The organism is Streptomyces sp. NRRL F-525, from assembly GCF_000716605.1.
Classification (GTDB): Bacteria; Actinomycetota; Actinomycetes; order Streptomycetales; family Streptomycetaceae; genus Streptomyces.
In genome coordinates this window covers 396,561-454,231 of record NZ_JNXE01000002.1, presented here as the reverse complement: position 1 = coordinate 454,231, position 57,671 = coordinate 396,561, and the positions used below count along the sequence as shown (strand labels likewise).

The 57,671-nt window shown below is 70.6% G+C and carries 49 protein-coding genes and 1 riboswitch (2 of these 50 cut by a window edge); of the genes, 33 read left to right on the top strand and 16 right to left on the bottom strand.

Annotated elements, in window-relative coordinates; genetic code table 11:
* Positions 1-701, bottom strand: partial view of a glycoside hydrolase family 43 protein gene (locus OO69_RS05080; protein WP_033279164.1) — the 5' portion only. 328 nt of this gene lie to the left of the window's left edge; 701 of the gene's 1,029 nt are visible here — the first part of the coding sequence; it begins with the start codon at positions 699-701; its stop codon lies beyond the left edge, outside the window.
* Between the two features lie 142 nt (positions 702-843).
* Here OO69_RS05080 and OO69_RS05075 point away from each other — a divergent pair, with 142 nt between their 5' ends.
* The 18 genes from OO69_RS05075 to OO69_RS05000 all read left to right on the top strand — a co-directional run bounded on the left by OO69_RS05075 (position 844) and on the right by OO69_RS05000 (position 22,896).
* A complete protein-coding gene (locus OO69_RS05075) occupies positions 844-2,661 on the top strand; it encodes an ABC transporter ATP-binding protein (protein ID WP_199810881.1) in 1,818 nt (605 codons plus the stop codon).
* A gap of 243 nt (positions 2,662-2,904) precedes the next feature.
* Positions 2,905-4,254: an extracellular solute-binding protein gene (locus OO69_RS05070; RefSeq protein ID WP_033279162.1), complete on the top strand. Its 1,350-nt coding sequence runs from the start codon at positions 2,905-2,907 to the stop codon at positions 4,252-4,254.
* Positions 4,251-5,249, top strand: coding sequence for a carbohydrate ABC transporter permease (locus tag OO69_RS05065; RefSeq protein WP_033279161.1), 999 nt, complete (start codon positions 4,251-4,253; stop codon positions 5,247-5,249). The genes OO69_RS05070 and OO69_RS05065 overlap by 4 nt, the downstream gene beginning before the upstream one ends.
* Positions 5,246-6,103, top strand: a complete 858-nt coding sequence (locus tag OO69_RS05060) for a carbohydrate ABC transporter permease (RefSeq protein WP_033279160.1) — start codon at positions 5,246-5,248, stop codon at positions 6,101-6,103. The genes OO69_RS05065 and OO69_RS05060 overlap by 4 nt, the downstream gene beginning before the upstream one ends.
* A 34-nt stretch (positions 6,104-6,137) precedes the next feature.
* Positions 6,138-7,667, top strand: coding sequence for a glycosyl hydrolase family 28 protein (locus OO69_RS05055; protein ID WP_033279159.1), 1,530 nt, complete (start codon positions 6,138-6,140; stop codon positions 7,665-7,667).
* Positions 7,668-7,864: 197 nt separating this feature from the next.
* On the top strand, positions 7,865-11,113 hold the full coding sequence (locus tag OO69_RS05050; RefSeq protein ID WP_420707851.1) for an alginate lyase family protein: 3,249 nt from the start codon (positions 7,865-7,867) through the stop codon (positions 11,111-11,113).
* 27 nt (positions 11,114-11,140) lie between these two features.
* Complete coding sequence (locus tag OO69_RS05045; RefSeq protein ID WP_033279157.1) at positions 11,141-12,391, top strand: alginate lyase family protein; 1,251 nt, start codon at positions 11,141-11,143, stop codon at positions 12,389-12,391.
* Between the two features lie 118 nt (positions 12,392-12,509).
* Positions 12,510-12,620, top strand: a complete 111-nt coding sequence (locus OO69_RS53690; RefSeq protein WP_318020330.1) for a putative leader peptide — start codon at positions 12,510-12,512, stop codon at positions 12,618-12,620.
* A 68-nt stretch (positions 12,621-12,688) separates the two neighbouring features.
* Positions 12,689-13,573 (top strand): glutathione S-transferase C-terminal domain-containing protein, encoded by an 885-nt coding sequence (locus OO69_RS05040; protein ID WP_033279156.1) that lies wholly within the window; start codon positions 12,689-12,691, stop codon positions 13,571-13,573.
* 77 nt (positions 13,574-13,650) lie between these two features.
* Positions 13,651-13,760: riboswitch (SAM riboswitch) on the top strand.
* A 334-nt stretch (positions 13,761-14,094) separates the two neighbouring features.
* Positions 14,095-15,075 carry an amino acid ABC transporter permease gene (locus OO69_RS05035; protein WP_033279155.1) on the top strand — a complete coding sequence of 327 codons (981 nt, stop codon included), beginning with the start codon at positions 14,095-14,097 and terminating at the stop codon, positions 15,073-15,075.
* Positions 15,072-15,869, top strand: a complete 798-nt coding sequence (locus tag OO69_RS05030; RefSeq protein ID WP_199810880.1) for an amino acid ABC transporter ATP-binding protein — start codon at positions 15,072-15,074, stop codon at positions 15,867-15,869. The genes OO69_RS05035 and OO69_RS05030 overlap by 4 nt, the downstream gene beginning before the upstream one ends.
* A gap of 78 nt (positions 15,870-15,947) precedes the next feature.
* Entirely contained in the window at positions 15,948-16,976 is a 1,029-nt protein-coding gene (locus tag OO69_RS05025; protein ID WP_033279154.1) for an ABC transporter substrate-binding protein, read from the top strand.
* A 79-nt stretch (positions 16,977-17,055) separates the two neighbouring features.
* Positions 17,056-17,799 (top strand): GNAT family N-acetyltransferase, encoded by a 744-nt coding sequence (locus OO69_RS05020; protein ID WP_033279153.1) that lies wholly within the window; start codon positions 17,056-17,058, stop codon positions 17,797-17,799.
* Positions 17,800-17,816: 17 nt separating this feature from the next.
* Positions 17,817-17,936 carry a putative leader peptide gene (locus tag OO69_RS53825; RefSeq protein ID WP_366433536.1) on the top strand — a complete coding sequence of 40 codons (120 nt, stop codon included), beginning with the start codon at positions 17,817-17,819 and terminating at the stop codon, positions 17,934-17,936.
* A 115-nt stretch (positions 17,937-18,051) separates the two neighbouring features.
* The gene (locus OO69_RS05015; RefSeq protein ID WP_033279152.1) at positions 18,052-19,272 is read left to right on the top strand and encodes an LLM class flavin-dependent oxidoreductase; all 1,221 of its coding nucleotides are present in this window, start codon (positions 18,052-18,054) and stop codon (positions 19,270-19,272) included.
* Between the two features lie 19 nt (positions 19,273-19,291).
* Complete coding sequence (locus OO69_RS05010) at positions 19,292-20,665, top strand: NtaA/DmoA family FMN-dependent monooxygenase (protein WP_033279151.1); 1,374 nt, start codon at positions 19,292-19,294, stop codon at positions 20,663-20,665.
* Complete coding sequence (locus OO69_RS05005) at positions 20,662-21,741, top strand: LLM class flavin-dependent oxidoreductase (protein WP_033279150.1); 1,080 nt, start codon at positions 20,662-20,664, stop codon at positions 21,739-21,741. Before OO69_RS05010 ends, OO69_RS05005 begins: the two co-directional genes overlap by 4 nt.
* 15 nt (positions 21,742-21,756) lie before the next feature.
* Positions 21,757-22,896, top strand: coding sequence for an MsnO8 family LLM class oxidoreductase (locus tag OO69_RS05000; RefSeq protein WP_033279149.1), 1,140 nt, complete (start codon positions 21,757-21,759; stop codon positions 22,894-22,896).
* Here OO69_RS05000 and OO69_RS04995 read toward each other — a convergent pair.
* Positions 22,875-23,249, bottom strand: a complete 375-nt coding sequence (locus OO69_RS04995) for a hypothetical protein (RefSeq protein ID WP_033279148.1) — start codon at positions 23,247-23,249, stop codon at positions 22,875-22,877. The genes OO69_RS05000 and OO69_RS04995 overlap by 22 nt on opposite strands.
* 49 nt (positions 23,250-23,298) lie before the next feature.
* Between OO69_RS04995 and OO69_RS04990 the strand changes: the two genes are divergently transcribed.
* Entirely contained in the window at positions 23,299-23,772 is a 474-nt protein-coding gene (locus OO69_RS04990; protein WP_033279147.1) for a GNAT family N-acetyltransferase, read from the top strand.
* Here the strand turns inward: OO69_RS04990 and OO69_RS04985 are convergent.
* The 6 genes from OO69_RS04985 to OO69_RS04960 form a co-directional block, all read right to left on the bottom strand.
* Entirely contained in the window at positions 23,734-24,237 is a 504-nt protein-coding gene (locus tag OO69_RS04985) for an AAA family ATPase (protein ID WP_033279146.1), read from the bottom strand. The two genes, OO69_RS04990 and OO69_RS04985, sit on opposite strands and share 39 nt — an antisense overlap.
* Positions 24,231-25,310 (bottom strand): phosphotransferase enzyme family protein, encoded by a 1,080-nt coding sequence (locus tag OO69_RS04980; RefSeq protein WP_033279145.1) that lies wholly within the window; start codon positions 25,308-25,310, stop codon positions 24,231-24,233. Before OO69_RS04980 ends, OO69_RS04985 begins: the two co-directional genes overlap by 7 nt.
* The gene (locus OO69_RS04975; RefSeq protein ID WP_033279144.1) at positions 25,307-26,068 is read right to left on the bottom strand and encodes an ABC transporter ATP-binding protein; all 762 of its coding nucleotides are present in this window, start codon (positions 26,066-26,068) and stop codon (positions 25,307-25,309) included. Before OO69_RS04975 ends, OO69_RS04980 begins: the two co-directional genes overlap by 4 nt.
* Entirely contained in the window at positions 26,065-26,838 is a 774-nt protein-coding gene (locus OO69_RS04970) for an ABC transporter permease (RefSeq protein ID WP_033279143.1), read from the bottom strand. Before OO69_RS04970 ends, OO69_RS04975 begins: the two co-directional genes overlap by 4 nt.
* The gene (locus tag OO69_RS04965; RefSeq protein WP_033279142.1) at positions 26,835-27,863 is read right to left on the bottom strand and encodes an ABC transporter substrate-binding protein; all 1,029 of its coding nucleotides are present in this window, start codon (positions 27,861-27,863) and stop codon (positions 26,835-26,837) included. Before OO69_RS04965 ends, OO69_RS04970 begins: the two co-directional genes overlap by 4 nt.
* 129 nt (positions 27,864-27,992) lie before the next feature.
* Positions 27,993-28,913 carry an ABC transporter substrate-binding protein gene (locus OO69_RS04960; RefSeq protein WP_033279141.1) on the bottom strand — a complete coding sequence of 307 codons (921 nt, stop codon included), beginning with the start codon at positions 28,911-28,913 and terminating at the stop codon, positions 27,993-27,995.
* A 386-nt stretch (positions 28,914-29,299) separates the two neighbouring features.
* Between OO69_RS04960 and OO69_RS04955 the strand changes: the two genes are divergently transcribed.
* Positions 29,300-30,184: a sulfurtransferase gene (locus tag OO69_RS04955; protein WP_033279140.1), complete on the top strand. Its 885-nt coding sequence runs from the start codon at positions 29,300-29,302 to the stop codon at positions 30,182-30,184.
* A 147-nt stretch (positions 30,185-30,331) separates the two neighbouring features.
* Here the strand turns inward: OO69_RS04955 and OO69_RS04950 are convergent, their stop codons facing one another.
* The gene (locus OO69_RS04950; protein ID WP_033279139.1) at positions 30,332-31,429 is read right to left on the bottom strand and encodes a M12 family metallopeptidase; all 1,098 of its coding nucleotides are present in this window, start codon (positions 31,427-31,429) and stop codon (positions 30,332-30,334) included.
* 94 nt (positions 31,430-31,523) lie between these two features.
* On the opposite strand from OO69_RS04950, the gene OO69_RS04945 reads away from it, so the two are divergent.
* Positions 31,524-33,422, top strand: coding sequence for a LuxR C-terminal-related transcriptional regulator (locus OO69_RS04945; protein WP_033279138.1), 1,899 nt, complete (start codon positions 31,524-31,526; stop codon positions 33,420-33,422).
* A gap of 94 nt (positions 33,423-33,516) precedes the next feature.
* Here OO69_RS04945 and OO69_RS04940 read toward each other — a convergent pair whose 3' ends face one another.
* Positions 33,517-36,129 carry a CHAT domain-containing protein gene (locus OO69_RS04940; protein ID WP_420707848.1) on the bottom strand — a complete coding sequence of 871 codons (2,613 nt, stop codon included), beginning with the start codon at positions 36,127-36,129 and terminating at the stop codon, positions 33,517-33,519.
* A gap of 101 nt (positions 36,130-36,230) precedes the next feature.
* Between OO69_RS04940 and OO69_RS04935 the strand changes: the two genes are divergently transcribed.
* Genes OO69_RS04935 through OO69_RS04925 form a run of 3 tightly spaced genes read left to right on the top strand, consistent with a single transcriptional unit; the run spans position 36,231 to position 38,850 of the window.
* Complete coding sequence (locus tag OO69_RS04935; protein WP_033279136.1) at positions 36,231-37,667, top strand: S8/S53 family peptidase; 1,437 nt, start codon at positions 36,231-36,233, stop codon at positions 37,665-37,667.
* Positions 37,664-38,302, top strand: coding sequence for an RNA polymerase sigma factor (locus OO69_RS04930; RefSeq protein ID WP_078652289.1), 639 nt, complete (start codon positions 37,664-37,666; stop codon positions 38,300-38,302). Before OO69_RS04935 ends, OO69_RS04930 begins: the two co-directional genes overlap by 4 nt.
* Positions 38,303-38,307: 5 nt before the next feature.
* A complete protein-coding gene (locus OO69_RS04925) occupies positions 38,308-38,850 on the top strand; it encodes a hypothetical protein (protein ID WP_199810879.1) in 543 nt (180 codons plus the stop codon).
* Positions 38,851-38,914: 64 nt separating this feature from the next.
* Here OO69_RS04925 and OO69_RS04920 read toward each other — a convergent pair whose 3' ends face one another.
* Together OO69_RS04920 and OO69_RS04915 are read right to left on the bottom strand one after the other, a co-directional pair.
* A complete protein-coding gene (locus OO69_RS04920) occupies positions 38,915-40,138 on the bottom strand; it encodes a cytochrome P450 (RefSeq protein ID WP_033279135.1) in 1,224 nt (407 codons plus the stop codon).
* A 64-nt stretch (positions 40,139-40,202) separates the two neighbouring features.
* Positions 40,203-41,015, bottom strand: coding sequence for an N-formylglutamate amidohydrolase (locus OO69_RS04915; RefSeq protein WP_033279134.1), 813 nt, complete (start codon positions 41,013-41,015; stop codon positions 40,203-40,205).
* A gap of 84 nt (positions 41,016-41,099) precedes the next feature.
* On the opposite strand from OO69_RS04915, the gene OO69_RS04910 reads away from it, so the two are divergent.
* The gene (locus tag OO69_RS04910) at positions 41,100-41,441 is read left to right on the top strand and encodes a DUF5713 family protein (protein WP_033279133.1); all 342 of its coding nucleotides are present in this window, start codon (positions 41,100-41,102) and stop codon (positions 41,439-41,441) included.
* A 174-nt stretch (positions 41,442-41,615) separates the two neighbouring features.
* Here the strand turns inward: OO69_RS04910 and OO69_RS04905 are convergent, their stop codons facing one another.
* Positions 41,616-43,835 (bottom strand): NADP-dependent isocitrate dehydrogenase, encoded by a 2,220-nt coding sequence (locus OO69_RS04905; RefSeq protein ID WP_033279132.1) that lies wholly within the window; start codon positions 43,833-43,835, stop codon positions 41,616-41,618.
* Between the two features lie 210 nt (positions 43,836-44,045).
* Between OO69_RS04905 and OO69_RS04900 the strand changes: the two genes are divergently transcribed.
* Entirely contained in the window at positions 44,046-45,617 is a 1,572-nt protein-coding gene (locus tag OO69_RS04900) for a M1 family metallopeptidase (RefSeq protein ID WP_033279131.1), read from the top strand.
* Between the two features lie 18 nt (positions 45,618-45,635).
* Here the strand turns inward: OO69_RS04900 and OO69_RS04895 are convergent, their stop codons facing one another.
* From OO69_RS04895 to OO69_RS04885, 3 genes are all read right to left on the bottom strand, one after another.
* Positions 45,636-46,748 (bottom strand): mechanosensitive ion channel family protein, encoded by a 1,113-nt coding sequence (locus OO69_RS04895; RefSeq protein WP_033279130.1) that lies wholly within the window; start codon positions 46,746-46,748, stop codon positions 45,636-45,638.
* 208 nt (positions 46,749-46,956) lie between these two features.
* Positions 46,957-48,477, bottom strand: a complete 1,521-nt coding sequence (locus OO69_RS04890) for an amino acid permease (protein ID WP_033279129.1) — start codon at positions 48,475-48,477, stop codon at positions 46,957-46,959.
* Positions 48,478-48,511: 34 nt separating this feature from the next.
* A complete protein-coding gene (locus OO69_RS04885) occupies positions 48,512-49,510 on the bottom strand; it encodes a hypothetical protein (RefSeq protein ID WP_033279128.1) in 999 nt (332 codons plus the stop codon).
* 253 nt (positions 49,511-49,763) lie between these two features.
* Between OO69_RS04885 and OO69_RS04880 the strand changes: the two genes are divergently transcribed.
* The 7 genes from OO69_RS04880 to OO69_RS04850 form a co-directional block, all read left to right on the top strand.
* The gene (locus OO69_RS04880) at positions 49,764-51,203 is read left to right on the top strand and encodes an FGGY family carbohydrate kinase (protein WP_033279127.1); all 1,440 of its coding nucleotides are present in this window, start codon (positions 49,764-49,766) and stop codon (positions 51,201-51,203) included.
* A complete protein-coding gene (locus OO69_RS04875) occupies positions 51,200-52,603 on the top strand; it encodes an FAD-dependent oxidoreductase (protein WP_033279126.1) in 1,404 nt (467 codons plus the stop codon). Before OO69_RS04880 ends, OO69_RS04875 begins: the two co-directional genes overlap by 4 nt.
* A 28-nt stretch (positions 52,604-52,631) precedes the next feature.
* Positions 52,632-53,861: an NAD(P)/FAD-dependent oxidoreductase gene (locus OO69_RS04870; RefSeq protein ID WP_033279125.1), complete on the top strand. Its 1,230-nt coding sequence runs from the start codon at positions 52,632-52,634 to the stop codon at positions 53,859-53,861.
* A 91-nt stretch (positions 53,862-53,952) separates the two neighbouring features.
* Positions 53,953-55,122 (top strand): low temperature requirement protein A, encoded by a 1,170-nt coding sequence (locus OO69_RS04865; protein WP_033279124.1) that lies wholly within the window; start codon positions 53,953-53,955, stop codon positions 55,120-55,122.
* Positions 55,123-55,243: 121 nt separating this feature from the next.
* On the top strand, positions 55,244-56,443 hold the full coding sequence (locus OO69_RS04860; RefSeq protein WP_033279123.1) for an MFS transporter: 1,200 nt from the start codon (positions 55,244-55,246) through the stop codon (positions 56,441-56,443).
* Between the two features lie 13 nt (positions 56,444-56,456).
* Complete coding sequence (locus OO69_RS04855) at positions 56,457-56,831, top strand: ester cyclase (protein WP_019060084.1); 375 nt, start codon at positions 56,457-56,459, stop codon at positions 56,829-56,831.
* Between the two features lie 93 nt (positions 56,832-56,924).
* Positions 56,925-57,671, top strand: the 5' end (the start) of a protein-coding gene (locus OO69_RS04850) for an FAD-binding oxidoreductase (protein ID WP_033279122.1). Its footprint extends 885 nt past the window's final position; the window shows 747 of its 1,632 coding nt (coding positions 1-747); its start codon is at positions 56,925-56,927; its stop codon lies off the right edge, out of view.

Below are 57,671 nucleotides of genomic sequence, written 5' to 3'. Positions count from 1 at the left end.
AACTGTGGTCCGTCCGTGACGTACGGCGGGAGCTGGTGCGGCACGCCGGCCGGGATCTCCTCGCCGATCCAGGGCGCGTCCGAGGCCTTGAAGAGGAAGACCGGGTCGCCGATCGTGCCGGTCAGGTCCGGGGCGAGCCGGATCGCCTCCATCGTGCCGTCGACGGTCTGCAGCCACTCGTGCGCGTAGACCATCCACGGCTGCCCGGACGGGTCGACGTACAGCGTGCCGTCGAGGGTCATGAGGTGCTCGGGCGGGGTGGGGCGTGCGGGGTCGACCGGGGTGAAGGGGCCGAGCAGGGATTCGGACACGGCCGTGATCGTGCCCCGCCGGTGGTTCGCGAGCTGAAACGGTGTGCCCCAGCGGCCAGTTGGGGGCACCGGCAGTGGACTGCCCTCGTCGTGCAGTGTGGTGAACAGGTAGTACCTGCCTTGCCACGCTTGCACCTCCGGCGCCCAACCACCGTCGCCCGCCCAGAGGTTGCTCTGCTCCGCCGCCAGGAACACCACCACGGGACGCGTCCAGTCACGCAGGTCATGGCTCCGGTAGGCCATCGTGCCGACGCCCTCCACGCCCGACACGGAGGGGTCGTTGGACGTGTAGAGGTAATACGTGCGGGTCGCCTCGTCGGCCACGACGAACGGATCGTGCAACGGCATGTCGGCAAGCCGCATCGGCCCGCTCACTGGATCAGTCGCCATGGTGTCACCGTAGATCCCGCAAACCCCGTGCGCATCACAGCTGTTGAGGGAAAAACGCTTGGACTGCGCGCGTGCCGTCGCGGGACACTTCCCTTCCTGGCCAGTCCGTTTGCCGGGCGCCGGACGACACCATGGGGTGGGGATGGGATCGCCTGAATCGCGCGACATCGGGCCGCGCAAAGGCTCGGTGTTACTCGCACTTCGTTACTACGGACGGGAGTTGGCCCGGCTCCGCCGCTGGACCGCGCCCGCCACACTGCTGCCCGCCGTGGGCAACATCGGCATCAACTACATCGCGCCGCTGATCGTCGCCAAGCTCGTCGGCCGGATCGCCGGAGACGCGGACATCAGCGTCCGCACGACACTGCCGTACGTCCTCGGGTTCGCCGGAGTGCTGCTGCTCGCCGAGGTGTTCTGGCGGCTGGGACTGCACTGTCTGAACCGGCTGGACGCGCTCGGCATCGAGCACCTGTATGTGATCGGCATGGACGAACTCTTCGCCAAGGACGCCGCGTTCTTCCACGACAACTTCGCCGGGTCGCTCACCAAGCGGGTGTTGAGCTTCGCCTCCCGCTTCGAGGAGTTCGTCGACACGATGACGTTCCAGGTGGTGGGCAGCCTGGTCCCGCTGCTGTTCGGCTCGGTCGTGCTGTGGCGCTACGAACCGCTGCTCGTCGTAGGCCTGTTGGCGATGATCGCGCTCACCGGTCTGGTCGTCGCGCCGCTCATCCGGCGCCGCCAGGCACTCGTCGACCTGCGCGAGGAGGCCATCGCCCGGGTGTCCGGCCATGTCGCCGACAGCCTGATGAACATGGACACGGTCCGCGCGTTCGCCGCCGAGGAACGCGAGGCCGCCGAACACCGGTCCCGCGTCGCCCAGTCGAGGCGCCTGACCCTTCGTTCCTGGGACTACGGCAACCTGCGCATCGACACCCTGGTCGCACCGCTCTCCGTGCTCACCAACGCGCTGGGCCTGCTCCTCGCGGTGGCCCTCGGCGGCGGCGAACACGGCGTCGAGGCCGTCGTCGTCGCGTTCACGTACTACACGAACGCGACCCGGATCATGTTCGAGTTCAACCAGATCTACCGGCGCCTGGAAAGCTCGATGACCGAAGCCGCCCAGTTCACCGAGCTGTTGATGGCTCCGCCGACGGTGGTCGACCCGGCCTCGCCCGAGCCGCTGCGGTCCCGGGCCACCGACGTCCGCTTCGAGAACGTGACCTTCGCCCACGCGGGCGCCGACACCCTCTTCGACGGACTCGACCTGACCGTGCCCAGCGGCACGAAGATCGGCCTCGTCGGCCGGTCCGGCGGCGGCAAGACCACCCTCAGCCGACTGCTGCTGCGGATGACGGACATCGACGCCGGCCGCATCCTGATCGGCGGCCAGGACATCAGTAAGCTCCGCCAGGCCGACCTGCGCAGCCTCATCGCCTACGTCCCGCAGGACCCGGCGATGTTCCACCGCACCCTGCGCGAGAACCTCACCTTCGCCCGGCCCGACGCCACCGACGCCGAGGTCCGCCGGGCCGCCGAGGCCGCGCACGTCACGGAGTTCGCCGACGCGCTGCCGGACGGCTTCGAGACGATGGTGGGGGAGCGCGGCATCAAGCTCTCCGGCGGACAGCGCCAACGCGTCGCCCTCGCCCGGGCGATCCTGCGCGACGCCCCGATCCTGCTCCTCGACGAGGCGACCAGCGCGCTCGACTCCGAGAGCGAGATCCTCGTACAGGAAGCACTGTGGCGGCTCATGGAGGGCCGGACCGCACTCGTCGTCGCCCACCGGCTGAGCACCGTCGCCGGCATGGACCGGCTCGTCGTTCTCGACCGCGGCCGGATCGTCGAACAAGGCACGCACCAGGAACTGTTGGCGACCGAGGGCGCCTACGCGAAGCTCTGGCAGCACCAGTCGGGCGGCTTCCTCGACGAAACCCCCGAGCAGGCCGCCGACCTGCACTGACGGCCCGAACGGCGGCCGGAGCCCCGGGAGTTCGGCCATCGGATTCCCGGGGCTCCGGCCATGCCCGGCGGACAACCGGTTTCTAACCGACCACGTTCCAGCGCCGTCTCGCCGAGGTTACCCAGTCTTTTCGAAAGTTCGCCTAAGGTCTTGACGCCGTTTCCGAGCCGGAAGAAGCTCTGCCCCAACGCGTGACAACCGGTTTCTATTGGCGGACCGGTTTCTATGGGAGGTGGTGCGGTCATGCACCCACGTGCTGGTGCGCCCCTGAGCCGCCGACGATTTCTCGCCCTTTCGGGCGCGGGTGCGGCAGTCGGCGCGGCATCACTCGGTGGCTGCGCGCTGCAGGTGTCGACCGGGGTGAGCGGAGCGGGCGAGACCGTCACGCTGATGGTCAAGGACGGCGACGTCACCACCGACCAAGTCACCCAGGCCTACAAGGACATCGGCATCAAGATCCACCTGGTGCGCTACGACCTCACCAAGCTGATCGCGATGATGACCACCGGCGCCCCGCCGGACCTGGTGCGTGGCGTCGGCGCCGTGGACGCCCCGTACTTCGTGGCCCGGGACGTCGTCGAGAACCTCGACCCGTACTTCGCCGCGAGCGGCGTCCTCAAGGCCGACGACCTCGATCCGGTCAACGACCTGTGGCGCTACGACGGCCACACCCAGGGCAACGGTCCGCGCTACGGCATGGCGAAGGACTTCTCCCAGGACTCCATGTACTGGTACAACACTGCGCACTTCGACACGGCGGGCGTCGCCTACCCGCCGGAGACCCAACCGGTCACCTACGAACAGTGGTTGGAGGATGCCAGGCGGCTCACCCAGCGCAAGAACGGGCAGACGACCGTCTTCGGCGGCAGCTACAACGGCCTCAACGCCCCAGGTCTGCTGGCCGGGTTGACGGCCGCAGCCGGCGGCAGCCTGTTCAGCGACGACTTCGCCCGCGTCGACTTCACCACCCCCGAAGCCCGCAAGGCACTGGCCTGGTACATCGACTACTGCCGGGCCAAGGTCGGCCCGAGCCTGATCCAGCCCGACCCCAACGGCTGGGACGGGCCCACCTATCAGGCAGGCCGGATGGCCATGACGGGCAGCGGCTACTGGCTCGGCGGCATGATCGACACCGACAAGAAACTGGCCCGGGTGTCCCGCCTCGCCCCCGCCCCGGTCTTCGCGGGCGGCCCGCGCCTGAGCCCCTGCCAGGGCGGCACCGGCCTGTGGATGCCGAAGAAGGCCCCCAACAAGGACGCCGCCTGGCGGGTCTTCGAGTGGTTCTTCGGCGAGGCACCGGCCAAGGCGCGCGCGTCGAGCGGCTGGGGCATCCCGAGCCTGAAGTCCCTGCGCCACCTGATGCCTGCTCAGGAGTCGTACCAGAAGCGGGCGTTGCGGGTGCAGGAGGCCGAGCTGAAGCACTTCTCGGTGACCGCCTTCACGCCCTACGCCTCGGCCGACGCGCTCGCCGCCCTCTTCAACCAGGCCGCCCCTGCCGCGATGTCGGGCGGGATCTCCGTCGACAGCCTCGCGGGCCGCCTGAACTCGTCCATGAACGAGCAGCTCAAGCGCGGTAAGGAGCAAGTGGGATGACGGTCGATCAGATCACCACGGTCGCGGGCCGCCCCGGCTCGGCCGCGAGCGGTGAACGGGCGCGACCGGTACGGCAGTTGCGGGCCACCGCGACCGGGCGCCGACACCGCGCGTTCTACATGTTCACCTCGCCCTGGATCATCGGCTTCCTGCTGCTGACCGTCCTCCCCATGGCCTACGCGCTGTGGCTGAGCTTCACCACGTTCGACGGCATCTCCCCGCACTGGCGCTACGTCGGGCTCGGCAACTACCGCGAGCTGTTCTCCGACTCGGTGACCTGGCACGCGCTGGGCCGCACGGGCCTGTTCGCGGTGACCTCCGTGCCGTTGTCGATCGCGGCCGGGCTCGGGCTCGCGGTGCTGGTCAACAGGCCGCTGAAAGCACGTGGGTTGTTCCGCACCCTGCTCTATCTGCCGGCTGTGGTGCCGCCGGTCGGCGCGGGCATCGCCTTCAAGCAGCTCTTCGACCAGAACTCCGGTGCCGCCAACGGGGTGTTGAACATCTTCGGCATCAACGCCCTTGGCTGGCTGGCCGATCCCTACGCCCGCTACGTGCTGCTGATGAGCGTGCTGTGGGGCGCCGGAAACATCATGATCATCTCGCTGGCCGGGCTCCAGGACGTACCCCGCGAACTCCACGAGGCGGCCCGCATCGACGGCGCGAGCGCCTGGCGGACCTTCCGCAGCATCACCGTGCCGCTGCTCTCGCCGGTGCTGCTCTTCCAGACCGTGACCGGCGTGATCGCCTCCGTGCAGACCATCATGCCGCTGCTGCTGGCACCCGACGGCACCACGGGCGGCGTCACCGCGATCCCGCAGTCCAACTACCTCTACATGATGCACGTGTTCGCGGAGTACTTCGCGCTCGGCCGTTACGGCTACGCCTCCGCACTGCTGTGGGTGCTCTTCGTCCTGATCCTCGCCGTGACCGGACTCATCTTCAGGTTCACGTCCGGCGTGGTCTTCTACAACGTCGACCCGGAGGCCAACAAGTGAGCGCCGTCAGCCCGTTGGTGAAGAACCCGGTCCGGGTGCGGGCGGGCCGCCTGGTCCTCTACACGGCCCTCGTCGCCGTCACGGGCCTGTTCCTCGGCCCCTTCGGCTGGCTCGTCCTGGCCGGCCTCAAGACCCCGGCCGAACTCGCCGCCTCGCCCGTGCACTGGCTGCCCCAGCACATCCAGTGGCACAACTTCGCCGACGCCTACCAACTCATCGACTTCCTCGGCTACGCCCGCAACTCCCTGATTATCGCGACCATTTACGCCACCCTCGTCACCCTCAGCTCCGCCTGGGTCGGCTTCGGCTTCGCCCGCCTCTCCGCACCCGGCAAGAAGACCCTCTTCGGCATCCTGCTCGGCTCGATGATGCTGCCCCAGATGATCACCCTGCTGCCGACCTACCTGATCTTCGCCAAGCTCGGCATGGTCGACACCTACTGGCCGTGGGTGCTGTGGGGGCTGGCCGCCGCGCCGTATCTCGTCTTCCTCTTCCGGCAGTTCTTCGCGGGCCTGCCAAGGGAGTTGGAGGAGGCCGCGATCGTCGACGGCTGCGGCTACGCCACCATCTTCTGGCGCATCTTCCTTCCGCAGTCCTGGCCGGTCCTGAGCGCGAGCTTCGTGATCGCCTTCACCTGGACCTGGGGCGACTACATCGCCCCGCAGCTCCTGCTGTCCACCGACCGCACCACCCTCGCGGTCGCCGTCATGTCCACCTACGTCACGTCGGCCGGCACCCCGGTGGCCGACCTCCAGGCCGCCGCCTCCGTGATGTACGTCGTCCCCATCCTGCTGGTCTTCCTCGTCGCCCAGCGGGGGTTCGTCGCCGGGATGTCCACCACCGGGCTCAAGTAAGCCCCCTGCCAACCCTGTTGCAAGGAGTCGCACCATGAACACACCCCTGTCCCGCCGTACGGCCCTCCAGGCGGCCGGTGCTACGGCGCTGGCCGCTGGGCTGACTGGTCTGACCGCCACGGCAGCCCACGCCGGTGGCGGCCACAACTCCCGCCCCAAGCTGGTCACTTACCCCCGGCCGACGACCATGCCGACCAACACCAGCTTCCAGGTGCGGGTCCGCAGCACCCCGCAGGGCACCTGGCAGACCCTCGACATCTACCGGCCGCAGTTCGAGGAGATCAACGCGTCCACCGGGTCGGGCAAGGTCTACAACTCGTCGATGGCGTACTTCGACTTCAACGGCTCGGTGGAGATCGAGGTGACGTACCTCAAGGGCGGCACGACCAAGGCCCGGGTGAGACCCGACTCGTACGGCATCACGCCCGAACTCCTCGGCGACACCCTGCGGTTCACCCTCGACGAGCCCAAGGACGTCGTCGTCCAGATCAACGACGAGATCTTCGACGCCCTCCACCTGATCACCAACCGCGTCGAGCACCACACCCCGTCGCCCGACGACCCGAACGTCCTCTACTTCGGCCCCGGCGTCCACACCGTCACCGGAAACATCCTCACCGTCCCGAGCGGCAAGACCGTCTACCTCGCGGGCGGCGCTGTCCTGACCGCGCAGGTCTACTTCAAGAACGTGGAGAAGTCCCGCCTCATCGGGCGCGGGGTGCTCTACAACAACCCTGGCGGCGCGATCCTCAGCGAGGGCAGCAAGAACATCCGGATCGAGGACGTCATCATCCTCAACCCGGCTGGTTACGCGGGCACGTTCGGCGAGAGCGAGAACGTCCACGTCACCAAGGCGCGGGCGTTCAGCTCGAAGGGCAACGGCGACGGCTTCGACGTCTTCTCCTCGACGGGGATCACCTTCGACGGCTGCTTCATGCGCAACTCCGATGACTGCATCGCCATTTACTGCCACCGCTGGGACTACTACGGCGACACCCGTGACATCACCGTCAAGAACTGCACCCTGTGGGCCGATGTCGCCCACCCGATCAACGTCGGCACACACGGCAACTCCGACGCTCCCGAGACGATCGAGAACCTCGTCATCAAGAACATCGACGTCCTCGACCACCGCGAACCCCAGATGAACTACCAGGGCTGCATCGCCCTCAACCCCGGCGACTCCAACCTGATCAAGAACGTGCGCATCGAGGACGTCCGGGTCGAGGACTTCCGCTGGGGCCAGGTCATTTACATGAAGGTCATGTTCAACCCGAAGTACAACACCTCGGTCGGCCGCGGCATCGAGGACGTGTACGTCAAGAACCTCAGCTACACGGGTACGCACGCCAACCCGTCGCTCTTCCTCGGCTATGACGCCGAACACGCCATCAACAACGTCACGTTCGAGAACCTGGTGATCAACGGGGTCGTCGTCGCCGACTCGATGAAGAAGCCGAGCTGGTACTACACCACCGACGCGATCCAGTGGTTCTACAACGAGCACGTCACCAACCTGAAGTTCCTGACCACGGCCGAAGCAGAGGCGGCTGCCGCGTCATGACGAACCCCGCACCTAGCTCCGCTGGAAGAGCGGGGAGCCGTCGTGGGGCGGCTGCGGCGCCGTCGGGGCTGGGCGCGCAGTTCCCCGCGCCCCTTAACGGCGCTGTCGAACCGCAGGTGACTTCATCGGGTCCGCTTAGCCGTCGGGGCTTCCTCGGCGGCGTTGCGTCCCTGCTGCTGGTCTCGGGCGCGAGCGGACTGCTCGTGCCTGGCACCGTCCGGGCCGCCGAGAATCACACCCCAGCCTTCACTCACCCCGGCCTGCTGCACACCGCCGACGACCTCGCCCGCATGAAAGCAGCGGTCGCCGCCAAGCAATCCCCGGTCTACGACGGCTACTTGGCGCTCGCGGCGAACGCCCGCTCCTCCTCGTCGTACGCCGTGCAGAACACGGGCCAGATCACCACCTGGGGCCGCGGCCCCGCCAACTACCAGAACCAGGCCGTCGCCGACTCGGCCGCCGCCTACCAGAACGCCCTCATCTGGTCCGTCACCGGAGACACCGCACACGCCGACAAGGCCCGCGACATCCTCAACGCCTGGTCGACTTCCCTCACCGCCATCACCGGAGCCGACGGCCCCCTCGGCGCGGGCCTTCAGGCCTTCAAGTTCGCCAACGCCGCCGAACTCCTCCGCCACACCGGCTACGACGGCTGGGCCGCCGCCGACATCGCCCGCTGCGAGGAGTCCTTCCTCCGCGTCTGGTACCCGGCGCTGTCCGGCTACATGTTCTACGCCAACGGCAACTGGGACCTGACGTCCCTTCAATCCCTGCTGGCCATAGGCGTGTTCTGCGAAGAACCCACCCTCTTCTACGACGCGCTCCGCTTCGCCGCGGCCGGCGCCGGCAACGGCAGCGTCCTCCACCGCATCGTCACCGACGCCGGCCAGGGTCAGGAGTCCGGCCGCGACCAGGGCCACGAGCAGCTCGCCGTCGGCCTGTTGGCGGACGCGGCACAGGTCGCCTGGAACCAGGGCGTCGACCTCTGGGGCTTCGACGACAACCGCATCCTCGCCAACGTCGAGTACGCCGCCCGCTACAACCTCGGCGGCGACGTCCCCTTCACCCCTGACCTCGACCGCACCGGCAAGTACATCAAGACGGCGGTCTCGGCCACGTCACGCGGCACCCTGCCGCCCATCTACGAGATGGCGTACGCCCATTACGCCGGTGTGCGCGGCCTGGACACCCCGTACACGAAGAACGCCGTCTTCCGCGGCACCGGCGGAACCCGCGTCATCGAGGGCAGCAACGACGACCTCCCGAGTTGGGGCACCTTCGCCTACGCCGGTGCTGCGACCTCCTCGCCCACCGTGCCGACACCACCGGCCGGAGTCACGGCGATCGGCAACGACCGGTCCGTGACGGTGAGTTGGCTGCCCTCGACCTGGGCCGACACCTACACGGTCCTACGGGCCACCGACGTGGACGGCCGCTACGAGAAGATCGCGTCCGGCGTCGCCCGGCCGACGTACACCGACCGGAACGTGCACGCGGGGCGGACGTACTACTACACCGTCGCCGCCACCAACGCCCATGGCGGGAGCAGCAGTTCGACATGGGCGGCCGCCTCCGCCGGTCTTCCCTCGCCCTGGTCGACCCGGGACGTGGGTAGCGTGAAGGTCCCCGGTTCCGCCGCCTTCGACGGCGAGCGCTTCGTCCTGGAGGCCAGCGGGAACTCCGACACCTACCGTCTCGTCCATCTCCCGCTGCGCGGCGACGGTACGGTCACCGCGCGGATCGTGTGGCCGCTCAGCTCGCAGTACTCCAAGATCGGCGTCACCGTCCGGGCCTCCCTCGACCCGGACGCGGCGCACGCCTCGATGCTGATCCAGGGGCTGCCGCTGCACACGTGGAGCGGGGTGTGGACGGTACGTCCGTCGGCCGATGCGCAGATCTCCGCGACCGGCAGCACCCCTGTACCGCCCTCCCAGCAGCAGGCGATCACGGTGAACGCCGCCTTCCCGATCTCCAGCCTCGGCACGCTGCCCGAGTCGGCGACCCCGCTGGAGGCGCCGTATGTCGAGGGCGCGGGCGACGGTTACCGGCTCCGGGCGCCCTACTGGGTACGCGTGACCCGCAAGGGCGTGCGCTGCACCGGCGCCATCTCCCCGGACGGTGTCCACTGGACCGAAGTCGGCTCCACCGAGGTCGAGTTGGGGCGCACCGCATACGCCGGACTCGCCCTCACCTCCTGCCTCGGCGTCGAGGAGGACTACGCCGAGACCGGCACCGGCGCTTTCGACAACGTCACCGTGACATCGTCGTCCGGCACGGTCTGGCGCGTACCCCGCCCGGCCCGCTCCGCCACCGACCTAAGGGCCCAAACCGGCACCGACGCCGTCGAGTTGGCCTGGACCGACCCGGACCTCTCCGCCGAGTACACCGTGCTGCGGGCCACCCGCACGGGCGGACCGTACAAGACTCTCGCCACCCGCGTGGGCCCCGTCGGCTTCGGTACCCGCATCCGGTACACCGATGCTACGGGGACGCCGGGAACGACGTACCACTACACGGTCGCGAAGACCAACGCCGGTGGACGCGGGCCGCGTTCGACACCGGCGCAAGCCGCGACGCCGACCCCGGCGCAACCCCAACTCACCTCAGCCACTAGCGCGTTCACTAACCATGGCGCTACCTTCCAGCATCTGCTGCGAGCCTCACACGAGCCCATACGGTTCACCGCAGTCGGCCTGCCCGCCGGTCTCCGCATCGATCGCCACACCGGCCTGATCTCCGGAATCCCCACGGAGACCGGCGAGTTCACGGTCGCGACGACCGCGGGCAACGCCTCCGGAACCGCGACCGGCACCCTCGCCCTCACGGTCGGTACCGCGCCGCCCGCGCCGTGGACGTACGGCGATCTCGGAGACACCGTGCTCGACGACCGCGCCTTCGGGACGCTGGGCGTGGTGGCGATCACGACGCCGGGCAGTACGTCGTACGACGGCGGGACCTTCACCGTGCGGGGCGCGGGTGTCGATCTCAACGCCAACGGCCAAGGGATGACAGGGCAGTTCGTACGGCGGCCCGTCAGCGGTGACTGCGAGGTCGTCGCCCGGATCGTCACCCGCAGCGGGGTGATCACGGACCGGGTCGGGCTGCTCATGGCGAAGTCGCTGTCGCCGTTCGACCAGGCCGCCGGGGCGATCGTCACCGGCGGGACCAGTGCCCAGCTCATGCTCCGGAAGACCGTGGCCGGTGCCTCCGCCTTCACCGGCGGAGCCGCTGTCACCCTCCCGACCCTGCTGCGGCTGAAGCGCGTCGGGACCGCCTTCAGCGCGGCGCTGTCCACCGATGACGGTGTCACCTGGACCCCCCTCGCCGACGGAGAGATCCCCGGCTTCGGTGACGCCCCTTACCACGTCGGGCTGGTGGTCTGCTCGCGCAGCCAACTGGTCCGCTGCACCGCCGAGTTCGACGAGGTGAGCATCACGCCCACCTGATCCTTCATGGATTGGAGATGCACCGCAATGAGCCGCACGTCCCCCCACGAGCACCTCCGCAGAACCGAGTTGAGCCGCCGCGGTCTGTTGAAGACCGCCGGCGGGCTCACCGCAGCCGTCGCCCTGGGCGGCGCCACGGTGGCCACGGCCGCACACGCGGCACCGGCCACGTTCACCCACCCCGGCATGCTGCACAACGCCGGCGACATCAACCGCGCCAAGGTCAGGGTCGCGGCGGGAACCGACCCCTGGCTGTCCGGCTGGAACAGGCTGACCGCCAACTCCCACTCCCAGTCGACCTGGACGAACCGGGCGACGGCGACGATCATCCGAGGCGGCACGGGACAGAACTACAGCCTCCTCTACAACGACATCGCCGCCGCCTACCAGAACGCCCTGCGCTGGAAGGTCGGCGGCACCGAGGCCAACGCGGTCTGCGCCGCGAACATCCTCAACGCCTGGTCCACGACGCTCACTTCGATCGGCGGCGACGCCGACCGGTTCCTCGCGGCCGGCCTCTACGGCTGGCAGTTCGCCAACGCGTGCGAACTGATGCGGGACTACTCGGGGTTCGACCTCGCCGCCGCGCAGGAGCTGATGGCGAACGTCTTCTACCCGATGAACAACAGCTTCCTGACCAACCACAACGACGCCTGCATCACCAACTACTGGGCCAACTGGGACCTCTGCAACATGGCGTCCGTGCTGGCCATCGGGATCCTGAACGAGGACTCCGCCAAGTACGACCAGGCCGTCACGTACTTCAAGTCCGGTGCGGGCAACGGGTCGATCGCGCACGCGGTGCCGTATCTGTATACCGACGCGGACGGCTACGCGCTGGGCCAGTGGCAGGAGTCGGGCCGCGACCAGGGCCACACCGCCCTGGGCATGGGCCAGATGGGCGCGGTCTGCGAGATGGCCTGGAACCAGGGCGACGACCTCTACTCGTACGACAGCCGCCGCTTCATGAAGGCCGCCCAGTACGTCGCGAAGTACAACAGCGGCGGTGACGTGCCCTTCACCACCTACACCTGGGGCACCGGGCAGAGCTGCGCCCAGTCGTCCCAGACGGTGATCTCCTCCGCCTCGCGCGGCCAGATCCGGCCGGTGTGGGCGATGCTCCACTTCCACTACAACCGGCGGATCGGCCTCGACGACAAGTACATCTCGGCCATGTACTACGACCTCGTCGCACCCGAGGGCGGGGGAGGTGACTACGGCTCCGACAGCGGCGGCTACGACCAGCTCGGGTTCGGCACGCTGATGTACGCGAAGTAGCGGCGCCGGGGTGTCCACGGGGCGGGCGGTAGGTGCCCGGTCCGTGGACGCCCTCTTGACCGCGGGTCGCGGCGGATCGACACTCCAGTAGGGAATCCTAGTGAACAGGTAGGGAAACATGGGGCTTGAGCCGGTCACCACTCGTCGCGTGGACCGTTCGCCCCTTCTGACCTCCCGCCGTCACATCGACCTGCTGCGGGTCTGCAGCGCACTGAACCCCCTGCGCTGAACCCCCGCCCTCCGCACGACGACGCTTCCGCCGCGCGTACGTCCACGCGCCCGTACCCGGGGAGTCCCATGTCCAGCACGCCTCTCGCCGCCATCCCCTCGCCCCGGTCCGCCCCCACGTTCCGGGGCCGGATCGGACGCGACGCGCGCAGCGGGCACTACGCCGTGCCGCGCCGCTACCGCGTCCATCTGTCCACCGCCTGCGCCGACGGCCTGCGCATCGCCGTCACCCACAGCCTGCTCGGCCTCGACGAGAGCTGTCCGGCCGTGTTCCTGTCCGCCGTACCCGACTGTCCGAGTGGTGGACACTCCGCGCTGCGCCCGCTCTACGAGGCGAGCGCGCACCACTACTCGGGACCGGCCGCCGCGCCGGTGCTCAGCGACGACTGGTCCGGCCGGATCGTCAGCACGCATGCCCCCGACATCATGCGCGACCTCGCCCGGCACTTCGGCGAGGGCGGACCCCAGCTGTACCCGTGCGGTGCCGAGTCGGAGATCGAGGCCGTCGAGCGGCTGTGCGCGGACGGCATCGAGGACGCCGCGCAGCGCGCCGGCGCGGCCGGTGTCGAGCAGGCGGAGCGCGACGAGGCGGTCGCCCGGCTGCTGGAGACTCTGGGTTCGCTGGACCGGTGGCTGGACGGCCGCGAGCACATGATCCGTGACGAACTCACCGCCGCCGACGTCGAGTTGTGGGTCTCGCTGGTCCAACTCGACACCGTGCACCGCAACCACCTGGACGCCGCCGCGGTCCAGCGCATCGCCGACCACCCCCACCTGTGGGCCTACGCCCGCCGTCTCGCCGCCCACCCGGCCTTCGGCACCCACCTCGACCTCGACGGCATCGCCCGCCGCCACCACGCCCGCTGCCGGGGCCTGGAGGCCGCCGGCGCGGCTGTCCAGATCCTGGACTGGGCGGCCCACGCGGCGGACGAAACGGGAGCTTGCCGCAGCTGAGCGCGGTCTGGGCCGTCCAGTTGATGGACGGCCATTGACATACGTTCGGACAATTGTCTTAACTTGCGAACCAGAAAGGTCATGAGTGTCAGCGACAAGCCCTGGCTTGCTGACCGGCAACCCTCGCACGCGGTGGGGTGCCCCAGGTGACGACCGGACCGGATGACCTTTTCGGTAAGCGCGAGGCCCCGCGGGGCCGGAACAGTGACGGGTGACGCCATGTACGCAGCTCTCAGGACGGCCACATGCCGCCCGCAGGGCTGCGTACGGTCGTACGCCAACCTGTTCGTCGCCGACCGCGCTGTCGATCTGCTCCGGGTCAGCAGCGCACTGTGTACCGCACCGGGCCGCGCCCGCTGTCGGGCCTGACGACCACTCGGCCCACGCACCTCTGACGCACACCCGCCTCCGCCGGTGTGCCTGCCCCCTCCCCGCCCCCGGTCCCGTGCACCCGCGCGTGCCGCTCGCCGTCGCGCGTCCACCGCCACGGACCGGGGTCTGTGAACCCGCCGGAGCCCTCCATGACTGAACCCCCGGGCACCACCGTGTCCCTGGCCGACGCCCCGTCCGCCGACGCCCCGTCAAAACCCCTGACAGCACAGCGAGTTCAGCCGCTGCGCCGGCCCGGCCGGTGGATCGTCACCCTGGTCGTGCTGGTGCTGGTCGCCCAGTTCGTCCACGGCCTGGCGACCAACCCCTTCTACCAATGGGGCCGCTTCGGTTACTGGTTCCTGCGCCCGACGATCCTCGACGGACTCGTCATCACCCTCGAAGTCGCCGCACTGAGCGCGGTGTTGGGCCTCGTCGGCGGCATCCTGCTCGCCCTGGCCCGGCTCTCGAAGAGCCCCGTGCTGCGCGCGACGAGCTGGACCTACGTGTGGGCCCTGCGCTCGATCCCGCTCATCGTCGTCCTGATCTTCCTCTACAACTTCAGCGCCCTGTACCAGACCCTCAGCATCGGCGTCCCCTTCGGCCCCGCCTTCTTCTCCTTCGACGAGTCGAAACTGGCCACCGACATGGCCGTCGCCGTCGTCGGCCTCAGCCTCAACGAGGCGGCCTACGCGGCGGAGGTGGTCCGCGGCGGCATCCTCTCCGTCGACCAGGGCCAGCACGAGGCGGCCTCCGCCCTCGGCCTCCCCAAGGGCTACCAGTTCCGCAGAATCGTCTTCCCACAGGCGCTGCGCTCCATCACCCCGAACTACGTCAACCAGCTGATCGGCCTGATCAAGAGCACCTCGCTGGTCTTCTACGTCTCCCTGCTCGACCTGTTCGGCACCGCCCAGTCCATGGGCTCCACCTACCCCGGCGACATCGTGCCGCTGCTCCTCGTGGTCACCGTCTGGTACCTGATCCTGACCAGCGTCGTGTCCGTCATCCAGTTCTACGTCGAGCGGCACTACGCCCGGGGCGCCACCCGCTCCCTGCCGCCGACCCCGATCCAGAAACTCCGCACCGGTGTCACCGACCTGCGGGCCCGCATCCGCAGGGAGGCCGCCGTATGACCACGAACACCGTCGAACCGCTGGCGGACATCACACCCGCCGCCGTAGAGGTGCACGACGTGCACAAGTGGTACGGCGCCCACCGGGTCCTGGACGGCGTCGACTTGACCGTACGACCCGGCGAGGTCACCGTGATCCTCGGCCCCTCCGGCTCCGGGAAGTCCACGCTGCTGCGGGTCATCAACCACCTGGAGAAGCCAGAGATCGGCTACGTCAGCGTCAACGGCGAGCTGATCGGAGTGCGGCAACAGGGCGGCAGGCTCAAGGAGTTGAGCGAGCGGGCCATCCTCGCGCAGCGCAGCCGGATCGGGTTCGTCTTCCAGAACTTCAACCTCTTCCCGCACCTGACCGTGCTGGACAACGTGGCCGCGGCACCGGTCGCCACCGGCAGGCTCGGCAAGCCCGAAGCCCTGGAACTGGCCCGGGAGTTGCTCGGCCGCGTCGGTCTCGCCGAGAAGACCGGCGCCTACCCGAGGCAGCTCTCCGGCGGTCAGCAGCAGCGCGTGGCCATCGCACGCGCCCTCGCCCTGCGTCCCGGCGTCATCCTCTTCGACGAGCCGACCTCCGCCCTCGACCCCGAACTTGTCGGTGAAGTCCTCGCCGTCATCAAGGACTTGGCGACCAGCGGCACCACCCTCGTCATCGTCACCCACGAGATCGGCTTCGCCCGCGAGGTCGCCGACCGGGTCGTCTTCATCGACGGCGGAAAGATCGTCGAGCAGGGCCCGCCCCACGAGGTCCTCGACAAGCCACAGCACGAACGGACCAGGGACTTCCTCAGCAAGGTCCTCTGAGTCCCACCCGCACTTTCCCCTTCAGCAGCCCAGCACTTCCACCTTCAGCAGCCCTCACCACCGAGCCTAGGAACAGCCATGCCCACTCCCAGCCTTCGCGGCAGAATCACTCGCGGACTCACCGCGGGAACCGTCCTCGCCTCCCTCGCCGGCGGGCTCGCGGCCTGCGGCGGCGACAGTGACGCGGCCACCACCTCCGGCAGCGCCGCCTCCGGCACGGTCACCGTGGGCGCACTCTCCAACGGCGCCGCCAAGGAGGCGACGCTCAAGGTCGCCGAAGTGAAGTCGATCAGCGCCGAGTTGCCCAAGTCCATAGCCAAGAGCGGGAAGTTGGAGATCGGCGTCGGCTTCCTGCCCGCCGGATCCCCGCCCCTCGGATACGTCGGCTCGGACCAGAAGACCCTCACCGGTTCCGAGGCCGACATCAGCCGCCTGGTCGCCGCCGTCCTCGGTCTCAAGCCGGAGCTGAAGAACTCCACTTGGGAGAACCTCTTCATCGGCCTGGACAGCGGCAAGGTCGACGTCGCCTTCTCCAACGTCACCGACACCGAGGAGCGCAAGGCGAAGTACGAGTTCGCCTCCTACCGCGAGGACAACCTCGGCTTCGCCGTGAAGTCGACCAACTCCTGGAACTTCGACGGCAATTACGAGAACCTCGCCGGCAAGACCGTCGCCGTGGGTGCCGGCACCAACCAGGAGCGCATCCTCCTGGAGTGGAAGAAGAAGCTGGCCGCCGAAGGCAAGAAGGCGCTCACCGTCAAGTACTTCCAGGACAACAACAGCACCTACCTCGCGCTGGCCTCCGGGAAGATCGACGCCTACCTCGCCCCGAACCCGTCCGTCGCCTACCAGGTCTCCTCGACCAAGGGCACGGCGAAGGCGGTCCGCAGCGGTGGCACCTACTCCGGCGCCGGATCCTCCCTCCAGGGCCTGATCGCGGCCACGGCGAAGAAGAACAGCGGCCTCGCCAAGCCCCTCGCCGACGCCATCAACTACCTGATCAAGAACGGGCAGTACGCCAAGTGGCTGGCCGCCTGGAACCTCTCCGACGAGGCCGTCGCCAAGTCCGAGGTCAACCCGCCCGGACTGCCGCTCAGCGACTCCTGACCCACCCTCTCCGCAAGGGGACCCCGCCGCGTCGCAGCGGGGTCCCCGCCCGTGCGACCAGTACCGGAGCCGTCACCCGATGTCTTCCACCGCCAGTATCGAAACCACCACCTCCACGTCCCACGTTCTGGACAACCCCGCCTGGGCCGCGCTCACCGGCCCGCACGCCCACTTCGCCGAGCGCGTCGGCCGCGCCGCCCGCTATCCCGTCGACGTGGCCGGCTTCCACGCCATCACCGACAACGACGACCCGCGCGCCTGGGCCGACCTGGCCACCCTCGTCGGCCCCGGCGGCACCGCCGCGGTGCGCGGCGTGAGCGAGACCCCGGCCGGCTGGGAGATCGTCCGCTCCGGACAGGGCGTCCAACTCGTGGACACCGGGCTGCGTGCCGAGCCCGACCCCGAGGCCGTACGCCTCGGCCCCGACGACGTCCCCGAGATCCTCGACCTGGTCGCCCGCACCGAACCCGGCCCCTACCTGCCCCGCACCGTCGAACTGGGCACTTATCTCGGCATCCGGCACGAGGGACGCCTCATCGCGCTGGCCGGCGAGCGCCTCCACCCGCCCGGCTGGACCGAGATCAGCGCCGTGTGCACCGACCCCGACCACCGCGGCCGGGGCCTCGCCACCCGCCTGGTCCGCGCGGTCGCCGCCGGCATCAAGGAACGCGGCGAGCACCCCTTCCTGCACGCGGCGGCCGGCAACACCAACGCGATCCGGCTGTACGAGTCGATCGGCTTCACCCTGCGCGCCCGCACGGCCTTCTCGCTGGTCCGGCGCACCGGCCCGATTGCCGCCGCCGATCCGGAAGAAACGGCATAGCCGTGCCGTTGCCCCTTATGAAGCCGGATTCCGTGGAGGTGGAGCACATGTGTGGCGCATCCATGATCCATGTGCGTCTCACCACCCGGCCCCACATTGACCTGCTGCGCACAGCAGGCGCGCTCTGTTGCTCCTGACCCTCCCCCAGCCTTCGGCCGGGGGGACCCCCATCCTCCCTGCGGTCGCCCCAGCCGCCGTACCCGCATCTGACCGGATCGGCGATCTCGTACGGATCTCCAGGAAGGCACCACCGTGTCCCCAACCAGCTCCACCCCCCTCCACCTCGCCGTCGCCCTCGACGGCACCGGCTGGCACCCGGCCTCCTGGCGTGAGCCGGTGGCCCGGCCCCGGGACCTGTTCACCGCCGGCTACTGGGCCGACCTGGTCGCCGAGGCCGAGCGCGGCCTGCTCGACTTCGTGACCTTCGAGGACGGCCTCGGCCTCCAGTCCTCGCACTACGGCGAACTGGACGGCCGCACCGACCAGGTCCGCGGCCGCCTCGACGCCGTGCTCATCGCGGCCCGCATCGCACCGCTCACCAGCCACATAGGCCTGGTCCCGACGGTGGTGTCCACGCACACGGAGCCGTTCCACATATCCAAGGCGATCGCCACCCTCGACTACGTCAGCACCGGCCGTGCGGGCCTGCGCGTACAGCTCTCCGCCCGCCCGCACGAGGCCGACCACTTCGGCCGCCGCACCTTCCCGCCGATCAGCCTGGAGAGCCTGCGCACCGAGGCCGGACAGGAGCGCCTCGCCGAGCACTTCGACGAGGCCGCCGACTACGTCGAGGTCGTGCGCCGCCTCTGGGACAGCTGGGAGGACGACGCCGAGATCCGCGACATCGCCACCGGCCGCTTCGTGGACCGGGACAAGCTGCACTACGTCGACTTCGAGGGCCGGCACTTCAGCGTCAAGGGCCCCTCCATCACCCCCCGGCCGCCGCAGGGCCAGCCGATCGTCAGCTCCCTGGCCCACCAGACCATCCCGTACCGGCTGGTCGCCCGTGCCACCGACGTCGGCTACGTCACCCCGCACGACACCGACGACGCCCGGGCGATCGTCGCCGAGATCCGCGCCGAACAGCAGACCGCCGGACGCGCCGACGAACTCCTGCACATCTTCGGCGACTTGGTGGTCTTCCTCGACGACGACGAGGCCACAGCGGTGTCCCGCCGCGAACGCCTCGACGCCCTCGCGGGGGAGCCGTACACCAGCGACGCCCGCATCTTCACCGGCACACCGGCCCAACTCGCCGACCTGCTCCAGGAGTTGCAGGAGGCAGGCTTGACCGGCTTCCGGCTGCGGCCCGCCGTCGCGGGGCACGACCTCCCGGCGATCACCCAGAAGCTGGTCCCCGAACTCCAGCGCCGGGGCGCCTTCCGTCAGGCCTACGAGGCCGACACCCTGCGCGGACTGCTGGGGCTCGCCCGCCCCGCCAACCGCTACACCGCTGCCGCAGCCACCGCCTGAGCCGGAGGGACCGTACGACATGAGCAAGCCCCTGAAGCAGATCCACCTGGCCGCCCACTTCCCCGGTGTCAACAACACCACCGTGTGGAGCGACCCGGCGGCCGGCAGCCACATCGAGTTCAGCTCCTTCGCGCACTTCGCCCGCACCGCCGAGCGCGCCAAGTTCGACTTCCTCTTCCTTGCCGAGGGGCTGCGGCTGCGCGAACAGGGCGGCAAGATCTACGACTTGGACGTCGTCGGCCGCCCCGACACCTTCACGATCCTCGCCGCGCTCGCCGCCGTCACCGAACACCTCGGCCTGACCGGCACCATCAACTCCACCTTCAACGAGCCCTATGAAGTGGCCCGCCAGTTCGCCAGCCTCGACCACCTCTCCGACGGCCGGGCGGCCTGGAACGTCGTCACCTCCTGGGACGCGTTCACCGGCGAGAACTTCCGGCGCGGCGGCTTCCTGCCGCAGGACGAGCGCTACTCCCGCGCCAAGGAGTTCCTCGCCACCACCCAGGAACTCTTCGACTCCTGGCACGGCGACGAGATCGTCGCCGACCAGGCGACCGGCACCTTCCTGAGCGACGCCAAGGCCGGAGCCTTCGTCCACCAGGGCCAACACTTCGACATCCAGGGCCAGTTCAACGTCCCGCGCTCCCCGCAGGGCCGCCCGGTGATCTTCCAGGCGGGCGACTCCGACGAGGGCCGCGAGTTCGCCGCGGCCGGCGCCGACGCCATCTTCAGCCGCTACAGCACCCTCACCGAGGGGCAGGCCTTCTACACCGACGTCAAGTCCCGCCTCGCCAAGTACGGCCGCAGGTCCGACCAGTTGCTGATCCTCCCGGCTGCGACCTTTGTGCTCGGCGACACAGACGCCGAGGCCGAGGACCTGGCCAAGCAGGTGCGCCGCCAGCAGGTCAGCGGCGCCACGGCGATTAAGCACCTGGAGTTCGTCTGGAACCGGGACCTGTCGTCCTACGACCCGGACGGCCCGCTGCCCGAGATCGACCCGGACGTCAGCGACAACCACATCTCCAAGGGGCGCGCCCAAGTCCGCATGTACCGCGACCCGTTGGCGACCGCCCGTGAATGGCGTGAGCGGGCGGAGGCGAACGGCTGGTCCATCCGCGACCTGGTCATCGAGACCGGCAACCGGCAGGCCTTCATCGGCTCCCCGTCCACGGTCGCGAAGACCATCAACGACTTTGTGCAGGCCGACGCCAGCGACGGCTTCATCCTCGTCCCGCACATCACCCCGACCGGCCTCGACCCCTTCGCCGACAAGGTCGTCCCGCTCCTCCAGGAACAGGGCGTCTTCCGCACCGAGTACGAGGGCCCGACCCTGCGCGACCACCTCGGCCTGGCCCACCCCGACGACGTGCGCGAGGAACGGGCGGCATCGTGAAGTTCCTCGCGATCACCCTCATCGTCCACCGCCCGGACCCGGCGACCGGCGTACAGAAGTCGACGCACGAACGCTTCCGCGAAGTGCTCGACAACGCCCTGCTGGCCGAGGAGTTGGGCTTCGACGGCTTCGGCGTGGGGGAGCGCCACGAGCGCCCCTTCATCTCCTCCTCGCCGACGGTGGTCCTCAGCCACATCGCAGCCCTCACCCGCTGCATCCGCCTCTTCACGGCGGTCACCACGCTGAGCCTCCTCGACCCGGTCCGCGCTTACGAGGACTACGCGACCCTGGACCATCTCTCCGGCGGACGCCTGGACTTGATCATCGGCAAGGGCAACGGCTCGGCCCAGCGTGAGCTGTTCCACGTCACGCCCGAGGACCAGTGGGAGCGCAACGCCGAGAGCTACGAGGTCTTCCGGCAGCTCTGGCGCCAGGACAAGGTGACGGCGAAGACGCGCTTCCGCCCGGAACTGAAGGACGCGGAGGTGTGGCCGAAGCCGTACCAGCAACCTGTCCGGGTCTGGCACGGCAGCGCGACGAGCAAGGAGAGCGTCGACCTGGCGGCCCGCTACGGCGACCCGCTGTTCTCCGCGAACGTCACCAACCCCATAGAGCCCTATGCCGAGTTGATCCGCTACTACCGCGAACGCTGGGAGCACTACGGCCACGACCCCGCCGACATCGCGGTGGGCGCGGGCACGGCCGGCCTCTACGTCACCCCCACGACCCAGGAGGCGCTGGCCGTCTACCGGCCGATCTTCGAGAGCAACCTCGCCTTCCAGAAGCAGGTGGGCCTGCCCATCGTCTTCGAGACCCTGGAGGACTACGTCGAGCGCAGCTCCGCACTGATCGGCAGCCCGCAGCAGGTCATCGACAAGGTGCACCGCTACCACGAGCAGTTCGGCCACACGGTGCTTCATCTCCACGCGGATGCGGGCGGGTTGACAGACAGTCAGCATCGCGACTCGCTGGAGCTGTTCCAGTCGGCGGTGACTCCCGTGCTGCGCAAGGACATCCCGGACCCGCCGTTCGCCTGGGGACCGGTCCTGCCCGAGCCCGTCCGCGCCGATCACTGAGGAGTGAGCGAGCCCATGTCCTCCGGCATCCCCCTCGGCGTCCTCGACCTGGTCCCGATCTCCTCCGGCTCCACCGCGCCCGAGGCCCTGCGCAACTCCATCGAACTCGCGCGCAGGGCCGAGGAGTTCGGTTACGCCCGCTACTGGTTCGCCGAGCACCACCTCAACCCCGGCGTAGCGGGAACGTCCCCCGCAGTGGTCCTGGCGCTGACCGCCGCCGCGACCTCCACGATCAGGCTCGGCTCCGGCGCCGTCCAACTCGGCCACCGTACCGCGCTGTCCACGGTCGAGGAGTTCGGCCTGATCGACGCGCTGCACCCGGGCCGCTTCGACCTGGGCCTGGGCCGTTCCGGCGGTCGCCCGTCACCGCCACTCCCGTCGGCGACCCCGATCATCGACGGCCGGGCGCCCAACGGCCTGCGTATCCCGCCCCGTTTCTCCTTCGAACGCCTCCTCGGCTCACCCCGAATCGCCCTCCAACGCAAACTGCTCCTCCTGCCCGACGCCAAGTCCCAGGACTACGCCGAGCAGATCGACGACGTCCTCGCCCTGCTCGCCGGCACCTACCGCTCCCCGGAGGGCGTCGAGGCGCACGTCGTACCGGGCGAGGGCGCCGACGTCGAGGTGTGGATCCTGGGCAGCAGCGGCGGTACGAGCGCCGAGGTCGCGGGCCGCAACGGCCTCCGCTTCGCGGCGAATTACCACGTCAGCCCCGCCACCGTCCTTGAGGCGGCGGACAGTTACCGCGCCGCGTTCCAGCCCTCCGACTTCCTCGACAAGCCGTACGTCACCGTCTCCGCCGACGTCGTAGTCGCCGAGGACGACGCGACAGCACGCGAACTCGCCACCGGCTACGGCCTGTGGGTCCGCTCCATCCGTACGGCGGAGGGCGCCATCCAGTTCCCGACCCCCGACGAGGCACGCGCCCACGTCTGGACCGACGAGGACCGCGAACTGGTCCAGGACCGCGTCGACACCCAGTTCGTCGGCTCACCCGGCCGGGTCGCCGACCAACTGGAACAACTCCAAGAAGCCACCGGCGCCGACGAGTTGCTCATCACGACCATCACCCACGACCACACGGACCGGGTCCGCTCGTACGAACTCCTCGCCCAGGAATGGAGCCGCCGGGGTCACTCCTCCCAGTCGAGCTGATGCTCCGGGGTCCCCACCGACCGCCCGTACGCGACGGCTTCGGCGCGGGCCGCTTCGTCACCGCGCCGATACCGGAACACGTGACCGGCAAAGACGACCACCCTCTCGTCCCCGACCGTGAAGTCCGCATACCAGCCGTTGTCCCGCTCCAACGCGTCGGCGAGCGCCTCCGCGATCCGAACGGCGGCACCATCGTCGTCGGTCTCCCAGTGGACGAACGTCCAGGCGTCGGGCTGCCCGGCCGTCGCGCTCGCCGAGTTGTCGACCCGCTCGACCTTCCGGATGCGCAGTCCGTGCGGCGCGAACACGGCACCGGGGCGCAGGCTTTCACCGAGAACATAACCCGTGATCATGACCCGTCTCCTTCTCGACTCCGTACGGCTCTCTGCCATGATCGATGCCATGGACGTCCGTATCGAACCCGCCGATGTCACCGACCTCCACCAGGTCCTGGAGGACCACGCGTGCTACTGGGGAGAGCGTGACCTCCGCGCGCTCCATCTCACCGCGCTGGTGCAGGAGTTCGGGTCCACCTGTCTGGTCGCCCGCGCCGACGACGGCATCCGGGGCTACCTCTTCGGGTTCGTCACACCCGATCACACCGGGTACGTCCACCTGGTGGCGACCCGGGACGACGCACGCGGTACCGGTCTCGGCCGAAGCCTCTACGCGGCCTTCATCGAGGCCGCCGCACGGCAGGGCGCGGTGCGCCTCAAGGCGATCACCTCGGTCACCAACGAGGGTTCGATCGCCTTCCATCAGACCCTCGGCTTCGAGGCGCGCACCGTGGAGGACTACGACGGCCCGGGCAGCCCTCGCGTCGTCTTCACCCGCGAACTACCGTCCGGCCAGGGCCTTGAGAAGCGAAGCCAGTGAGTCTTCCGGCCCCTGTCCCACGGTGTCGACCACGATGCGGTCGCGGTTCCACGGCTCGTACTCCCGGCCGACAACCTGCTCCCAGTCGGGCAACGGCAGATCCGGGATGTCGACCGACCGCGAGGCCACGCGCCGCCGGTGCTCGTCCGGGTCGGAGCAGACGATCTCCACCTCCACGGCGGGTACACCCGCCCGCACAGCCGTGTCGCGCCAGGCGTCCCGTGTGATGGTCAGCGGGTTGACGGACTCGGCGAGAACGGTCAGCCCCTGCCGCAGATGTTCCTCGGCCAGGGCGTAACCCACGAGGTAGCCCACCGGGCCCACCGGATGATGGGTCACCCCGGAGCGGACGATGGCCTGCTCGATGGTGTCGACCCGGAGGTGGACGGCACCGATGCGGGCCGCAAGGAGACGCGCCAGCGTGGTCTTGCCGGTGGCAGGGAGGCCGCTGATGGTGATCAGCATGCCGGTACCCGCCGCCGCAGCAGATCGAGCAGACGCCGCCCGCTCTCCCCGGCGAACCACTCCGCGTGCCCGACGTAGTACTCATACGCCAGCCGCGTGTTCTCCGCCGACCGCGTCACGCCGTGGAAGTAGCCCAGCTCCGAGAGTGCGAACTCGGCGTGGACCAAGGGGAGTAGGGCTGGGAGCGCCTTCGACTCGGCCGGGCTGAGCGGGCGTACCGACTGATAGCCGTCCAGAAGCGCGAGCGCGTCCGCCTCGCGGACCGGGAAGCCGGGCTGGAGCCATTGGACCGTGTTGCGTTCGATGGCCGTGGCCAGGTCGTGGACGGCCGTCGTGCGGTCGCTCATGCCGAAGTCGAGGGCCGTCGCGACCGAACCGTCTTCGTTCCAGAGGAGGTTGGAGGCATGCCAGTCGTTGTGAGTCCAGAGGGGGGTGAGGTTCGGGAGGTGTGGGGCCAGTTCCTCGTGCAGCGGGAGCAGGGCGCGTCGGGTGTCCTCCCGCCAGGGGAAGTCCGCCAGCCCCTTTGCCAGTTGGGGACGTTCCTCGACGTAGCGTTCCAGCTCCGTCTGTGGATCGGCCGAGGCGAACACCGTGAACGACGCGACCAGCGGCTGCACTTGACGGCGCGGCGCGTCGAAGCCCTCCGCTGCCAGGTGCAGACGGGCCAGTGCCTCGCCGGCCGCCCTCGCGTGGGAGGGGGAGCGGAACGGGGACCAGGACAGGGCGTCGCGGTAGAGGTCGGTGCCGACTCCGGCCGAGTGCACCTCGTACGTCCACTCGCCGCGCGTCGCCAGGTCCAGCACCTCGACGACCGGGGCGCCGTTCAGCCGCAGGTGTCGTAGGAAGGCGTGTTCCTCGGCCAGGCCCTCTGCCGTGCGGACGGAGGTGTGGTGGCGTTTCACGAAGAGGCGGCGGTTGGACCGTTCCACGACGGCCGCCGCCGACAGGGGGCGCGGGCTGCGCCACACCACCCGGGCCGGGCCCACGATGTCGGTCACCTCGGTGTCCGTCAGGGGTGGCCAGTCGGGTTCGACCGGGTCGGTGCCCAGGCCGTGGGCGAGGAGTGAACTCATGCTGTGCGCACCGCCGTTGTGCCGCGCAGGGCGTCCAGGACGCGGCGTTCGGTCGACGCGAAGTCCGGGTTGGTGAAGTCGTCGGCGCCGCGTGGGCGGGCCAGGGGGACCTCGACGCGGTCGACGATGGTGGCCGGGCGCGGGGACAGGACGTGGACCGTGTCCGCGAGCAGGACGGCCTCGCGGATGTCATGGGTGACCAGGACGACCGTCCAGCGGTGGTGTTGCCACATGCCGGCCAGCCACAGTTGCATCTCCGTCCGGGTGAGGGAGTCGAGGGCGCCGAAGGGTTCGTCGAGCAGGAGGACCGGGCGTTCCAGGACGACCGTGCGCAGCAGGGCCGCTCGTTGTCGCATGCCGCCGCTGAGTTGGGACGGGTACGCCTTCTGGAAGCCGTCGAGGCCGAAGTCCGGGAACAGGGCGTCGGCCCGGCGCCGGGCCTCCTTCTTCCCAACTCCCTGTGCCTCAAGGCCCAGTGCCGTGTTGTCGAGCACGGTTCGCCAGGGGAAGAGCAAGTCCTTCTGCGGCATGTACGCCACCTTGCCGGACTCCACTCCGGCCGGTTCGCCCTCGACCAGGACCCGGCCCGACGTGGGGCGGTCCAGGCCGGAGACCAGGTTGAACAGGGTGCTCTTGCCGCTGCCGCTCGGGCCGATGACGGCGGCGAACTCGCCTGGTTCCACGGCGAGTTCGAGGTCCCGGAGGACTTCCAGCGGGCCGAAGGACTTGCCGACGCCCTCGATACGCAGACTGCTCATGACGCCTTGTCCTCCTTCAACGCCCGCTCCCACGGCAGGACCAGCCGTTGCAGCAAGTAGGTCGCCCCGAACAGGGCGATGCTCAGCGCGGCCGTCACCGCGACCGCCGCGAACACCAAGTCGGTGCGGAACGCGCTTTTTTGGGCCTGCATATAGATACCGAGGCCCGCCTCCGCGCCCGCGTACTCGGCGAAGACGGCGCCGACGACGGCGTAGGTGATGCTCACGCGGAGCCCGGCGAAGAAGTACGGCATCGCGCTCGGCACCCGGACGAGGCGGAACGTCCGCCACCTGCCCGCGCCCAGCGAGCGCAGCAGCCGCATCGCCTCGCGGTCGGTCGCCGCGAAGCCCGCCGCGAGGTTCGCGGCGAGCGGGAAGAACGTCGTCAGGGTCACCACCAGCATCTTCGGCAGCAGCCCGAAGCCGAACCAGATGATCAACAGCGGTGCCACGGCGACGATCGGGATCGTCTGCGAGGCGACGAGCAGCGGGTACAGGCCCCGGCGGGCCGCTGAGGAGAAGTCGAGGAGGACGGCGACCAGCCAGGCCGCCGCGAACGACAGCGCGAAGCCGAGCAATGTCTCCTGGAGGGTGGGGAGCGTCTGGTCCCACAGGTCCTGGCGGTTCAGCCAGCCCTGTTCCACGACCCGCGCGGGGGAGGGGAGCGTCGTGGGATCGACTCCGGCGGCGGTGACGTAGAGCTGCCAGCCGCCGAGGACCACGGTCAGGACGAGGAGCGGCGGCCACAACGACCGCAGGAGCGGCCTCACTTGGCGTCCGGGAGATACGCGTTGGTGAAGAACGTCGACGCCTTCGGAGTCGACGTCAGCTTCTTGCCGTTGGCGTCGACCAGCAGGCCCGCCTTGTACTCGAAGTCCGCGAAGGCCTGCCAGCGCGCGGCGCTCTGCGTGCCGATCGAACCGTCCGTGCCCTTGTAGTACTCCTTGGCCAGCAGCGCCTCGCTCTCCTTCACCAGCTTGGTGTTGGTGAGGACGCTCTTGTTCGCCGAGATCAGCAAGTCGGCTGCCTGGGACGGGTGTTCGGCCGCGTAGCGGTAGCCCTTGTCGACCGCGGCCAGGAACTTCTTCGCGAACTCCGGGTTCTTCTTCAGGAACTGGTCCGAGGACGCGACGAGGGTCGAGTAGATCGCCGGGAAGCCGTAGTCGGAGAGCTGGAAGTTCTTCAGCGGCTTGCCGCTCAGCTTCGCCTCCAGCCCTTCCCAGGTCGGCATCGGCATAGCGAAGTCCGCCTGGCCCGCGTAAAGCGCCGCGTACGCCGAGGTGTTGAGGGTGACCTGCTTGAAGTCGCCCTTGCCGCCCGCGTTCTGGATCACCTTCTGGAGCAGCGGCTTCTCGTACGGGGCGCCGAAACCGGCGTACGTCTTGCCGTCCAGGTCCTTCGGCGTGGCGATGTCGTCCCGGTCGGCGCGCACCGCGATCGTGACGTCCGTCTTCTGCGTCACCGCGTAGACGGAGGTGATGTCCTGGCCCGCCGCACGCGCGGTGGTGATGCCCTCCTGGTACGAAATGCCGAAGTCCGCCTTGTGGTTGGCGATCAGTGTCTCGGGCGCGGTCGAACCGTACGGCACGATCTTGACGTTGATCCCGGCGGCCTTGAACCAGCCCTTGGCCTGGGCGACGTAGATGCCGGTGTGGTTGGTGTTGGGCGTCCAGTCCAGCGCGAGGGTGACGGTCGTGGTGCCGTCCTTCGCGGCAGCCGTGGAGTCGGCGGAGCAGCCGGTGACGGCGAGGAGAGCGGTCGCGGCTATGGCGGACAGGGCGGTACGGCGATGCATGTCGGGTCCTTCGAGGGGTGGGAGGGCTGGCGGGTCGGTCCGGTCACGGCCGACACAGCGCGCTGCCCACCCGCATGAAGTCGACGGCGAGACGCCGGGTCAGCGTCCGCGCCTGACAGGCCAGGGCTCTCATGTGGCCACGTCCAGAAGGCCGTTGGTGAAGGACTTCGCCCAGTCCCGGTCGTCCGGGATCGCGCCGTTCTCGGCGAGCCAGTGCGCGTACGGGCCCATCCGGCCCTCGTCGATCACACCCCAACGGCCGTCCGTGTCCGTCCAGGTGGGCGCGATGAGCGCGAGGGAGCGGGCGATCAGCGGGCGCGGGAAGTACGGGATGACCCGTTCCAGCAACTCCAGGGTGGCGTCCGGCTCTTGGGCGGCGGCCGCGTAGCCGCGTGCCGTGACGGCGAGGAAGTCCCGTACAAGAGAAGGTTGTTGGGTGAGCAGGTCCTCGTTCGTGCCGAGCAGGTAGCTGTGGTAGCGGGGGGCGCCGATCTCGTCGACCGGCCAGGTCAGGCGCTGCTCCTCGGGGAGATCGCCACGCAGCGCGTCCCAGGACCAGTAGTTGCCGAAGGTCGCGTCCGCCTCACCCGCCGCGATGTCGTCCACGGTCAGCTCGCGGCTGCCCGCGTCCACGCCGATCACGGCGTCCGGGTCACCGCCGTCCGCCGCCACCAGATGGCGCACCATGGCGCGGCCGCGCGGGGTCGGGTTGTAGGCGATACGGCGGCCGGCCAGGTCACGGGGGCGGGTGATCCCGGTCGACGTGGTGGTCTGGATCGCCTCCAGGCCCCGGTGGTTGATCGCAGACACGGCGATCAGCGGCTGGCCGTGCTCCGCGCGCCGGGCCAGCAGCCGGTTCGGCGGGAAGATCCCGAAGTCCACCTCGCCCCGGGCCAGGTACTCCAGCGTGTCCCCGCGTCCCGGATCCTGGACCACCAGCTCGACATCCAGACCGGCCTCCTCGTACCAGCGGCGGGCACGGGCGACGTACAGACCGGCTGAATTCGGCCACGGATGGAAATAGTCCAGCATGACCCGTATGTGCGGCATGGGGGTGCTCCGGGAGGTGCGCAGGCGTGACGGCGCCTGAAGGGAGAGGGGAGGGGGTGCGCGGAGGCGGTGGATCAGTGCGTGCGACAACAACAGGAGCGGCGCGCACGGGTGTTGACCACCGGATGCTGAGGCACGACTGCTGAAGACACGTGAACTCCTACGCGGGCGCTGAGGCGCGAGTGGTGCGGTCGGCGTCCCCATGGGGGCCGGACTCTCGACGAGCCGGTCCCAGACGCCCTCTCAGCCCAACCGGGTAGGGGCTCCCGCGTAGATGGCCGAACGATAACCGCACTACCCGGATTCTGTGCAAGCGGGGTCCGATATACGAGACGGTCATGCCCGAGGGGTGAGACGCCCAGCTCGCGGGCGTACGATCGGCCGGCATGACCACCTCCCTGCTGCCCGGCCCGCTGGTCGACGACACCTGGCTCGCCGCGCATTTCGACGATCCCCGGCTGGTCGTCCTCGACGCCACCGCGCTCCTGCCCTCACCCCGCGAGGACGGCGACTACCGCTCCGCGAGCGGGCGCGGGACCTGGGCCGAACGGCACGTCCCCGGTTCGCGACACGCCGACCTGACCGGCGACCTCTCCGACCACGACGCGCCGTACCACTTCGCCGTGCCGTCCCCCGAGGCCCTCGCCGCCGCACTGGCCCGGCTGGGCGTGGGGGAGGGCAGCGAGGTCGTCTCGTACGACAGTGGGGGCGGGATCTGGGCCGCGCGGCTGTGGTGGATGCTGCGGGCCATCGGCGTACCGGCGGCGGTGCTGGACGGCGGTCTCGAAGTGTGGGAGGCGGCCGGGCGCCCGCTCGCCTCCGGTGACGGCACCGACCCGGCACCGGCCGTCCGGCCCGTGACACCCGTCGTACGTCCGGATCTGTGGGCCGGTGTCGAGGACGTGGCCGCCATCAGCCGCGGCGAGCGCCCCGGCACCCTCGTGTGCGCCCTGCCCACCGGCGGCTACGACGGCTCGGCCCCGACGCGCTACAGCCGCCGCGGCCACATCCCCGCGAGCCGCAGCCTCCCGGGCCGGGGTCTCCTCGACGAGTCCGGACACGTGCTGCCGGCCGAGGACCTCGCGGCGCGGGTCGGCGCGGTCCTCGACGCCGACGACTCACCGGTCGTCCTGTACTGCGGCGGCGGGATCTCGGCGGCGGGCGCCGCGCTCGCGCTCACGCTGCTCGGGCGTACGGACGTGTCGGTGTACGACGGTTCGTTGGAGGAGTGGTCCAAGGACCCTGCACGGCCGATGGAGTTGGGCGAGTAGCGTCCAACTGCCCTGCTCGCTATGCGGGTTGGACATGGCGGCGTGGCCGAGGAAACGTCTCCCTCCCCCGAAGGCGACGTTTCCTCGGCCGCTTCCCCCGGCGCCGGACAGTGGTCCGTCCGTCCGCGTGCGGCTGTACCCGTGCTGTTACCAGCACATCAGCGCGGTGTCCCCCGACCCCCACGTGGAGTACAGGCGCACACGGACGAAGTAGCGGCGGCCCTTGACGAGCCGAACCTTGAGTGTTGCGTTGTGCGGCGTGCCCCCGTCGTCCTGACCGGCGAGGAAGCGCGGTTCGCCGTCCCGTTCCTCGAAGACCACGACGACCGTGTCGCTGTCCCCGAAGGCACCGACGGCGTACTCGCGCGTCTGCGTCGGCTCGACCGCGAAGTCGGCCTGCTCGCCCGGTCCCAGACGCAGCGGCGCCGACCGGAACGGCACAAGCTCGGCCGGCCGGGGAGGGCCGGCGGGCGGGTACCAGCGCAGGACGAACTCCTTGTCGGAGGGGGAGAGGCTGCCGTGCGGGTGCAGACCCGCGCGGTACTCCTCCGGCTCCAGGATCAGTCCCGACGCGAACGGGAACTCCATGACCGACTGCGGGTCCCAGACGGAGCCGTTGACCTCGTCCGGGCCGAGCTTGCGCAGGATGTTGACGCGCGTCCTGTCCCGGCTCCAGAAGTTCGGAGGGCCCGCCAGTTCGGCGTAGACGGCCTCGTCGTCCCAGTGGATACCGGCGAACGGGCTCTGGTGCTCGTGCAGCAGCCCCAGGGCGTGCCCGATCTCGTGCAGGGCCGTACCGCGCCGTCCCGGTGCGGTCAGGTCCCAGCCGAAGTTCATGGTGCGGTCGGACAGTCCGACCGTGAGCGCGTCGCGGCCGATCGTCGACCAGGAGCCGTCACCGGGCTGGAACCCGATGCGCAGCTCCGCCTCCGAACGGTCGCCGACCTCGGCGAAGTCGACCCCGATACCCAGGCCTTGCCACTCACGGAAGCACTCGCGTACGACGTCCTGCTGCTCCTTGGCGCCGCCCCACGGCACCCGCCGCATCTCGCCCGTCCCGGGGACCGGGATGACGGAGGTGTCGGTGGCGGCCGCGTTGTCGGCGTCGAAGAAGTAGTAGTGCAGGACCGTGCCGTTGACCCACATGCGGCTTCCGCCGATGAGCGCACCGCGTCGCTCGGCGGTCAGTCCCGGTGCGAACTCCGGGGCCGACTGCTGCGCGAGGGAGCAGTAGCGGGTGGTCATGCGACCAGATTGCCGGTGACCGTTCCCGGGCGCCTGAGTCGAGGGCTACTCAAGTCACCCTGTATCAAGGGTGAGTAGGCGGGCTCCTATCTGTGTGACGACTTTCGAACAGGACGCGAAGACCCTGGAACTGCCCTGGCCGTTCACCGGCCGGGAGGACGAACTGGATCTGATCCGCGGTTCGTTGACGGCCGGGCGGCACGGCATCGTGGTGACCGGTCCGGCCGGCCGGGGCAAGACCCGGCTGGTGATCGAGGCCGTCCGGGGCAGCGACTGCGCCAAGGTCACCGGGACGCCCGAGACCAGCCGGATCCCCTTCGCCGCGTTCGCGCACCTGCTCCCCGAGAGCGTCTCCCTGCACCGCGCGGTCCAACTCCTGTCCGGCGTACGGCTGTTGCTGGTCGACGACGCCCATCTGCTCGACGACTCCTCGGCCGCGCTCGTCCACCAGCTCGCCGTCCACAGCCGGACCCGGCTGGTGGTCGTGGTGGCCGACGGCCACCCGGTACCCGGTGCGGTCTCCCGCCTCTGGACGGGCGAGCTGCTGCCGCGCCTCCCGCTGGAGCCGCTGCCCCGCGAGGAGACGGCCCAGTTGCTGGCGCTGGGCGCCGGTGGCCCGCTGGAACCCCTCACCGTGAACCGCCTGTACGGCCTCTGCCAAGGTGATCTGCGGCTGCTGCGCGACCTGTTCGGCGCCGTGCGCGAACGCGGGCTGCTGACCCGGGCGGCCGACTCCGGCGAGTGGGCGTGGCGCGGCCCGGTGCCGGTCACCGCGACGGTCCGCGAACGCAGCGCCCAAGTCCTCGCCCGTACCGGCCCCGAGGAGCGCGAGAGCCTCGAACGCCTCGCCTTCGCCGAGCCGTTGGCGTCCTCGCTGGACGACTTCGACCTCGATGTCCTCGAACGCCTGGAGACCGAGGGCCTGATCCACGTCGACGACCGGGGCGCCGTCCGCCTCGCCCACCCCCTGCACGGCCCCGCGCTGCGCGCCGCCGCCGGCCGGCTCCGGGCCCGCCGCCTGGCCCGCACCCCGGACCAGTGCGCCCCGGCCCTCGCGGCCGAGCGGGCCGCGCTGACCGGCCGCATCGACCGCACCGACGTACGCCCGCTGCCGACGCCCGTCGGGGAGTGGCTGGTCGCGGAGGGCGTACCGGTACCGGCCGGGTACGCCGCCGTGCGTGCACGGTTCGCGCGGCTGCGGGGCGAGCTGCGGGAGGCGGCGGCCTGGGCGCGCGAAGGTCTGCTGGAGGAGCCGGGCAGCCGCGCCTGCGCGGCCGAACTCGCCCTGGCCGCCGCCCAGTCGGGCGACGTACCGGCCACCGACGAGGCCCTCGCCCACCGCCCCGCGTCCGGCGACGCGGGCAGCTGGCTGGCGGCGGCCCGCGGTGACGTGGAGGCGGCCCGCGAGATCGCCGACGACAGGTGGAGAGAGGGCGAGGAGCCGTGCGGCCGCACCGCCGAGGACGACAGGCCCGCCGCGTACGTCCTCTACGACGCCGTCCGCCTCGGCGCCCCCGAACGCGTAGCCGTCCGCCTCGCCGAACTGCCCGGCGACGGCCCGGCCGTCCTCGCGAGGCACGCGGAGGCGCTGGTCGACGGCGACGGCCCCGCGCTGGACAAGGTGGCCGGGGAACTGGAGCAACGAGGCTTCCTGCTCTTCGCCGCCGAGGCCCACGCCCAGGCGGTTCGCGCCCACCGCGACCCCCGCGCCGCCCGCATGTCCCGCACCCGAGCGGTAGCCCTGGCCCGCCGCTGCCAGGGAGCCCGCACCCCGGCCCTGTCGGGCCTCGTCCTGGGCGAACTCACCGCCCGCCAACGCCAGATCGTCACCCTCGCCGCCGCGGGCCTCAGCAACCGCCAGATCGCCGACCGCCTCACCCTCTCGATCCGCACGGTCGGCAACCACCTCTACAGCGCCTACGCCCGCCTCGGCGCGAGCGACCGCGGCGCCCTGCCGTGGCTGGTGGAACTGCCTGCGGCGCAGTCGGCGTAGCGGATGGGGCGGCCGATGCCGTGATCCGCCCGTCCGGCGGGTCAGGCCGCCCTGAACGTCCACCTGGGGTCCTTGGCCACCGGGGCAGGCCCCCTCACCCCGCCCCGAACGCCGAAAACGCCCACCCCGTCGCCTGATGCACCGCATCACCCGGCAACGCCGCCCGCGCATCGCGCAGCGCCTCCGCCAACGACAGGCCGGCGCGCAGGCCCTTGTGCAGGGCGAGCATCAGGGGGACCACTGCCGCGTCGTTGACCGGGGCGCTGCTCGCGATAACGCCCGCCGTGCCCAGGGGGAGCAACGCCGTTACCAGGCCCAGGAGTTCGTCCGCGCCGACCGAGGCCAGGCGGGCCGTGTCGCAGCTGGAGAGGATGATGCGGTACGGGCTGCGGGCGAGGCGTTCGAAGTCGTGGACGATGAGCGGGCCGTCGGCCATGCGGAGGGACGAGAACAGGGGACTGTCCGCGCGGAACGCGCCGTGGGCCGCGATGTGGGCCAGGGTCGCGCCGTCCAACTCGGCCAGGACTCGGGGGACTTCGGCGTCGTCGTGTTCCAGGACCGTAGGCCTGACGTAGCGGTCGGCCAGGTCCGGGACCTCGGCGCCGCCGGTCGCGAGGCCCGGGCCGCGCACCAGGACGTGCCGGTCGCCGGGCGGCGGTTCGGTGTCCAGGGCGCGCAGCCAACTGCCCGCCGACGGCGACACGCTGAGCACGCGATCGCGCAGCGAGGGCAGCAACGCCCAAGGCACGCGGTGGAGTCGGCCCGGCGGGACCACCACCACCGGGCCGGAGCCCAGGTGCCCCGCCGCCTCGCCGAGGAGGAGTTCCTCCAGGCGTCGGCCCGCCGCCTCCACCACCGGGAGTCTCGCCTCCGCTCCGGGATGCGCCAGACGCCGTAGACCCGCCTGTACGTGTTCCGCCTCGGCCATCGCCTCCGCGAGGAGGCCCGCCTCGAAGCGGCGGACCCGGCCCTCGCCGCAGAGCAGGGCGTGCACCCGGCCGTCCACCACGGCGAGTTCGACCAGGCGTCCCTCACCGAGGCGTGCCAGCAGGCGACTTGGGTCGAAGCGGTCGCCCTCGCCGGGGGCGTCGCCGCGCATGTGGAGGGTGCGGGAGCGGATCTCCCGTTCCAGGCGCCGCTGTTCGCGTTCCAGGGCCGGTACCGGGTGGCCCTCCATGCGGGCCTCCTCCGCGCGGGCGGCGATCTCGCGGAACGCCGTCAAGCTGCTGAGCAGGGTCGGGTCGGCGGGGGGCCTGGTGGGGGGCGTGGAGAGCGCGGTCGCCCGCCAGCGTTCGCTCCAGACCAGGAGGCGTCGCGGGCCGCCGGACGTCAGGCTCGCGCGCTGGGCCAGTGCCGCCAGTTCCGCGCCTTGTGCCGTGGCCCGCGCCCTCAACTCCGAGGCGCCCAGGGTCGTACGGTGATCGTCGAGGACGTCGAGGCCGCGTCGGCACGCCTCCAACACCCCACGAGCCGAGCCCGCGGCCTGTGCGCGCAGCGCCTGCGCCGCCCAGCCGGTCATCCGGGCCAGTGGCGGGCCGCCGCGTCTGCTGCGGGCGGCGACCGCCAAGTGCCGTTCCGCGTCGGCCGTCCAGCCCAATGCCAGTGCGATGCGGCCCGCCAGCAGCGAGGCCTCTGGTGCGGACGGTGAGCCGAAGGCCGCCAGCTTGTCGGCCACCGAGGCGGCCTCCGCCACCAGGCGTCCCGATGCGCGTCCGGCCGCCAACCGGGCCTCGATCAGGACCAGTTGGGCATGCGTCTCCCACCAGGTGCGCCGCTGCGCGGCGAACAGCCGTACCGCCACGGCCGCCCGCGCGATCGCCGTCTGCGGATCCTCGGCCAGCCGTGCTGCCCGGGCGGCGACGAGCAGCAACTCCGCCTTGCGGGTGGACTGTCCGCCGATGCCGTCGAGCAGCCCGACCGCCGTGTCCGCGTACGCCAGAGCCTCCCCGGCCAGGCCCGCGCTCATCAGCACCTCGCAGCGGCGGACGGTGAGCATGAAGCTCGGGGTGGCCAGCTTGGCGTACATCTCCTCGGCCTCGTCGAGGAGTTGGAGCGCCACCGGGATGTCGCCCGACCGGAACGCGGCGAGCCCCCGGCTCTCCACCGCGTCCGCCTTGTCGTGCTCCTGGCCGGTGGTCTCCCACAACCGCTCGGCCGCCGTGAAGTCGGCGTCGGCCCGGTCCACCGCGCCGAGCGCGAGATGCACGGTGGCGCGCAGGGTGATCGCCCGCGCGATCCAGATCACGTCATCCGCCTGCCGCAGCACGGCGATTGCCCGCCGTACGTCCTCCAGCGCCTCGCCGTGCCGGCCCAGCACCCACCAGACGTACGCCCGCCGGTACAGCACCCGCGCCCGGGTCTGCCCCGTGCCGCGCGCGATGCCCCGCTCGAAGGCCTCCAGGCCCTGCCGGGTGCGGCCCGCGTGCACCAACGCCACGCCCAGCGTGCCGAGTACGTCCGCCTCGCGGTCCGCGGAATCCGCGCGGGCCGCCAGGTCGCGGGCGCGCCGCAGATGGTGCAGGGCGAGCCGTAGATCGCCGAAGTCCCGCTGCCACATGCCGATCGCGTGGTGCGCCACGGAGGCCCGGAACGGCGTCGGATCGCCGTCGAGAACCTCCCGCGCACCGGCCAGCGCCTCGTTCGGAGCCGCGAACACCATCGGCAGCAGTTCGAGAACCGAGTCGCTTCCCGCTGTCACTTCTCCCATGCTAGTGGTCCCAGGTGCAGACCACACAGGTTTGGAGCTGTATCAAGTAGCGGGCCCGCGGCTCTGATTGACGACCGCCGCCGCAGTGGGAGGAACACGCCATGGCGCCACAGCGATTCCACGAGCAGTTCGACCAGATCCAGCGCTCGATGCCGGACGTCCCCCTCGCGATGGGGCCGGACGACTCCGCCGAGTTCTTCTACGAGAAGGGCGTCGTGCTCGCCCGCGACGGCGAGGAGGCCCGCGTCGTCGAGGACGCCGTCCGCACGCACTTCACCGCGGCCACCGGCCTCAGCGCGGACTCCGTCCGCCGAGCGGGCCCCGAGACCAACCGCTCCGGCATCACCCGCATCCAGGTCGGCGACCCGGGCGTCGGCGACCGGCGCGGTGACCACGCCGTGGCGAACGCGCTGCGCGCCCTGCGCGAGCCGGAGGGCCGCGCCGGACGCCGGCTGGTCAGCCGCAACCACGTGGTGTCAATCGCGGTGAACGCCTGCCCCGGCGACGAACCCGTGCCCGCCCCGCTCGCCGAGGGCTCCAACCCGGCGCCCGCGGAGGCCGGTTACGACGCCGACACCGCCGTGGGCGTCCTCGTCATCGACACCGGTCTCATGCACGACTACCGGTCCTACCCGCTGCTCGCCCACGTCCAGGGCGACGCGCAGATCAGGGAGACCGACGACGCGGGAGTGCTCCAACAGTACGTAGGACACGGCACGTTCATCGCCGGGCTCGTCGCGGCCGTCTCGCCCAACACCGAGGTCACCGTCCGCAACACCCTCAACGACGCGGGCGCCATCCTCGAATCCGACTTCGGCGAGGCGCTGTTCGCCGCCGTCGACCAGAACGGCTGGCCCGACGTCATCAGCCTCTCCGCCGGCACCTCGAACGGCCGTACCGACGGACTCCTCGGCGTCGAGGGCTTCATGCAGCAACTGCGCGGACAGCGCACGCTGTTGGTGGCGGCCGCCGGCAACAACGCCAGCGCCACGCCCTTCTGGCCCGCCGCCTACGCCGACCTGCCCGACTACCAGGACGTCGTCCTCTCGGTCGGCGCGCTGCGCAGCGACGGCGAGTTCGGTGCCTGCTTCAGCAACCACGGCGCCTGGGTCAAGGCCTACGCCCCCGGCGAGCGGCTCATCGGACCCCTCACCGGCTTCGGCGCACCCACGCCGTACGCCTACCAGCACACCACCTACGACGCCTGCCGCTTCGGCTTCACCTACTCCTGCACCTGCCAATCGCCCACCCACAAGGGCGTGTTGAGCCAGGCCGGGGACGCCGAGCAGGGCAGCCCGGACCAGGTGACGTTCGAGGGGCTCGCGCGCTGGAGCGGGACCTCATTCGCCGCGCCCGTCGCCGCCGGCATGGTCGCCGCCTTCATGACCGCCAACAAGGAGACCGACGCACGCGCCGCCCGAACCCAACTCCTCACGGGGAACACCGAGTACGCCGAAGTGCGCGGGGCGCATGTACCGGCGCTGCGCCCACCCACCTGGCGCCCGGTCCCCGTCGTACCGCTCTCCCCTCCGGCATGACGGCCGGAACCCTCCCCTCCACGGCGTACGATGACATGCCGTACACGAGGGGTGGCACCGTGGAACGTGCAGAAGTCGGCGCGCTCGTCCAGTCCGCCGTCGACGGCGACGCGGCGGCCTGGAAGGCGCTCGTGGAGGGGTTGAGCCCACTGGTCTGGTCAGTGGTGCGCGCCCACCGGCTCTCCGACGCCGACGGCCACGAGGTCTACCAGACCGTGTGGTTGCGCTTCTCCCAGCATCTGCGGCGCATCCGCGAACCCGAGAAGGCCGGCTCCTGGCTGGCGAGCACCGCGCGCAACGAGTGCCTGAAGGTGATCAAGTCGCTACGCCGGCTCATGCCGACGGACGATCCCCAACTCCTCGACCGCATCAGCGAGGAGCGCACCCCCGAGCAGTCGCTGATCGACTCGGAGGAGGCCGCCTCCGACGCCGAGCGCATCCGGCGGCTGTGGCAGGAGTTCGAGCAACTCGGCCAGCGCTGCAGGCAGTTGCTCCGCGTACTGATGACCTCGCCGCCGCCCAGCTATCTGGAGGTGTCCGCCGGTCTGGGGATCGCCGTCGGCAGCATCGGCCCGATGCGCCAGCGCTGCCTGCGCCGGCTGCGGGCCCGACTCGACGCCCGGGGGGCGGTGTGAACGGCATGCACGACGACGGTCCCGACGCGTTCGGCGCCTTCGGCCAGGACCCTTTCGACGACGAGGAGTTCGCCGAGCTGGAGGGCGAACAGGACGACGGCGCCGGGGAGTTCGAGGACGGACTCCTGGAGGAGGAGCTGCGCCAGGCCGCCGCCATCCTGGACCCGGTCCCCGCCGAGCTGCGCCAATTCGCCATGGACGCCTACGCGTTGTACGACCTCGACGCCCGGCTCGCGGAGCTGACCTTCGACTCCCTGGTCGACGCGATCCCGGTCAGAGGGGCCACGGACGTGCCCCGCATGCTGACCTTCACCGCGGGTGAGCTCAGCATCGACGTGGAGGTGACGAGCGAGGGCCTGATGGGCCAGGTGATGCCACCCCAGGCGGCCGGCATCGAGGTTCTGGGCGGCCCCCAGGCCCTGCGCCCCACCACCCTCACGGCTGACGCCATGGGCCGCTTCACCAGTGACGCACCCCCGACCGGCCCCTTCGCGCTACGGCTGCGGGCGGGCGGGGAGGTCGTCGTCACGGAGTGGCTGCGGGCCTGAACACCGGTGCGCGAGGCGGGTGTTGGTACACCTGCCTCGCGCCCGGCGATTCAGAGACTTCGGCCTACCAGGTCACAGGCAACGTCTGCGGCCCCCGGATCATCGTCTTCCGGCGCCAGACGATCTCCTCGGCGGGGACGGCGAGTTGGAGTCCCGGCAGGCGGTCCAGCAGAGTGTCGACGAGGAGTTCGGTCTGGAGACGGGCCAGTACGGCGCCGGTGCAGTAGTGCGAGCCGTTGCCGAGCGCCAGGTGCGGGTTGGGATCGCGGTCGACGTCGATGCGGTCCGGGTCCGGGAAGACGGCCGGGTCGCGGTTGGCGGCGAGGTAGGAGACGTAGACCGGATCGCCTGCGCTGATGCGCAGGCCGTGCAACTCGACGTCCTCCAGGGCGATCCGGGCCAGGCCGACCGAGGAGCGGTGCGGGATGTAGCGCAGGAGTTCGTCCAACGCGGCGCCCCTGCAGTCCGGTTGACCGCGCAGCCGCTCCAGCAGCTCGGGGCGGGTGAGCATCAGGTACAGCATCTGGCCGCAGTTGTGGGTGACCGCCTCCCCGCCGATCTGCAGCGGGCCCGCCACACCGGACGCCTCCTCCTCGCTGATCTCACCCCGGGCCACGGCGCCGCCGAGCAGCGAGTACACGTCGGTGCCGTCGCTCTCGGCGCGGGCGCGGATCGTGTCGGTGATCCACGCGTACATGCCCTGCTTGGCGCGGTCGGCGGCCTCGGCGCCGCCGGACGTGGAGATGATCTGCCGCGTCCACGCGTGCACCTGCTCCCGGTCCGCGTCGGGCACGCCCATGACCTCGCTGACCACGGCGATCGGGAACGGTTCGAGGACCCGCTCGATCAGGTCGGCGGGCGGTCCGTCGGCCACGACCCCGTCGACCAGCGTGTCGAGCAGTGACTGCGCGCGGGGCCGCAGCTGTTTCATCGCGCCGACGGTGAACGCGCCCGCGATCGCCTTGCGCAGCCGGTTGTGGTCGGGCTGGTCGGCGAAGGCGAGGGAGCCCGGGCGGGGCTTGAAGTGCGGGGCCATGCGCGTCACTTGGCGTGTGGTGACCTCCGCGCGGCCGAACCGCGGATCGTTGGTGATCATCTTCACGTCGTCGTAGCGGGTGGCCAGCCACGCCCAGCCCTCGCCGTGCGGCAGCCGGATCCGGGTCAGCGGGCCCTCGCGCATCAGCTCCGCGAGGACCGGGTCGAACTCCGTCCCGGTCAGGTCGAGCGGGGGCCAGTCCCGGACGGGGGGCGGGGCCTGGCCGGTCAGCGTGGTGGTCTCCTCGGTCATGCGTCCACCCTCGTACGCTCCCGCCCGCCTGTCCTGCGGGAGTGCTCCAGCCGGAGGCAGGGCGCTACTCGGACACGGCGTCCATGAACGTCGCCAGTGCGGAGGCGAGCCGGGCGACTCCGGGGCCGTCAGCCGTCCCGCCGGGCTCCGTCATGTACGTGTCCCGGCGGATCTCCACCATCAGGGCGCCGACCGCGGGCTCCTTGCCGTAGAACTCCAGCGGTACGTACGTACCGATGAACGGGCTGTCGAGCCCGATCTCCCCGCACTCCGCGAAGGCCTCGCGGGCCGCCGACAGCAGTGCGGGCGGGGTGTGGAGGGTGTCGGTGCCCAGGCAGACGGGAGGCCGGGGGCCGGTGCCGTGGAGTTCGTAGGGGAGCGGGGCGGTGGGGTAGGAGTGCAGGTCGATGACGACGGCCCGGCCGGTGGCGGCGAGGCGGTCGGCGACCGCCTCCGTCATGGCGCGGGCGTACGGCCGGAAGTAGCGGGCGATCAGTGGCTCGGGGTCGTGGTCGGCGGGCCGTAGATCGGCGTGGTGGGTGGTGCGGGTGTAGACCGCGCCCATGCCGACGGAGAGCATCTCCTCGCGCTCGTCCGGGAAGCGTTCCGGATCGACGACCAGGCGCGAGAGCCGGTTCACGAACCGCCAGGGGGCGACCGCACACGCGCGTGCCGCCTCGGCGGCGATCCGCGCGGTGTGGCTGTCGGTGATGTGGTCGAGTTCGCGTTCCAGTGCCGGGTCGTCCAGCAGGATGTCCGCGCGGACGTCGGCCGGTATCTCCCGTGCGGAGTGCGGGACATGGAGGATCACGGGGGATTCGGCGGCGCCGGACAGCAGCTCGAAGGACGGTCCGGCGGACGGCGCGGTGGGGGACACGGGCGGCTCCCGGGGGCGTTGTCAGTGGCGTGGTGCAGGATCAAGGTATCCGCAGCGACGATCACGGACCGGGGGAGCACCACCATGCCCGTCAGCAACGAGCAGATCACCGAGCACGCCTTCCTGCGCGCGCTGTACCGGGACGCGTACTACCCCGACCACGTCGTCGACCTCGGCAAGGCCATCCTCCTGCGCCTGTGCGAGCGCATCGAGACCGAGCGGCCCGCGGACCTGGCCGCGCTGTACGCCCTCACCGAGGTCGCCACCGAGGAGTTCAACGGGCTTCAGGACGCCTTCGAGGCGGCCGACAGCGAGATCGAGACGGTGGCGCGTGAGGAGATAGCGGAGGACTTCTGGTTCGTGGCGAACGCGTACGGCTTCGCGGACGCGGACGTGGAGGAGTTGATCGCGGTGCGGGACTGGTGAGGGGTGTGGGTGGTGGTGGGTGTTGCCCGGGGGCTGGTGAGTGCGGCGGGTCGTAGTCCTGGCCGGGACAGGCAGCCGGCGGAGTACTTGGGCGCCCGCTCCGCGGAACACCGCTGCCCCGGCCGGAGAACCCGGCCGGGGCAGCGGTCGACAAGAGCCCTCGGGCTCGCCGCGTCAGCTCAGGGAAGCCAGCGCCTCGTTCCACGTCGTCGACGGGCGCATGACCTTCGCGGCCTTGGCCGGGTCGGGCTGGTAGTAGCCGCCGATGTCGGCCGGGCTGCCCTGGACCGCGCCGAGCTCCTCGACGATCTGCTCCTGGGCGCCCGCGAGGGTCTCGGCGAGGGACGCGAACGCCTTCGCGAGGTCCGCGTCGTCGGTCTGCGCGGCCAGCTCCTGGGCCCAGTACAGGGACAGGAAGAAGTGGCTGCCGCGGTTGTCGATGCCGCCGACGCGACGGGTCGGGGACTTGTCCTCGTTGAGGAAGGTCGCCGTGGCGCGGTCGAGGGTGTCCGCGAGGACCTGGGCGCGGGCGTTGCCGGTGAACGTCGCGTACTGCTCCAGGGAGGGGACCAGCGCGAAGAACTCACCGAGTGAGTCCCAGCGCAGGTAGTTCTCCTTGACCAGCTGCTGCACGTGCTTCGGCGCGGAGCCGCCGGCGCCCGTCTCGAAGAGGCCGCCGCCCGCCATCAGCGGGACGACCGACAGCATCTTGGCGCTGGTGCCCAGCTCCAGGATGGGGAAGAGGTCGGTCAGGTAGTCGCGCAGCACGTTGCCGGTGACGGAGATGGTGTCCTCGCCGCGGCGGATGCGCTCCACCGACAGCTGGGTCGCCTCGACCGGCGCGAGGATCCGGATGTCCAGGCCCTCGGTGTCGTGCTCCGGCAGGTACGCGTTGACCTTGGCGATCAGCTGCGCGTCGTGCGCACGGGTCTCGTCCAGCCAGAACACCGCCGGGTTGCCCGTGGCGCGGGCGCGGGTGACGGCGAGCTTCACCCAGTCCTTGATCGGGGCGTCCTTGGTCTGGCAGGCGCGGAAGATGTCACCCTTGGCGACCGCCTGCTCCAGGACGACATTGCCGGCCTGGTCGACGAGGCGGACCGTACCGGCGGCCGGGACCTCGAAGGTCTTGTCGTGCGAGCCGTACTCCTCGGCCTTCTGCGCCATGAGGCCGACGTTCGGCACCGAGCCCATGGTCGAGGGGTCGTAGGCGCCGTGGGCGCGGCAGTCGTCCAGGACGGCCTGGTAGACGCCGGAGTAGGAGGAGTCCGGGAGCACCGCGAGGGTGTCCGCCTCCGCGCCGTCAGGGCCCCACATGTGGCCGGAGGTGCGGATCATGGCCGGCATCGAGGCGTCGACGATGACGTCGGACGGCACGTGCAGGTTGGTGATGCCCTTGTCGGAGTCGACCATCGCGAGCGCGGGGCCCTCGGCGATCTCCGCGTCGAAGGAGGCCTTGATCGCGTCGCCCTCGGGCAGCGCGGCCAGGCCCTTGAGGATGCCGCCGAGACCGTCGTTCGGGGAGAGACCGGCGGCGGCGAGCGTGGCGCCGTACTGCTCGAAGGTCTTCGGGAAGAAGGCGCGGACCACGTGGCCGAAGATGATCGGGTCGGAGACCTTCATCATCGTGGCCTTGAGGTGCACGGAGAACAGGATGTCCTCGGCCTTGGCGCGGGCGATCTGCGCGGTGAGGAAGGAGCGCAGCTCGGCCACGTGCAGCACGGAGGCATCGACGACCTCGTCCTTCAGGACGGGTACGGACTCGCGCAGCACGGTGGTGGTGCCGTCCGCGGCGACCAGCTCGATCTTCAGCGAACCGGCCTCGGCGATCGTCACGGACTTCTCGGTGGAGCGGAAGTCGTTCTCGCCCATGGTGGCGACATTGGTCTTCGAGTCCGCCGACCAGGCGCCCATGCGGTGCGGGTGGGTCTTGGCGTAGTTCTTGACCGAGGCGGGGGCGCGCCGGTCGGAGTTGCCCTCGCGCAGGACCGGGTTGACCGCGGAGCCCTTGATCTTGTCGTAACGGGACTGGATGTCCCGCTCCTCGTCGCTCTTCGGGTCGTCCGGGTAGTTCGGCAGCGCGTAACCCTGCTCCTGCAGCTCGGCCACGGCGGCCTTGAGCTGCGGGATGGACGCCGAGATGTTCGGCAGCTTGATGATGTTGGCCTCGGGCGTCTTCGCCAGTTCGCCCAGCTCGTGCAGGGCGTCCGGGATCCGCTGGTCCTCGGTGAGGTACTCCGGGAACACGGCGATGATGCGCCCCGCCAGCGAGATGTCCCGCGTGGTCACGGCGACACCCGCCTGCGAGGCGTACGCCTGGACCACCGGCAGGAAGGAATACGTCGCCAGGGCCGGGGCCTCGTCAGTGTGCGTATAGATGATGGTCGAGTCAGTCACCGGTGCTCCGCTCCACGTCTGCAACATTGCTCGACATCAAGATATCTCCTCATCCGGTCCCCCTCGACAGCGGTCCGTCCGCACCGTGCGAGGACCCGCGCGTCCAGCGAGGGCAACCGACCGACCGGTTCGGTAGTCAGTACGGGGTGGATCGCCTTTACTGACCGACGGCCGGAGCTGACCACCCGGCCGCCCGAGCGAAAGCGGATCATGAGATATCGCACCAGAGTGACGGCCCCGGTGGCCGCCCTGATCGGTACGGCCACGGCACTGACCGCGGGTTCCCCGGCCTTCGCGGCCGGACGGGGGAACGGTGACGGGACGACCGGACGGGGGCACGGCACCGAGGGCGCCGAGACCCTCGACGACCCGGTGTACCCGAGTCTCGGCAACGACGGCTACCGAGTCCTCTCCTACGACCTCGACCTCGCCTACGATCCGACGACCAAGCTCGTCGACGGCACGGCCACGATCGAACTCCGCACGACCGAAGCCCTGACCCGGTTCTCCCTCGACGCCCTCGGCCTCGACATCGGCACGGTCCGCGTCCAGGGCCGTGGGGCCGACTTCGAGCAGGCCGGCGAGAAGCTGCGGATCACGCCCGCCAGGACGCTCCCGGCGAGGGCCCGGGTCACCGTCTGCATGGAGTACTCCGTCGACCCGGCCCGCGCCGCCGCGCCCACCGGCGGCTGGGTCATCACCCCCGACGGTTTCGCGGTGTGCGGTCAGCCGAACCTGGCACACACCGTCTTCCCCTGCAACGACCACCCCAGCGACAAGGCCGACTTCACGTTCCGGATCACCGTCCCGGACGGGCTGCGCGGGGTCGCGAACGGTCAACTGGTGTGCACCGAGCGGCTGGACGGCGACCGGACCGCGTTCAGCTACCGCTCGCGCTCACCGATGGCGACCGAGCTGGTGCAGATCACCGTCGGCGACTACGTGATCAAGGAGCGGCAGGGCCCGCACGGGCTGCGGCTGCGGGACGTCGTGCCGACCGCGCGCGCCGCCGCCCTGGAACCGGCGCTCGCGCTGACCCCCGGCCTCGTCGAGTGGCTCGAACAGCGCCTGGGGGCCTACCCGTTCGAGACGTACGGACTGCTGCCCTGCAACTCGGACGCCCCGAACGCCTTTGATTTCACGGGACTTGAGACCCAGACCCTCACCCTGTACAAGCCGAACTTCCTGCTCCAGGCGGAGAGCAAGATCGGCTCGCACATGATGCACGAGCTGGTCCACTCCTGGTTCGGCAACAGCGTCAGCCCCGCCACCTGGGCCGACCTCTGGCTGAACGAGGGCCACGCCGACTTCTACGGACTCCTCTACCGCTACGAGCGCGGCTGGCCCGACTCCCTCGGCCTCACCACGATGGACGCCCGCATGAAGGACACCTACGCGCGCGGCGACCAGTGGCGCCACGACTCGGGCCCTGTCGCCGCCCCGAACGCGGTCAACCTCTTCGACGACCAGCGTTACTTGGGCGGCGTCCTGGTCCTGTACGCCCTGCGGGAGTTCATCGGCGAGGACACCTTCCACGCCGTCGAGCGCGCCTTCCTCGCCCGGTACCGCGACTCCTCGGCGACGACGGAGGACTACATTGCCGTCGCGTCGAAGATCGCCCGCCAGGACCTGTCCGGCTTCCTGCGGGACTGGCTGTACGGTACGGCGACGCCGCGCATGCCCGGTCATCCGGACTGGACGGTGACGCCCGTGAACCCGTCCCTCACCGTCCCGCACAGCCGGAACGGCGGGCACTACCGCGACAACTCGGCGACCCTCTGAGGGAGTTGACCGGTCAGGTCAGTCGAGCCGGGTGGAGGGGACTTCGCCCGGCTCGTCCTCGGGGATCCGCTGTTGCGGTATGCCGACAGCCCCCGGTGGGAGCGACCCCTGCTGGAGTGCCACCGTGCGGGTCGGCGCCGGGATGCGGATGCCCTCGGCGCGGTAGCGCTTGTGCAGGCGCTTGATGAACTCGTGCTTGATGCGGAACTGGTCGCTGAACTCCCCGACACCGAGGATCACCGTGAAGCCGATCCTGGAGTCGCCGAACGTGTGGAAGCGGATGGCCGGTTCGTGCTCCGGGATCGCGCCGGTGATGTCGGTCATGACCTCGGCGATGACCTCCATGGTCACCTCCTCGACATGCTCCAGGTCGCTGTCGTAGCCGACGCCCACCTGGACCAGGATCGTCAACTCCTGCTCGGGACGCATGAAGTTGGTCATGTTCGTCTTGGCGAGCTGGCCGTTCGGTATCACCACGAGGTTGTTGGAGAGCGCCCGTACCGTCGTCTGACGCCAGTTGATGTCCTCGACGTAGCCCTCCTCGCCGCTGCTCAGCTTGATGTAGTCGCCGGGCTGCACGGTCTTCGAGGCGAGGATGTGGATGCCCGCGAACAGGTTCGCGAGGGTGTCCTGAAGAGCCAGCGCGACGGCGAGACCGCCGACGCCCAGGGCGGTGAGCATGGGCGCTATCGAGATGCCCAGCGTCTGGAGCATCACCAGGAAGCCGATGGCCAGGACCAGTATCCGGGTGATGTTGACGAAGATCGTGGCCGAACCGGCCACCCCGGAGCGGGAGTTGGTGACCGCCCGGACCAGTCCCGCTATCACCCGGGCCGCCGACACCGTCACGGCCAGGATGATCAGCACCTGAAGGGTCTGGTTCACCTGGTGCTGGACCGTGTGCGTCAGCGGCAGCACCGCCCCGGCGACCGCCGCGCTGCCGATGACCGCCGACCACGGCAGGACGCTGCGCAGCGCGTCGACCATCACGTCGTCGCCGCTCCAGCGGGTGCGGTCGGCGTGCTTGCCGAGCCAGCGCAGCAGTATCCGCAGCAGGAACGCCGCCAACAGGCCCGAGGCCAGCGCTATTCCGGCGAGCATGAAGTCGTCCAGGGTGGGCGTGCGGTTCACCGGTCACCTCCGGGGAGAGAAACGGTGGCGAAGGGCGCCGCCGACGGCCGGATGTGAAGAGTCGTCACGTTGTCCACCTGCTCGAAGTACGGGCATTGCTGGTAGTGCGGTCGCGTCGGCCGGAACGGTTCTCCGACCGGCGCGACCGCTCATCCTGCCGTATCCGGACGGGGAGTTCGTACCTCGTCCGGGGCTGTGAGCACGGCTTTCAGACGATTCCCTCGGCGAGCTCGGCCTGGTCGCGGTCGGAGCCGTAGGCCGCGGTGGTCGGGGTGCCGTAGGAACGGCGGGCGACGTACCACCACACACTGGCCAGGATCAGGACGACGGCGAGGGCGATGGACGCGTAGTTCATCGAGTCGACCGTGACCGGCGAGGACTGCGGCAGGCAGAACAGCACGGTGACGCACGCCACCCAGACGACCGCGACCCAGCCGACCGGCTTGCTCCACCGTCCCAGGCTCCACGGGCCCGGCTGAAAACGGTCCCCCGCGCGCAGGCGCAGGAACACGGGGATGGCGTACGCGGGGGTGATGCCGATGACGTTGATCGCGGTGACCGCGCCGTATGCCGTCGTCGAGTACAGGGAAGGCAGCGCGAGCACTCCGGCGGCCACCACCGCCAGCCATACGGCGGCCACCGGGGTCTGCGTGCGGCTGCTGACCTTGCGCCACAGTGCCGAGCCGGGGAGCGCCTTGTCCCGGCTGAACGCGAAGACCATGCGGCTGGCCGCGGCGACCTCGGCGTTGCCGCAGAACAGCTGCGCCACGATCACCACGAGGAGCAGGGCGCTCGCGCCGTCCGTGCCGAGGCCGTCGAGGAGGATCTGCGCCGGCGGCACCCCGGTGCTGCTGTTCTGCGTGCCCGCGTAGTCCTGGATCGCGAAGGTGAGGCCCGCGAGCAGGACGAAACCCGCTATCCACGAGACCCAGATCGAGCGGACGATGCCGCGTGCCGCCGACACCGACGCGTTCGACGTCTCCTCGGACAGGTGCGCCGAGGCGTCGTAGCCGGAGAAGGTGTATTGGGCCAGCAGCAGGCCAATCGCCGCCACGTACACGGGATTTGACCAGCCGGTGTCGTTGACGAACTTCGTGAACACGAAGGACGCCGACTGGTGGTGGTCCGGGACGATCGCCAGCGCGCCGACTATGACCGCGACTCCCGCCAGGTGCCACCAGACGCTGATCGAGTTGAGCACGCTGACCAACCGGACGCCGAAGAGGTTGAGTAACGCGTGCAGCAGCAGGATGCCGAGGAAGATCAGCATCGTCTTGCCGGGCGTCGGCTCGAAGCCCCACTGGATGCTCGCGAAGGCGCCGGTGAACAGGGCCGCGCCGTAGTCGATACCGGCGATCGCGCCCAGCAGACCGAGCAGATTCAGCCAGCCCGTGTACCAGCCCCAGCGGCGGCCGCCGAGCCGGTCGGCCATGTAGTACAGGGCGCCCGAGGTCGGATACGCGCTGGTGACCTCGGCCAGCGCTAGGCCCACGCAGAGCACGAACAGGCCCACGCCCGCCCAGCCCCACAGCATCACGGCGGGGCCGCCCGCGCCCATGCCGAAGCCGTACAGGGTCATGCAGCCGGACAGGATCGAGATCACCGAGAAGCTGATCGCGAAGTTGCCGAAACCGCCCATGCGGCGGGCGAGCACCGGCCGGTAGCCGAGTTCGCGCAGGCGCTGTTCCTCGTCGTGCTGTTGATCGCCGGCGGAATTGAGGGTCGACAAGACGGAACCTCCGGGGTTGGGGGGTGCGGGGGTCTCAGGGGCGCCCACCGGGATCGCGGGCCGCCCGGCAGCGGGCGCGGGCCTGCACGAACACCTCCGCCGCCTGGGCCGGACCGCCCGGCCGCGGGGTGCGGTAGGCCCACGGCACGGCCGTGTAGTACGGGCCGAGCGCGTCGAACACCCGGGCCGCGTCCGGGAATTGGAGCGCGCCCCACAGCGCGTGGGCGAGATGGTTCAGGTCCAGCAGGGAGCGCTCGGCCATGTGCGTGTGCTCGAACCAGAGGTGCAGGGCGCTGCGCGCCTCACGGCCGGCGTCCTCCGCCACCCAGTGCAGATCGAGCGCGGCGTCCTGCCCACCGCCGCGCCGGTACCGCTCGACCCGCACATACAGCGGCAGGACGTGCAGCGCGGAACCCCGCGGCGCCGACTCCGCCGCCCAGTGCGCGTAGCCGACCGCCTCCGTCGGCCGCCCCGAGGACGCCCGCGCGTACAGGAACTGCAGCATCCGGTGGTACGCCTCGCGGTTGAACGGGTCGCGCCGGTCGGCCTCGGCCAGCAGCCCCCACGGGCCCGTCGGCAGCATCGGCTCCGGCGGCTCGGCCCGGTGCTCGTCCCAGCGCTGGTCCCGGTCGATCTGCGCGAGCGCCAGCAGACACACCCACGGCACCGGGTCGTGGGGCGCGACCCGGGTCGCGCTCTCGCTCGCGTCCCAGGCCTCGACCCACAGTTCGTGCGTACGACGGTGCTTCTCGCGGTGCGCCCGCAGCGCGCGCTCCACCGCGACCCGGGCCCGCATCACCGCGCCCGGCACACTGTCCGGCTCCTCCGCGAGCCAGGCCCGCACCACGTCGGTACCGGCCGCCGCTGCCGCCAGGACCTGGGTGCGCTGCGTCCACTGCCACCACTGGGTGGTGCCGGCGAGCAGACCGCGCATCGCCATCCAGCGCCCGGTCCGCAGATCCTGCAGCGCCGCGCGCAGGGCCGTGTCGTGGCCGGCGGGATCGTAGGCGGGACGTGCTCCGTCTCTCGCCATCAGCCGTCCGCCGCAAGGCGGTTGACGGGCATGACGGCAAAGTGGAGTAACAACAGCCCTCCTGCGGGCGGCGGTCGAGGAGATCATGTCGGTCCGCGGTCACTATAGAGGCGCGCGTTCCGCATCACCGGTGGTTTCCCGATCGTCCCCAACTCGGCAGATATATCTGCGAGTTGAGCGATGATCAGAAACCCTTGACGTGCGGTGCGGAGCGGCGGCAGTCTGTCGTGCGGTGATCTACGGGAGGGGTGGTATGACGGGTCCGGTACTCGCCGTCGACCAGGGAACATCCGGCACGAAGGCCCTGGTGATCTGTCCCGAACGCGGCGTGATCGGCACCGGGTTCGTCTCGGTGGGGACCCGCCGACTGCCGGGCGGCCTGGTCGAGGCCGACCCCGAGGAACTGTACGACTCGGTCATCGTCGCCGGGCGCCGGGCGCTCGCCGAGGCCGACGAACCCGTGACGGCACTGGGCCTCGCCAACCAGGGTGAGACCGTCCTGGCTTGGGACCCCGACACCGGAATGCCGCTCACCGACGCTCTCGTCTGGCAGGACCGGCGGGCGGAGAGCGTCTGCGCCGAACTCGCCGAGCACGCCGACGAGTTGCGCCATCTGACCGGCCTCCCGCTCGACCCGTACTTCGCCGCACCCAAGATGGCCTGGATCCGCCGCCACCTCACCCGCGACGGCATGGTCACCACCAGCGACTCCTGGATCGTCCACCGCCTCACCGGCACCCACGTCACCGACGCGGCGACCGCGGGCCGCACCCAGCTCCTCGACCTCGACAAGGCCGCCTGGTCACCCCGCGCCCTCGACCTCTACGGCCTCTCCGGGGAACGCCTCCCGGGCGTCGTCGACTGCGCCGAACTCATCGGTACGACAACGGCGTTCGGCGCGGAGATCCCCCTCACCGGCCTCGTCGTGGACCAGCAGGCAGCCCTCCTCGCCCAGCGCGTCACCGCACCCGGCGCCGCCAAGTGCACCTACGGCACTGGGGCGTTCCTCCTCGCGCACACCGGCGACACACCCCGGCGCGGTAATTCGGGCCTGGTGAGCTGCGTGGCGTGGCGGCTCGGCGGGCGGACCAGTTACTGCCTCGACGGTCAGGTCTACACGGCCGCGTCCGCCGTACGGTGGCTCGCCGACCTCGGCGTCATCAGCGGCGCCGCCGACCTGGACCGGGTGGGCGGCGCGGTACCCGACAGCGGGGGCGTCACCTTCGTACCGGCCCTCGCCGGGCTCGCCGCCCCCTGGTGGCGCGGCGACGTGCGCGGCTCCCTCACCGGCCTCGGCCTCGACACCACCTCCGGACACCTGGTCCGCGCCCTGTGCGAGGGCCTCGCCGCCCAGGTCGTCGAACTCGCCGAGGCCGCCGCGACCGACCTCGGCACACCCCTGGACGTCCTGCGCGTCGACGGCGGCCTGACCCGCTCGGCCCTGCTCATGCAGACGCAGGCCGATCTCCTCCAACGCCCCGTCGAGGTATCGGCGCTGCCCGACGCGACCGCCCTCGGCGTGGGCGCACTGGCCCAACTCGGCGCGGAACCAGGGCTGTCGCTCGCCGACGCCCTGCCCGACTGGAAACCCGCCGCCGTCTACGAACCGCGCATCACCCCCGACCACGCGGCCGAACGCCTCGCCGCGTTCCGCACCGAAGTGACGGCACTGCTCGACCGGGCCCCTGCATGACGGTCACGGCCAACGGACCCCTGACGTCGGGGAGTTACGACGTGACGGTGGTGGGCGCGGGCGTGGTCGGCTGCGCGATCGCCCGCGAGTTGGCCCGTCATCCGAGCCTGCGCGTGGCCCTCGTCGAGGCCCAGGACGACGTCGGCCAGGGCACCTCGAAGGCGAACACCGCGATCCTGCACACCGGATTCGACGCGGTACCGGGTTCCCTCGAAGCACAGCTCGTCCGCGAAGGGGCACGCCAACTCACCGCGTACGCCGCCGAGTCGGGCATCGCCGTCGAACCGGTGGGCGCGCTGCTCGTGGCCTGGGACGAGGAACAGCTCGCCGCGCTACCGCACTTGGCGGAGAAGGCCGTACGGAATGAATACGGTGACACCCGCCTGATCGACCCTCCCGAACTCTATGAACGCGAACCGCATCTCGGCCCGGGCGCGCTCGGCGCCCTGCACGTGCCCGGCGAGAGCATCATCTGCCCCTGGACGACGACACTGGCGTACGCGACCCAGGCGGTCCGGCACGGTGTCGACCTTCACCTCAACTCACCGGTGAGTGACGTCAGTTGGCGAGATGGTGCTCACCTCCTCACCACCGCCCGAGGCACCCTCCGCACCCGGCACCTCATCAACGCGGCCGGACTGCACGCCGACACCCTCGACCGTCACCTCGGCCACCACGACTTCACGGTCACCCCGCGCCGGGGCCAGCTGATTGTCTTCGACAAGCTCGCCCGCGACCTGCTCCACCACATCCTCCTGCCCGTCCCCACGGCACTCGGCAAGGGCGTCCTCGTCACCCCGACCGTCTACGGCAACCTGCTCCTCGGCCCCACCGCCGAGGATCTGGACGACAAGCGGGCGACCGGCTCCACGGCCGAAGGACTCGCCCTGCTGCGGGAGAAGGGCGAACGGATCCTCCCCGCGCTGCTCGACGAGGAGGTCACCGCCGTCTACGCCGGTCTGCGCGCGGCCACCGAACAGGACGACTACCGCATCACCGCCCACCCCGAGCAGGCGTACATCACGGTCGGCGGCATCCGTTCCACCGGCCTGACGGCGTCCATGGCCATCGCCGCGCATGTCACCGAGCTGCTGGCCGACACGGGCCTGGACCTCGGCCCGGCGCGGGACTTGGACCTGGTCAGCATGCCGAACCTCGGCGACGCACACCCGCGCCCCCACCAGAACGCCCAACTCGTCGCCGCGGACCCGGAGTACGGCACCCTCGTCTGCCACTGCGAGCGCGTCTCGCGCGGCGAGATCCGGGACGCGCTCGCGAGTACGGTGCCGCCGCGCAGCCTCGACGGACTGCGTCGGCGGACGCGGGCACGGGCGGGGCGGTGTCAGGGGTTCTACTGCGGGGCGGCCCTGCGGGAGTTGTTCGAAGGGGCCGGGGCATGATCCATCCGACGCGCGAAGGCACCAGCCCATGACCCGCCCGGAACGCCAAGTCGACGTCCTCGTCGTCGGCGCCGGCCCCGCAGGGCTCGCCGCAGCCGCACGCCTCGCCGCCGCCGGAGTCGCCCGCGTCGAAGTCCTGGACCGGGAACAGCAGGCCGGGGGAGTGCCCCGGTACTGCCACCACGGCGGCTTCGGCACCTGGACGCGTCCGCTCACCGGGCCCGCGTACGCCCGCCTGATCCTGGGCGCCGCCGTGCGTGCCGGAGCCTTCGTCCGTACCGGGATCACCGCTCTCGACTGGGCGGGGCCGTTGGCCCTGAACACCGTTGGCCCGCAAGGGCCGGAGACCATCCGCGCGGCAGCCGTCGTCCTCGCCACCGGTGCCCGCGAACGGCCGCGCGCGGCCCGGCTGGTGCCGGGGACCCGCCCCAACGGGGTGTACACCACAGGGGAGTTGCAGCAGGCGGCGCATTTGTACGGGCAGCGGATCGGTAATCGGGCCGTCATCGTCGGTGCCGAGGACGTGTCCTACTCCGCCGCCGACACCGCCCGCGCCGCCGGAGCCCAGGTCGTCGCCGTGGTCACCGAGTTGGACCGTTCCCAGGCGACCATCGCCCGCACCCACAACGCCCGCCTCCGCCACGGCATCCCCCTCCTCACCGACACCACGGTCACCGAACTCCTCGGCCACGGACGGCTGTCCGGCGTTCGCGTCCGGCACCGGGACGGCCGTACTGCCCAACTGGCCTGTGACACGGTCGTGTTCACCGGTGACTTCGTGCCCGATCACGAACTCGCCCGGCGGGGCCGTCTCGACCTGGACCCCGGCACCCGGGGCCCCGCCGTCGACGGAGCCCTGCACACCTCCAGGCCCGGTGTGTTCGCCGCAGGCAGTGTGCTGCACCCCGTGGAGAGCGCGGCCACCGCCGTCCGCGACGGCGCTCATGTCGCCGCCGGTGTCCTGGAGTTGCTCGACGGCGGCGGGTGGTCCCGCCCTGGAGTTCCCCTACTCGTCATACCGCCCCTGCGGTGGATCGCCCCGAACCGGGTCGCCCCGGGCGACGACCACCCGTACGTCCTGCGCACCTCGACCCTGCTGAACCGGCCGGTCCTGCAAGTCGTCCAGGACGGGCGGCTGTTGCACAAGGAGTGGCTGGGGACGGCCGTGCCGAACCGCACGTTGACCCTGTCGGCGGAATGGAACCGGCTCGTCGACGTGACGGGCGGGCCGGTGCGGGTGACGCTCGCCGAGCGCTGAAGTTCGGACAGCCGGGCGGTCAACTTGCCGCAATAGGTGGCGACTTCGCGCATTCCGTGTTCGCCGCTCCCTCCCGTGTCCCGATACGACGATGACCGACGCAACCGCGACAACGACCGTCCCGGCCGTTCAGGTGCGTGACCGGGCCACCTGGGCGGAGCTCTTCTTCGATCTGGTCCTCGCGTTCGGCGTGGGCCAGGTCGCGCACCTGCTCGCCGGGCACGCCACCTGGCCCGTGCTGGGACAGTGTCTGCTCGTGCTCGTCCCGCTGTGGTGGGCCTGGGTGGACGTCGTCATGGCGATGAACGCCGTGCACGAGACCAGTCTCCAGCGGGTGTTCCTGATGCTGACCGCACTCGCCGTCTACGGCATGGCAGTTGCCGCCCCGCAGGCCCTGAACAACCGGGAACAGGCCCTGCTGTACGCGGGCAGCTACCTCGCCCTGCGCCTGCTCATCGGCGAGGCCATCCGCAGGGAGTGCGCGCTCTACACCATCCACCCCTACCGGGCCGGACTCGCCTTCGCGCTCGTGCTGTTCGGCGCCGCCACGCTCCCCGCCCCCTGGCGCGAGGTGTGCTGGGCGGTCGCCGTGGTCGCCGAGCTGGCGGCGCCCGTCCTGCTCAGCGGCCATCTGCGGCGGCTGGCCTTCGGGGTCAACCATCTCCCGGAAAGGTTCGGCCTGTTCATCATCATCGCCCTCGGCGAGAACATCTTCTCCGTGGGCGCCGGAATCGCCAAGGGACCGCTCGACCCGGTCAGCCTGACCGCGCTCGTCCTCGCCTTCCTCATCGGGTGCGCCCTGTGGTGGCTCTACTTCCACCTCGTCGCCTCGGCCGTCGCCCACGCCCTGCGCACCCACCCCACCCCCGCGATCGTCGTCCGGGACGTCCTCAGTTACGGCCATCTCGTCCTGGTCGCCGGGCTGTTGCTGGTCTCCGTCGGCGCCGTACGCACCGTCCACGACCCGCTGCGGATCCCGCACTCCGGTGCCGCCGGACTGCTGCCGGTCGGTGCCGCCCTGATCCTGCTCACGTTCTGTTACACGCGCCGCCGGATGTTCGGCGCCGCGTCCGCCACCCGTTTCTACTGCGGCCTCGTGCTGCTGGCCGCCGCCGCCGTGGCACCGCTGGTGCCTGCCCTCGCCGTGCTGGCCCTGACCGCTCTGCTGCTCCTGCTGGTCAACGCCGTGGAGCACTGGCTGATCAGCTCCGGCCGGAGCGTGCCGCTGGTGCTGCGCTCACGCGCCTTCGGCACGACCTGACGTAGTGCGGGGACGGACCTCGGGCAGTGCCGGGGTCCGTCTCGCGGCGCGCGCGAGGGTCCGCGGGCCGCTCCTACGGTCACCGTATGCACCTTTCCCGTTCGGAAGAGGAGGTGGCGTGATGCCGTCCCGCAACAACGCCTTACCGGCCTTGCTGTCACTCTCACTGGGCTACTTCAGCCTGGGGACGATCTCGCTGGCGGTCGTCGGCCTGAACGGTCCGATCGGGGACGATCTGCACGTCGAACCCGCCTCGGTGGGCATACTCGTCACCGTCTTCGCGCTCACCTTCGCGGTCTTCGCGCCCTCGGCCCCCATCCTGCTGCGCCGCTGGAACCGCAAGCGCGTCCTCCTCGTCGGCATCGGGCTGCTCACCGTGGGCGCCGCGCTCGGAGCCGTGGCGCCCAACTACGGCTTCCTGACGGCCACTCGGGTCCTCGCGGCGATGGGCGCCGCCGTCTTCGGACCCGGCGCCTCGGCGGCCGGCGCGCTCATCGTCCCGGCGGAGCGCCGGCAGCGGGCCCTCGCCACCGTCTTCGGCGGGATGACTGCGGCAGCTGTACTCGGTGTGCCGCTGGCCTCGTTCCTGGGCGGCAGCCTCGGGTGGCGTCCGGCGCTGCTCGGTGTGGCCGTACTCTCCGCGGTCGCCTTCGTGACGGTGTTCGTGTTCGTCCCCGAGATCCCGGCCGGCGAACCGCCCACCGTGCAGGCCTACCGGGGCGCGCTGCACACCCCCGCCACCGTGGCCACGGTCTCGACGACCCTGCTGTTCATGGCCGCCCAGTTCACGGTCTACGGCATCGCGGGCGCCTATCTGAAGGACCGCTTCGACGCCTCGTCCGGACTGATCTCGGTGACCCTGCTCGCCTTCGGTGTGATCGGTGTCGCGGGCAACGCGTCCGCGCCGCGGATCGCCGAACGGCTGGGCGGCGAACGGACGGTGGGCCTCGCCGTCATCGGACTCGCCCTGGGATTCGCCCTGTTGCCGGTCGCCCCGCACTCCACCGCCGGGCTCGAGTTCTTCGCGTTCTGGGCCTTCTTCAGCCAGCTCTACCAGGCCCCGCAGCAGGCCCGACTGGTCGAACTGGTGCCGCTGCAGCCGGGGTTGATCCTCGCGCTGAACGCCGCCGCGCTCTACCTCGGGATGAGCCTCGGCAGCTTCATCGGCAGCTCCCTGCTGCCAGGTGTGGGCGCGGGCCCCATCCCGGCCGCCGCCCTGGGAGTCCTCGTCCTCGCCGCGCTGGCCCATCTGCTGTCCGTCCGGCAGGCGTCGGCGGCCAAGGTCGCCGAGCAGTCCGCCACACCTGTACACATCAGTTAGCCAAGGAGAACTCATGAGCAGCCACCAGGTGCACTTCGTGCGCGACTACCTGGAGACCGTCTGGAACCAGGGGCAGACCGACCTGGCCGACAAGTACCTGGCCGCGGACCTCATCCAGCACAACCCGAACCTGCCCGACGGCCGCAAGCCGCTGGTGGAGTTCATCGAGGGCTTCCGCAAGCAGCTCCCCGAGGCACGGTTCGAGATCAAGCGCGCGGCGGGCTCCGGGGACCTGGTCTTCGTGCACACCCACTTCCGCGCCACGTCGACGGACCGGGGCTCGGCCGTCGTGGAGATCTTCCGGCTCGAGAACGACCTGATCGCCGAGCACTGGGACGTCCGCGACGAGATCCCGGAGACCACGGTCAGCGGACACGACGTCGTCTGACGCCGGTCCACCTCAACTCCTGCCGCCCAGAAGGCTCCTGGCCTCCTGGGCGGCAGTTTTTTCACGGAAGAATCACGGAAGAAGGAGACAGCAGTGACACGACGACAACCCGACTCACGCCCCGCCGCCGGCCTCACCCGGCGCGGACTCCTCGGCACCGCGACCGCCGTAGGCATCGGCGCGACCGTCGCCCCCGGCCGCGCCTTCGCCGCCGACGCCACGGTCACGGACACCACCACCCCCGCCGTCGTCACCGTCGGCGCCTCGGACACCCGCTATCTCGACCTCACATCCCGCGGCTACAACGCGAGATTCGTCGCCGCCCCCGACTCGATACGCCTCGTCCACACCACCGCGCAGGTGGTGTCCGTCGTCCAAGAGGCGGTCGACGCGGGCAAACGCATCGGCGTGCGCGGCGGCGGGCACTGCCTCGACTCACTCGTCGACGACCCGGACGTACGGATACTCGTCGACATGTCGGAGATGGACGCGGTCCACTACGACCCCACCCGCCGCGCCTTCCTCGTCGAGGGCGGCGCCACCCTCGGCCACGTCTACCGCACCCTGTACCTGGAGTGGGGCGTGTCCCTGCCCGGCGGGACCTGTCCGACCGTGGGCGTCGGCGGTCACGTCACGGGCGGCGGCTACGGCGCGATGTGCCGCCAGTACGGTGCCGTCGTCGACCACCTCTACGCCGTCGAGGTCGTCGTGGTCGACGCCTCCGGCACCGCCCGTGCCGTGGTCGCCACCCGCGAGGCCGACGACCCGCACCGCGACCTGTGGTGGGCCCACACGGGCGGCGGCGGAGGCACGTTCGGCATCGTCACCCGCTACTGGTTC

Bases quoted from the DNA above. Each gene is read 5' to 3' on its own strand.
- OO69_RS04995 (WP_033279148.1), bottom strand. From the start codon at position 23,249: ATGATCACGGGTTATGTTCTCGGTGAAAGCCTGCGCCCCGGTGCCGTG.
- OO69_RS04855 (WP_019060084.1), top strand. From the start codon at position 56,457: ATGAGCAGCCACCAGGTGCACTTCGTGCGCGACTACCTGGAGACCGTC.
- OO69_RS04985 (WP_033279146.1), bottom strand. From the start codon at position 24,237: ATGCTGATCACCATCAGCGGCCTCCCTGCCACCGGCAAGACCACGCTG.
- OO69_RS53825 (WP_366433536.1), top strand. From the start codon at position 17,817: ATGAAGCCGGATTCCGTGGAGGTGGAGCACATGTGTGGCGCATCCATG.
- OO69_RS04860 (WP_033279123.1), top strand. From the start codon at position 55,244: ATGCCGTCCCGCAACAACGCCTTACCGGCCTTGCTGTCACTCTCACTG.
- OO69_RS04975 (WP_033279144.1), bottom strand. From the start codon at position 26,068: ATGAGCAGTCTGCGTATCGAGGGCGTCGGCAAGTCCTTCGGCCCGCTG.
- OO69_RS04920 (WP_033279135.1), bottom strand. From the start codon at position 40,138: ATGACCGAGGAGACCACCACGCTGACCGGCCAGGCCCCGCCCCCCGTC.
- OO69_RS04875 (WP_033279126.1), top strand. From the start codon at position 51,200: ATGACGGTCACGGCCAACGGACCCCTGACGTCGGGGAGTTACGACGTG.
- OO69_RS04990 (WP_033279147.1), top strand. From the start codon at position 23,299: ATGGACGTCCGTATCGAACCCGCCGATGTCACCGACCTCCACCAGGTC.
- OO69_RS04870 (WP_033279125.1), top strand. From the start codon at position 52,632: ATGACCCGCCCGGAACGCCAAGTCGACGTCCTCGTCGTCGGCGCCGGC.
- OO69_RS05035 (WP_033279155.1), top strand. From the start codon at position 14,095: ATGACTGAACCCCCGGGCACCACCGTGTCCCTGGCCGACGCCCCGTCC.
- OO69_RS04960 (WP_033279141.1), bottom strand. From the start codon at position 28,913: ATGCCGCACATACGGGTCATGCTGGACTATTTCCATCCGTGGCCGAAT.
- OO69_RS05025 (WP_033279154.1), top strand. From the start codon at position 15,948: ATGCCCACTCCCAGCCTTCGCGGCAGAATCACTCGCGGACTCACCGCG.
- OO69_RS05040 (WP_033279156.1), top strand. From the start codon at position 12,689: ATGTCCAGCACGCCTCTCGCCGCCATCCCCTCGCCCCGGTCCGCCCCC.
- OO69_RS04925 (WP_199810879.1), top strand. From the start codon at position 38,308: ATGCACGACGACGGTCCCGACGCGTTCGGCGCCTTCGGCCAGGACCCT.
- OO69_RS05070 (WP_033279162.1), top strand. From the start codon at position 2,905: ATGCACCCACGTGCTGGTGCGCCCCTGAGCCGCCGACGATTTCTCGCC.
- OO69_RS04930 (WP_078652289.1), top strand. From the start codon at position 37,664: ATGACGGCCGGAACCCTCCCCTCCACGGCGTACGATGACATGCCGTAC.
- OO69_RS05030 (WP_199810880.1), top strand. From the start codon at position 15,072: ATGACCACGAACACCGTCGAACCGCTGGCGGACATCACACCCGCCGCC.
- OO69_RS04935 (WP_033279136.1), top strand. From the start codon at position 36,231: ATGGCGCCACAGCGATTCCACGAGCAGTTCGACCAGATCCAGCGCTCG.
- OO69_RS05000 (WP_033279149.1), top strand. From the start codon at position 21,757: ATGTCCTCCGGCATCCCCCTCGGCGTCCTCGACCTGGTCCCGATCTCC.
- OO69_RS53690 (WP_318020330.1), top strand. From the start codon at position 12,510: ATGGGGCTTGAGCCGGTCACCACTCGTCGCGTGGACCGTTCGCCCCTT.
- OO69_RS04950 (WP_033279139.1), bottom strand. From the start codon at position 31,429: ATGACCACCCGCTACTGCTCCCTCGCGCAGCAGTCGGCCCCGGAGTTC.
- OO69_RS04910 (WP_033279133.1), top strand. From the start codon at position 41,100: ATGCCCGTCAGCAACGAGCAGATCACCGAGCACGCCTTCCTGCGCGCG.
- OO69_RS05010 (WP_033279151.1), top strand. From the start codon at position 19,292: ATGAGCAAGCCCCTGAAGCAGATCCACCTGGCCGCCCACTTCCCCGGT.
- OO69_RS04980 (WP_033279145.1), bottom strand. From the start codon at position 25,310: ATGAGTTCACTCCTCGCCCACGGCCTGGGCACCGACCCGGTCGAACCC.
- OO69_RS05055 (WP_033279159.1), top strand. From the start codon at position 6,138: ATGAACACACCCCTGTCCCGCCGTACGGCCCTCCAGGCGGCCGGTGCT.
- OO69_RS04965 (WP_033279142.1), bottom strand. From the start codon at position 27,863: ATGCATCGCCGTACCGCCCTGTCCGCCATAGCCGCGACCGCTCTCCTC.
- OO69_RS05075 (WP_199810881.1), top strand. From the start codon at position 844: ATGGGATCGCCTGAATCGCGCGACATCGGGCCGCGCAAAGGCTCGGTG.
- OO69_RS04940 (WP_420707848.1), bottom strand. From the start codon at position 36,129: ATGGGAGAAGTGACAGCGGGAAGCGACTCGGTTCTCGAACTGCTGCCG.
- OO69_RS05065 (WP_033279161.1), top strand. From the start codon at position 4,251: ATGACGGTCGATCAGATCACCACGGTCGCGGGCCGCCCCGGCTCGGCC.
- OO69_RS05020 (WP_033279153.1), top strand. From the start codon at position 17,056: ATGTCTTCCACCGCCAGTATCGAAACCACCACCTCCACGTCCCACGTT.
- OO69_RS04900 (WP_033279131.1), top strand. From the start codon at position 44,046: ATGAGATATCGCACCAGAGTGACGGCCCCGGTGGCCGCCCTGATCGGT.
- OO69_RS04885 (WP_033279128.1), bottom strand. From the start codon at position 49,510: ATGGCGAGAGACGGAGCACGTCCCGCCTACGATCCCGCCGGCCACGAC.
- OO69_RS05045 (WP_033279157.1), top strand. From the start codon at position 11,141: ATGAGCCGCACGTCCCCCCACGAGCACCTCCGCAGAACCGAGTTGAGC.
- OO69_RS04880 (WP_033279127.1), top strand. From the start codon at position 49,764: ATGACGGGTCCGGTACTCGCCGTCGACCAGGGAACATCCGGCACGAAG.
- OO69_RS04955 (WP_033279140.1), top strand. From the start codon at position 29,300: ATGACCACCTCCCTGCTGCCCGGCCCGCTGGTCGACGACACCTGGCTC.
- OO69_RS04865 (WP_033279124.1), top strand. From the start codon at position 53,953: ATGACCGACGCAACCGCGACAACGACCGTCCCGGCCGTTCAGGTGCGT.